53 protein-coding genes, 5 tRNA genes and 1 pseudogene (2 of these 59 running past the window's edge) are annotated in these 57671 nt (G+C 46.9%); 22 read left to right on the top strand and 37 right to left on the bottom strand.

What is annotated here, in order from left to right; genetic code table 11:
* The 3 genes from clpX to tig all read right to left on the bottom strand — a co-directional run.
* Positions 1–682, bottom strand: the 5' portion of a protein-coding gene (gene clpX / locus AC121Z_RS04880; protein WP_498127160.1) for an ATP-dependent protease ATP-binding subunit ClpX. The gene continues 593 nt to the left of window position 1, outside the view; the window shows 682 of its 1275 coding nt (coding positions 1–682); the start codon lies at positions 680–682; its stop codon lies off the left edge, out of view.
* A 60-nt stretch (positions 683–742) separates the two neighbouring features.
* Complete coding sequence (gene clpP, locus AC121Z_RS04875) at positions 743–1366, bottom strand: ATP-dependent Clp endopeptidase proteolytic subunit ClpP (RefSeq protein WP_498127159.1); 624 nt, start codon at positions 1364–1366, stop codon at positions 743–745.
* A gap of 101 nt (positions 1367–1467) precedes the next feature.
* Positions 1468–2772 (bottom strand): trigger factor, encoded by a 1305-nt coding sequence (gene tig / locus AC121Z_RS04870; RefSeq protein ID WP_498127157.1) that lies wholly within the window; start codon positions 2770–2772, stop codon positions 1468–1470.
* A 237-nt stretch (positions 2773–3009) separates the two neighbouring features.
* Between tig and AC121Z_RS04865 the strand changes: the two genes are divergently transcribed.
* Complete coding sequence (locus AC121Z_RS04865) at positions 3010–3351, top strand: tRNA-binding protein (protein ID WP_498127156.1); 342 nt, start codon at positions 3010–3012, stop codon at positions 3349–3351.
* 131 nt (positions 3352–3482) lie between these two features.
* Here the strand turns inward: AC121Z_RS04865 and AC121Z_RS04860 are convergent.
* From AC121Z_RS04860 to AC121Z_RS04840, 5 genes are all read right to left on the bottom strand, one after another.
* Positions 3483–3559 (bottom strand) — tRNA-Pro (locus AC121Z_RS04860).
* A gap of 16 nt (positions 3560–3575) precedes the next feature.
* Positions 3576–3660, bottom strand: a tRNA-Leu gene (locus AC121Z_RS04855).
* A gap of 5 nt (positions 3661–3665) precedes the next feature.
* Positions 3666–3741 (bottom strand) — tRNA-His (locus AC121Z_RS04850).
* 98 nt (positions 3742–3839) lie between these two features.
* Positions 3840–3916: transfer RNA gene (locus tag AC121Z_RS04845), tRNA-Arg, on the bottom strand.
* A gap of 25 nt (positions 3917–3941) precedes the next feature.
* Positions 3942–4018 (bottom strand) — tRNA-Pro (locus AC121Z_RS04840).
* A gap of 602 nt (positions 4019–4620) precedes the next feature.
* Here AC121Z_RS04840 and folD point away from each other — a divergent pair.
* Entirely contained in the window at positions 4621–5475 is an 855-nt protein-coding gene (folD, locus tag AC121Z_RS04835) for a bifunctional methylenetetrahydrofolate dehydrogenase/methenyltetrahydrofolate cyclohydrolase FolD (RefSeq protein ID WP_498127154.1), read from the top strand.
* 17 nt (positions 5476–5492) lie between these two features.
* Positions 5493–6077, top strand: coding sequence for a DUF1415 domain-containing protein (locus AC121Z_RS04830; RefSeq protein ID WP_498128152.1), 585 nt, complete (start codon positions 5493–5495; stop codon positions 6075–6077).
* A gap of 30 nt (positions 6078–6107) precedes the next feature.
* On the opposite strand, the gene AC121Z_RS04825 is transcribed toward AC121Z_RS04830, so the two are convergent.
* The 4 genes from AC121Z_RS04825 to AC121Z_RS04810 are packed head-to-tail and all read right to left on the bottom strand — an operon-like array spanning position 6108 to position 10648.
* Positions 6108–7142: a DUF4340 domain-containing protein gene (locus tag AC121Z_RS04825; protein WP_498127152.1), complete on the bottom strand. Its 1035-nt coding sequence runs from the start codon at positions 7140–7142 to the stop codon at positions 6108–6110.
* Between the two features lie 10 nt (positions 7143–7152).
* Entirely contained in the window at positions 7153–8991 is a 1839-nt protein-coding gene (locus AC121Z_RS04820; protein ID WP_498127150.1) for a GldG family protein, read from the bottom strand.
* A 2-nt stretch (positions 8992–8993) separates the two neighbouring features.
* On the bottom strand, positions 8994–9728 hold the full coding sequence (locus AC121Z_RS04815) for an ABC transporter permease subunit (protein ID WP_498127148.1): 735 nt from the start codon (positions 9726–9728) through the stop codon (positions 8994–8996).
* Positions 9725–10648 (bottom strand): ABC transporter ATP-binding protein, encoded by a 924-nt coding sequence (locus AC121Z_RS04810; RefSeq protein ID WP_498127147.1) that lies wholly within the window; start codon positions 10646–10648, stop codon positions 9725–9727. The genes AC121Z_RS04815 and AC121Z_RS04810 overlap by 4 nt, the downstream gene beginning before the upstream one ends.
* Positions 10649–10953: 305 nt before the next feature.
* Between AC121Z_RS04810 and tsaA the strand changes: the two genes are divergently transcribed.
* From tsaA to AC121Z_RS04790, 4 genes are all read left to right on the top strand, one after another.
* On the top strand, positions 10954–11676 hold the full coding sequence (gene tsaA, locus AC121Z_RS04805) for a tRNA (N6-threonylcarbamoyladenosine(37)-N6)-methyltransferase TrmO (RefSeq protein WP_498127145.1): 723 nt from the start codon (positions 10954–10956) through the stop codon (positions 11674–11676).
* Between the two features lie 120 nt (positions 11677–11796).
* Positions 11797–13509: a proline--tRNA ligase gene (locus AC121Z_RS04800; RefSeq protein WP_498127143.1), complete on the top strand. Its 1713-nt coding sequence runs from the start codon at positions 11797–11799 to the stop codon at positions 13507–13509.
* Positions 13510–13526: 17 nt separating this feature from the next.
* Complete coding sequence (locus AC121Z_RS04795; protein WP_498127142.1) at positions 13527–14363, top strand: MBL fold metallo-hydrolase; 837 nt, start codon at positions 13527–13529, stop codon at positions 14361–14363.
* Between the two features lie 16 nt (positions 14364–14379).
* Positions 14380–15279, top strand: coding sequence for a phospholipase A (locus AC121Z_RS04790; protein ID WP_498127140.1), 900 nt, complete (start codon positions 14380–14382; stop codon positions 15277–15279).
* Here AC121Z_RS04790 and AC121Z_RS04785 read toward each other — a convergent pair.
* Both AC121Z_RS04785 and AC121Z_RS04780 read right to left on the bottom strand, forming a co-directional pair.
* A complete protein-coding gene (locus tag AC121Z_RS04785; protein WP_498128151.1) occupies positions 15274–16188 on the bottom strand; it encodes a histone deacetylase family protein in 915 nt (304 codons plus the stop codon). The two genes, AC121Z_RS04790 and AC121Z_RS04785, sit on opposite strands and share 6 nt — an antisense overlap.
* Positions 16189–16343: 155 nt before the next feature.
* Complete coding sequence (locus AC121Z_RS04780; RefSeq protein ID WP_498127139.1) at positions 16344–17972, bottom strand: methyl-accepting chemotaxis protein; 1629 nt, start codon at positions 17970–17972, stop codon at positions 16344–16346.
* A gap of 164 nt (positions 17973–18136) precedes the next feature.
* Between AC121Z_RS04780 and AC121Z_RS04775 the strand changes: the two genes are divergently transcribed.
* The 4 genes from AC121Z_RS04775 (at position 18137) to AC121Z_RS04760 (ending at position 20905) form a co-directional block, all read left to right on the top strand.
* Positions 18137–18811, top strand: a complete 675-nt coding sequence (locus AC121Z_RS04775) for a nitroreductase family protein (protein ID WP_498127137.1) — start codon at positions 18137–18139, stop codon at positions 18809–18811.
* A gap of 132 nt (positions 18812–18943) precedes the next feature.
* Positions 18944–19402: a hypothetical protein gene (locus AC121Z_RS04770; RefSeq protein WP_498127135.1), complete on the top strand. Its 459-nt coding sequence runs from the start codon at positions 18944–18946 to the stop codon at positions 19400–19402.
* Positions 19403–19500: 98 nt separating this feature from the next.
* The gene (locus AC121Z_RS04765) at positions 19501–20442 is read left to right on the top strand and encodes an SPFH domain-containing protein (RefSeq protein ID WP_498127133.1); all 942 of its coding nucleotides are present in this window, start codon (positions 19501–19503) and stop codon (positions 20440–20442) included.
* A gap of 10 nt (positions 20443–20452) precedes the next feature.
* Positions 20453–20905, top strand: coding sequence for an NfeD family protein (locus tag AC121Z_RS04760; RefSeq protein WP_498127132.1), 453 nt, complete (start codon positions 20453–20455; stop codon positions 20903–20905).
* Positions 20906–21045: 140 nt separating this feature from the next.
* On the opposite strand, the gene guaA is transcribed toward AC121Z_RS04760, so the two are convergent.
* Positions 21046–22623 carry a glutamine-hydrolyzing GMP synthase gene (guaA, locus tag AC121Z_RS04755; RefSeq protein ID WP_498127130.1) on the bottom strand — a complete coding sequence of 526 codons (1578 nt, stop codon included), beginning with the start codon at positions 22621–22623 and terminating at the stop codon, positions 21046–21048.
* Positions 22624–22692: 69 nt separating this feature from the next.
* Entirely contained in the window at positions 22693–24162 is a 1470-nt protein-coding gene (gene guaB / locus AC121Z_RS04750; RefSeq protein WP_498127129.1) for an IMP dehydrogenase, read from the bottom strand.
* Positions 24163–24266: 104 nt separating this feature from the next.
* Here guaB and xseA point away from each other — a divergent pair, with 104 nt between their 5' ends.
* Positions 24267–25613 (top strand): exodeoxyribonuclease VII large subunit, encoded by a 1347-nt coding sequence (gene xseA, locus AC121Z_RS04745; RefSeq protein WP_498127128.1) that lies wholly within the window; start codon positions 24267–24269, stop codon positions 25611–25613.
* 118 nt (positions 25614–25731) lie between these two features.
* Positions 25732–26811, top strand: a complete 1080-nt coding sequence (locus AC121Z_RS04740) for a hypothetical protein (protein ID WP_498127127.1) — start codon at positions 25732–25734, stop codon at positions 26809–26811.
* A gap of 2 nt (positions 26812–26813) precedes the next feature.
* On the opposite strand, the gene der is transcribed toward AC121Z_RS04740, so the two are convergent.
* The 12 genes and pseudogenes from der to trmJ form a co-directional block, all read right to left on the bottom strand.
* Positions 26814–28259, bottom strand: coding sequence for a ribosome biogenesis GTPase Der (der, locus tag AC121Z_RS04735; protein WP_498127125.1), 1446 nt, complete (start codon positions 28257–28259; stop codon positions 26814–26816).
* 46 nt (positions 28260–28305) lie between these two features.
* Positions 28306–29538 carry an outer membrane protein assembly factor BamB gene (gene bamB, locus AC121Z_RS04730; protein ID WP_498127124.1) on the bottom strand — a complete coding sequence of 411 codons (1233 nt, stop codon included), beginning with the start codon at positions 29536–29538 and terminating at the stop codon, positions 28306–28308.
* Between the two features lie 10 nt (positions 29539–29548).
* Positions 29549–30166 (bottom strand): YfgM family protein, encoded by a 618-nt coding sequence (locus tag AC121Z_RS04725; protein WP_498127122.1) that lies wholly within the window; start codon positions 30164–30166, stop codon positions 29549–29551.
* Between the two features lie 54 nt (positions 30167–30220).
* Complete coding sequence (hisS, locus tag AC121Z_RS04720) at positions 30221–31501, bottom strand: histidine--tRNA ligase (protein ID WP_498127120.1); 1281 nt, start codon at positions 31499–31501, stop codon at positions 30221–30223.
* Between the two features lie 92 nt (positions 31502–31593).
* Complete coding sequence (gene ispG, locus AC121Z_RS04715; RefSeq protein WP_498127118.1) at positions 31594–32727, bottom strand: flavodoxin-dependent (E)-4-hydroxy-3-methylbut-2-enyl-diphosphate synthase; 1134 nt, start codon at positions 32725–32727, stop codon at positions 31594–31596.
* A gap of 7 nt (positions 32728–32734) precedes the next feature.
* The gene (locus AC121Z_RS04710) at positions 32735–33733 is read right to left on the bottom strand and encodes a RodZ domain-containing protein (protein ID WP_498127116.1); all 999 of its coding nucleotides are present in this window, start codon (positions 33731–33733) and stop codon (positions 32735–32737) included.
* Positions 33734–33743: 10 nt separating this feature from the next.
* Positions 33744–35069: a type IV pilus biogenesis/stability protein PilW gene (gene pilW / locus AC121Z_RS04705; protein WP_498127115.1), complete on the bottom strand. Its 1326-nt coding sequence runs from the start codon at positions 35067–35069 to the stop codon at positions 33744–33746.
* Between the two features lie 96 nt (positions 35070–35165).
* Positions 35166–36344, bottom strand: coding sequence for a dual-specificity RNA methyltransferase RlmN (gene rlmN, locus AC121Z_RS04700; RefSeq protein WP_498127113.1), 1179 nt, complete (start codon positions 36342–36344; stop codon positions 35166–35168).
* 65 nt (positions 36345–36409) lie between these two features.
* Positions 36410–36841, bottom strand: a complete 432-nt coding sequence (gene ndk, locus AC121Z_RS04695) for a nucleoside-diphosphate kinase (protein WP_498127111.1) — start codon at positions 36839–36841, stop codon at positions 36410–36412.
* Between the two features lie 117 nt (positions 36842–36958).
* A pseudogene (locus AC121Z_RS04690) lies at positions 36959–38113 on the bottom strand (IscS subfamily cysteine desulfurase); the annotation flags it as partial.
* Positions 38114–38139: 26 nt separating this feature from the next.
* Positions 38140–38970 (bottom strand): serine O-acetyltransferase, encoded by an 831-nt coding sequence (cysE, locus tag AC121Z_RS04685; protein ID WP_498127109.1) that lies wholly within the window; start codon positions 38968–38970, stop codon positions 38140–38142.
* 14 nt (positions 38971–38984) lie between these two features.
* Entirely contained in the window at positions 38985–39743 is a 759-nt protein-coding gene (gene trmJ / locus AC121Z_RS04680; protein ID WP_498128149.1) for a tRNA (cytosine(32)/uridine(32)-2'-O)-methyltransferase TrmJ, read from the bottom strand.
* A gap of 213 nt (positions 39744–39956) precedes the next feature.
* Between trmJ and suhB the strand changes: the two genes are divergently transcribed.
* Positions 39957–40730 (top strand): inositol-1-monophosphatase, encoded by a 774-nt coding sequence (gene suhB, locus AC121Z_RS04675; protein WP_498127107.1) that lies wholly within the window; start codon positions 39957–39959, stop codon positions 40728–40730.
* A 116-nt stretch (positions 40731–40846) separates the two neighbouring features.
* Here the strand turns inward: suhB and secF are convergent, their stop codons facing one another.
* The 6 genes from secF to AC121Z_RS04645 form a co-directional block, all read right to left on the bottom strand.
* Positions 40847–41788 (bottom strand): protein translocase subunit SecF, encoded by a 942-nt coding sequence (gene secF, locus AC121Z_RS04670; RefSeq protein ID WP_498127105.1) that lies wholly within the window; start codon positions 41786–41788, stop codon positions 40847–40849.
* Between the two features lie 11 nt (positions 41789–41799).
* Positions 41800–43644, bottom strand: a complete 1845-nt coding sequence (gene secD / locus AC121Z_RS04665; protein WP_498127104.1) for a protein translocase subunit SecD — start codon at positions 43642–43644, stop codon at positions 41800–41802.
* A 43-nt stretch (positions 43645–43687) separates the two neighbouring features.
* A complete protein-coding gene (gene yajC, locus AC121Z_RS04660; RefSeq protein ID WP_100656418.1) occupies positions 43688–44023 on the bottom strand; it encodes a preprotein translocase subunit YajC in 336 nt (111 codons plus the stop codon).
* Positions 44024–44046: 23 nt separating this feature from the next.
* A complete protein-coding gene (gene tgt, locus AC121Z_RS04655) occupies positions 44047–45159 on the bottom strand; it encodes a tRNA guanosine(34) transglycosylase Tgt (RefSeq protein WP_498127102.1) in 1113 nt (370 codons plus the stop codon).
* Positions 45160–45225: 66 nt separating this feature from the next.
* Positions 45226–46260: a tRNA preQ1(34) S-adenosylmethionine ribosyltransferase-isomerase QueA gene (gene queA, locus AC121Z_RS04650; protein WP_498127100.1), complete on the bottom strand. Its 1035-nt coding sequence runs from the start codon at positions 46258–46260 to the stop codon at positions 45226–45228.
* A 218-nt stretch (positions 46261–46478) separates the two neighbouring features.
* Positions 46479–46742 carry a DUF6471 domain-containing protein gene (locus AC121Z_RS04645; protein ID WP_498127098.1) on the bottom strand — a complete coding sequence of 88 codons (264 nt, stop codon included), beginning with the start codon at positions 46740–46742 and terminating at the stop codon, positions 46479–46481.
* Positions 46743–46933: 191 nt separating this feature from the next.
* Here AC121Z_RS04645 and AC121Z_RS04640 point away from each other — a divergent pair, with 191 nt between their 5' ends.
* The 8 genes from AC121Z_RS04640 (at position 46934) to AC121Z_RS04605 (ending at position 52983) form a co-directional block, all read left to right on the top strand.
* Positions 46934–47332 carry a YjfI family protein gene (locus tag AC121Z_RS04640; protein WP_498127096.1) on the top strand — a complete coding sequence of 133 codons (399 nt, stop codon included), beginning with the start codon at positions 46934–46936 and terminating at the stop codon, positions 47330–47332.
* Between the two features lie 17 nt (positions 47333–47349).
* Complete coding sequence (locus AC121Z_RS04635; protein WP_498127094.1) at positions 47350–48030, top strand: PspA/IM30 family protein; 681 nt, start codon at positions 47350–47352, stop codon at positions 48028–48030.
* Between the two features lie 8 nt (positions 48031–48038).
* Positions 48039–49094, top strand: coding sequence for a potassium channel family protein (locus AC121Z_RS04630; protein ID WP_498127092.1), 1056 nt, complete (start codon positions 48039–48041; stop codon positions 49092–49094).
* 3 nt (positions 49095–49097) lie between these two features.
* Positions 49098–49742, top strand: coding sequence for a YjfK family protein (locus AC121Z_RS04625; protein ID WP_498127090.1), 645 nt, complete (start codon positions 49098–49100; stop codon positions 49740–49742).
* Between the two features lie 167 nt (positions 49743–49909).
* On the top strand, positions 49910–50326 hold the full coding sequence (locus tag AC121Z_RS04620) for a DUF350 domain-containing protein (RefSeq protein ID WP_498127088.1): 417 nt from the start codon (positions 49910–49912) through the stop codon (positions 50324–50326).
* Between the two features lie 9 nt (positions 50327–50335).
* Positions 50336–50953, top strand: a complete 618-nt coding sequence (locus tag AC121Z_RS04615) for a DUF1190 domain-containing protein (protein WP_498127086.1) — start codon at positions 50336–50338, stop codon at positions 50951–50953.
* A gap of 1 nt (position 50954) precedes the next feature.
* Entirely contained in the window at positions 50955–52145 is a 1191-nt protein-coding gene (locus AC121Z_RS04610; protein WP_498127084.1) for a glutathionylspermidine synthase family protein, read from the top strand.
* Positions 52146–52392: 247 nt separating this feature from the next.
* Entirely contained in the window at positions 52393–52983 is a 591-nt protein-coding gene (locus AC121Z_RS04605) for a BON domain-containing protein (RefSeq protein ID WP_498127082.1), read from the top strand.
* Between the two features lie 73 nt (positions 52984–53056).
* Here AC121Z_RS04605 and AC121Z_RS04600 read toward each other — a convergent pair whose 3' ends face one another.
* The 3 genes in view from AC121Z_RS04600 to AC121Z_RS04590 are tightly spaced (at most 12 nt apart) and all read right to left on the bottom strand, a layout consistent with a single transcriptional unit that may run on beyond the window.
* Positions 53057–53725, bottom strand: a complete 669-nt coding sequence (locus AC121Z_RS04600) for a CerR family C-terminal domain-containing protein (protein ID WP_498127081.1) — start codon at positions 53723–53725, stop codon at positions 53057–53059.
* Positions 53722–56814: an efflux RND transporter permease subunit gene (locus AC121Z_RS04595; protein WP_498127079.1), complete on the bottom strand. Its 3093-nt coding sequence runs from the start codon at positions 56812–56814 to the stop codon at positions 53722–53724. The genes AC121Z_RS04600 and AC121Z_RS04595 overlap by 4 nt, the downstream gene beginning before the upstream one ends.
* A 12-nt stretch (positions 56815–56826) precedes the next feature.
* On the bottom strand, positions 56827–57671 hold the 3' portion of the coding sequence (locus AC121Z_RS04590) for an efflux RND transporter periplasmic adaptor subunit (RefSeq protein WP_498127077.1). The gene runs 268 nt beyond the window's last position; only the last 845 of its 1113 coding nucleotides appear in the window; its start codon lies beyond the right edge, outside the window — the gene reads right to left on this strand; the stop codon is at positions 56827–56829.

Below are 57671 nucleotides of genomic sequence, written 5' to 3'. Positions count from 1 at the left end.
CGCCCTGCGGCGGAACTGAAGCGATTGTTCCTTCGATCAATTTAAGCAACGCTTGTTGCACACCCTCACCAGACACATCACGGGTAATCGACGGATTATCCGACTTGCGTGAAATCTTATCGATTTCATCGATATAGACGATGCCACGTTGGGCTTTTTCTACATCATAATCACACTTTTGCAAAAGCTTCTGAATGATATTCTCAACATCTTCACCAACGTAACCTGCTTCCGTTAGCGTGGTTGCATCAGCCATAGTAAATGGAACATCCAATAATCGCGCAAGCGTCTCTGCTAACAGCGTTTTGCCGCTACCCGTTGGCCCGATAAGCAAAATATTACTTTTACCTAACTCTACGCCGTCGTGCACATCACCATTACGCAAGCGCTTGTAGTGATTGTACACTGCGACTGCAAGGACCTTCTTGGCATGCTCTTGACCGATCACATAATCATCTAGGTGGGCGTGGATTTCATGCGGCTTAGGCAAGGAATCCTGTTGCTGCTTGGGAGCAATTTCTTTGATTTCTTCACGAATGATGTCATTGCATAACTCAACACATTCATCACATATGAACACTGAGGGACCCGCAATCAGCTTGCGCACTTCATGTTGGCTTTTCCCACAGAATGAGCAGTACAGTAATTTATTATCACCATCACCGTTTTGCTTGTCTGTCATGTATCGATTGCCTCTACTTGTTTCATTAAGCAGCGTACTGCTGTTAATTAGTCTAGTCGATTATGCTTTTAATGCATCTGCGCGATTAGACAATACTTTGTCAATTAAACCATATTCCTGAGCTTCCGTCGCACTCAAAAAGTTATCACGGTCGGTATCTTGTGCCACTTTTTCATACGGCTGACCGGTATGCCCTGCCATCAAGCGGTTTAACTTCTCTTTAATAGACAGAATTTCTCTCGCATGAATTTCAAAATCCGATGCTTGCCCTTGAAAGCCGCCCAAAGGTTGATGGATCATCACCCGAGAGTTTGGCAAACAGTAGCGCTTACCTTTAGCCCCGCCCGATAATAAGAAAGCGCCCATACTAGCGGCTTGACCAACACAGACTGTACTGACATCCGGCTTAATGAAATTCATGGTGTCATAGATAGCCATACCCGCAGTGACTGAACCACCAGGAGAATTGATATATAAGAATATGTCTTTTTCCGGATTCTCCGCTTCAAGGAATAACATTTGTGCCACAATCAAATTCGCCATATGGTCTTCAACTTGACCAACCAAAAAGATGACATTCTCTTTTAATAAGCGGGAATAAATATCATAGGAGCGTTCCCCTTTGGAGGTTTGCTCAACAACCATTGGAACCAACGCATTGGCGGGGTCAAAAACATTCTGCATGAGAAAATGGCCTTTTTAAAAACTAGATAAAAAAAATGCTCGGTGATTACCGAGCATTTAATCAGTTGCAGACTATAAAAGTCAATCACAGCCAGTGCAGATTACGCCTGTTTGTTCATGATCTCATCAAAGTCTTTCTTAACTTCTTTAGTCTTGGCGTTATCAGCAATCCATTCAATGGCTTGCTCTTCAAGCGCAACATTCTGCATTTGCTGCATCAACTCGTCGTTAGACTTGTAATACTCAATAACTTCAGTTGGATCTTCATACGCAGAAGCCATTGATTCGATCAAGCTATCTACACGAGCGCTATCTACTTGCAACTCTTGCTTCTTGATAATTTCACCTAACAGTAGGCCAACCGAAACACGGCGTTTCGCGTTATCCATAAATAAGTCAGCCGGTAGCTCAGGCAAATTCTGCCCTTGACCTTGCTGTTGGAAACGCTGTTTAGCTTGCTCACGCAGTGCATTAACTTCTTGGTCAACTAGCGCTTGTGGTAGATCAAGCTCATTTTTTTCAAGCAACGCAGCAATCACATTTTCTTTCAATTGCGATTTCAACGTTTGATCCAATTCACGCTGCATGTTTTTCTTAACTTCTTCGCGCAACGCATCAACACCACCTTCTTCAACGCCGAATAACTTAGCAAATTCGTCATCGACTTTTGGCAATGCCTGACCTTCAACTTTCTTCACTGTAATGGCAAAACTAGCCGCTTTGCCTTTCAACGCTTCAGCATGATAATCTTCAGGGAATGTTACTTCAGTGACAACTTCTTCACCTTTTTTCGCGCCGACCAAGTCTTTCTCAAAACCTGGGATCATGCGATTTTTACCCAGCTCTAGGGTAAAGTCTTCGGCTTTACCACCAGCAAATTCTTCGCCATCGATAGTGCCAACGAAATCGATTACAACACGGTCATCTTTCTTCGCTTTACGCTTAACTTCTTTCCACTCTGCGTGTTGTTTCTGCAAAGTCACCATCATGTTGTCCAAATCTTTTTCAGAGATTTCCACAACCGGCTTTTCTATTTTCAGTTTATCAACGTCTTTAACTTCAATTTCAGGATAGACTTCAAACGACGCTACAAACTCAAAATCTTCGCCATCTTTGTCGTTCTTTAATTCAAATGAAGGGTAACCCGCTGGCGTGATTTTTTCTTGCACGATGGCTTCATAAAAATTGCGTTGCATAACATCACCCGCAACTTCCTGACGTACGGCAGTACCATAACGTTTCTTCAATACAGAAACTGGCACCTTGCCTGGACGAAAACCATTAATACGCTGTGTTTTAGCCAACTGCTGTAGGCGTGATTTAACTGCACTGTCAATCGCATCAGCAGGAACAGTGATAGTAAGACGGCGTTGTAAACCTTCAGTCGTCTCAACAGAAACTTGCATTGTAATACCTCAACTTTGCGCCGGATGACGCGCTTACAAATCAGATGTTTTAAAACAGCCTATGCCGCCCTAACACCTTTTCTTATGTGGCGCTTTGTTTGGCGTCGGTTAAAAAAAGACGCGGTAGTATACAGGCTGGTTTTTTCAGAGTCGAGATGTAAAAGCCATTTTCATCAGTTATGCTGACAATAATGACGTAAATTTCTGAGTTTTCGTTTAATTCAGTTATGAGGACTTATGCAAAACACCATTAGTTGGCAAGATTTTGCCAAAGTTGAACTGCGCGCTGGTACGATTGTCGCGGTGGAGGAATTCCCTGAAGCCATAAAACCAGCGTATAAACTAACGATCGACTTCGGGGACGAAATTGGTCACAAACGATCAAGCGCTCAAATCACCGCACATTACCTGCCTGATGACTTGATTGGTAAGCAAATACTCGCTGTGGTTAACTTTCCTCCGAAACAAATCGGCCCTTTCATGTCCGAGTGTTTAGTGACTGGATTTTTTGATCATCGAGAGCAAGTCGTATTGCTGAGTCCAGATATGCCCATCCCGAATGGTGCGAAGTTGATTTAACCATCTTAAGTTTCAATGAACGCTGTAGTTCGCGATATAGGGTGTGAGTATTCTCTACTGATTCTGCTTTTGCATGCAGCCAATAGCCCTAAATAAACGCGAGGTGGATAGCAAATAGTGGATAAAAAGAGTGGTCGGTGAGATAGGATTCGAACCTACGACCCCTTGGACCCAAACCAAGTGCGCTACCAAGCTGCGCCACTCACCGACAATGTACAAATAGATGGTGCGGAAGGAGAGACTTGAACTCTCACGCCGTGAAGCACTGGAACCTAAATCCAGCGTGTCTACCAATTCCACCACTTCCGCAAAAATGGGGTGGACGATGGGATTTGAACCCACGACAACCGGAATCACAATCCGGGGCTCTACCAACTGAGCTACGCCCACCATAATGATTTGTTGAGACCATTATAGTCTAACTAACCTTGCCCGCCATCGATACTTATCAGTTTCGATTAGATTCTTCGAATCTTCCGGCCGCCTAATGGCGCGTCCGGCAGGATTCGAACCTGCGACCCACGGCTTAGAAGGCCGTTGCTCTATCCAGCTGAGCTACGGACGCGTAGCGAATCTGTGCAAGATTAAAGTGGTCGGTGAGATAGGATTCGAACCTACGACCCCTTGGACCCAAACCAAGTGCGCTACCAAGCTGCGCCACTCACCGAACCAAGTAGAAGCGCCATTCAGCACCTCTACGGGGGGCGCATATTACCGACTTGACTTAATCTCGTCAAACACTTTTAAGATTAATTTTTCAGTTGTTCAAAATGCGTTCAAGTTGGGCTCTTTGCACATAAAAGTCGCGCTTGAAATTCTGTCTGTGGGATTAATATCAGCGCTTAGGTACAGTTTCTATAACCATGTTATATAGCTACGGTAAAGAAGTGCTTGGGAAAGCGCAAAATACCCCTACAAGGAAGATAAAATTGAAGCTCATACAAACGCAAGACCTAAACAGAGGGAAGCAACTCCCTCTCTCCAACATCAGAGAATAAGCCGTGATTAACAATTTAAAACTTTGGCTTTACTACTTTGTAACTCGTGGTTGTTTCGCCATGTTGTTCCTGTGGGGAGTCACCCTAGTCCCAGAACTAGAGATCAATTGGCCACTCGGTCTAATTTTATTGATTGGAATTGTTATCGCCACAGTAACTTTTGTATTCGAAGGTAGACGGCGAAATAAATCCCCAAGTAGCGATTGAATCTAACCCGCAATCCATGGGATCATAGCGGCGTTTTATTTAATCCTTAAAGAGTAGTTCCCACATGCCAGCTCATCGCATCGACGGTAAAGTTATCGCTAAACAAGTGCGCGACGATGTCGCGAATTATGTTGCCTCGCTAAATGAGGCGCAAAAGCGCGTCCCTGGGCTCGCCGTAGTCTTGGTCGGTTCAGATCCTGCGTCGCAAGTTTATGTGAACAATAAAACTAAAGCCTGCGAAGAAGTGGGTTTCGTCTCAAAGTCATATGATTTACCGGCGACGACGAAACAACAAGACTTACTGGATTTGGTTGATGAGCTAAATGCAGACGACACCATCGATGGCATATTGGTGCAACTACCTTTGCCTGCTGGACTCGATGCCGAAGCTATTTTAGAGCGGATCCACCCGCACAAAGATGTGGATGGCTTTCACCCCTACAATATTGGCCGCTTAGCACAACGCATTCCGGCACTACGCCCCTGCACCCCCAAAGGCATCATGACGATGATTGCAGCAACCAAACGCCCGATAAAAGGGCTCGATGCGGTGATTGTTGGAGCGTCAAATATCGTCGGGCGCCCGATGTCTCTAGAGCTCCTATTAGCCGGTTGCACGGTGACAACCTGTCACAAGTTTACCAAAGATTTGCACGCCCATGTGAGTCGCGCGGATTTGCTCGTAGTTGCCGTAGGGAAAGCCAATTTTATTCCAGGTGAATGGATCAAACCGGGGGCAATTGTTATTGATGTCGGTATTAATCGACTGGATGATGGTCGCTTAGTGGGCGATGTGGAGTATGACAAGGCGGCAGAAGTTGCCGGATGGATCACGCCTGTACCGGGTGGCGTAGGTCCAATGACCGTAGCCAGTCTGATCGAAAATACGCTTGAAGCCTACATTAAGTTTCACTCCTAAGGGTTAGCGTGGAACAAATGACCGCAGAAATGGCAATTGCTGCTACCCGATTTTGGTTACAAAAAATCGTCATCGGGGAAAACTTCTGTCCGTTTGCTAAGCGGGAGCTTGAACGCCAAACCATTCATTACGTCAGCTGTGACTTGCAGAACATCGATCAGCAAGCAACGCTTGTATTAGATGAGTGTGAACGTTTAGAAAAAAATGCCGCGATTGAGACGACATTAATCATTTACCATCCAGCACAACTCGAAATTGCACACACGCAATATAGTATTTATCGCTTTGACGATTACCTTGAATTGACGGATTTGGCGCAGTCAGCCATGAGCAATGCAGGCTATGACGGCACATTGCAGCTCGCCACGTTTCATCCTGACTATTGCTTTGCAGGTGAATCCAATGATGACGCATCCAACTTCACTAACCGTTCGCCACTACCGACCTTACACATCATTCGCGAAGCAAGCATCGACCGAGCCTTGAAAACCTATAAAAACCCGGAGCAGATCCCAGAGTTGAATGTCCAACGAGCCCGCGATTTAGGTAATCATTACTTCCGAAATTGTTTAGCTCAAGCCGTTCGGGCGAGTGGTAAATAAACTCGCCCAACAATCGTCGGCATGCGAATATTACTGTGCAGGCGTTGGCGCTTCTTCTGGAGTTCCTTGTTCCTCGGGTTGTTCAACCAAGTCAGTACGGCCTTTGTTTATTTGCTCATAATTAAAGCTGCTAAGACCAAAGATCCAATTTTCGAGCCATGGTTTGCTTGCTAATGTATAGCCTACAAAGTAATTGTCGTTTTCTTGTAATAAGCGTATTTCCAGTTGTTCGCCCTGCTGAGTATCAATCACAATCTCACTCTGTGTAGTCAATGCCATTGTCACCGTGTCAAGCGCGATTGCACTATCAAATCGAGTATTAAGCAGACTGTTAACCGTCGTCTGTAAGATACTCGGAAAAACCAGTTGCTCATCGTCATCAAGATCCAATAGTCGCCATTGACTTTGTATTCCATCGCTTGTACTGCCGCTGTCAGGTGCAGTGCGCACTAGCTGGTATTTGTCGTCTGACGTGCGTGTCACAGTCGAGACCTCCTCAACCTCGACCAACGCCAATGGATTGACTAACCAAGCTGCTGAGTCTTCCGGCAATACAAGTGTTTGGTCAATCAACCAACTTTGTGTTGCATCAGGCAAGCGGACGAAGCTCCCAAGCCCACTCGTCGCCTGACGGCCGATGATCACTTCGAAGCTGTTTGTAGCGCTGCGCAACGTTAAGCGCTTGGCTGCCGACTCCGGTTGGTCAATCGGCTCTACGCCTAAACGCGCATACTGCTCGGCATTTTGAGTTTTCGCTTCAATTTTATTCGCACTGCGTAATCCATCGATAAGGCCTACCAAGGAATCCACGTCCACAGGCAGAACATGCACTGGGTGCAAATGAGTCGCCCACCAAGCATTCGCTTTTTTTTCTGCGCGCAGAATGACGCCACTCGCGTCCCTGACCTCAACTTGGGTTAGTTCGGGTAGTTGAGTGATAAACTCGCCAAGCAGCGGCTGCTCCACCTGCTCATTCGAGGTGTTGTCTTGTTTAAGCAGCCAAATACTGGTTCCTACCGTTACCAAAAATGCTGTTAACAAGCTAAGCAATGTCGTTGTTTTCATTCCTGCTCCCCTACCCTATTTGTTGTCGAGTGGCTTTGGTGCGCGTCAAACGAGCAAGACCAAATAGAATGAATGCAAGCAGTAACGGTGCAATAGCAATATTGATCAGTTTTATCCAATTACCTAAGGTATCAATATCACGATCCAGCTGGAAGCGAACCTCCCGCAGTTCCTTGCGAATTTCAATCCGCTTAGCAACGAATTCATCGATGGCAGCTTGTTGCTCCGGCGAAACAACCAATGCGCCAGTGTCACCTTGCACACTCTGCAATTGAGCCAATTGGGCTTCAGTATCAGCAAGTTGTTGCTGTAACCGTTCCTCTTGCTCACGAAACTTCGCTTCTGCCGCTATTTCTAATGCTTCAACGCGAGTAAATGGGCGCGCAAATGTACCTCGACTACGCACGCTGATCAGTGCATCACTGCCACTTAAATTTTCCACGGCATTGGTAAACAAGTCGCCATTATTCGCAAATGGGGTAAATATAGTTTGTCCAAAGAAATTGCTTTGCTGTACCCAAAAGCGATCCGTCAGTATATCTGCATCGGCAACCACAATCAGATTCAAGCGATTGGTTTCTTTCACCCAGTTGGCATCCTCTGGCTTCGCATCAGTAAACGCAGAAGGCGCTTTCCCCGTCACACGAGCGGCGACAATATACTCCTGGCCTTGCGCTGCAAATGTTCTGGACAGCTCTTGCGGGTCTTGCGTCTGCGCGTACGTCATTGCTGGAATTAACTGGCTATTGTCCGAGCTGCGTATCAGTGGCTGCATGTTGAGCTCACTGTTTGCCTGCAACGACACTGCACCAACTGATGCGGCATTAATGCTTTCTAGATTGGCGGTAACGACGTCATCACCATCCAAACTGCTGGCATCAAAACCTAGAATACCCAAATGTCGCGCAACACCACCTTGCTGCGTGCGTACCTCTAAACCTAACGATGCATCGAGTATGACTGAGCTGTCCACTAACTCAATACCCCACGCTGATAGCAGTGGAAAGTCAGAGGCATTCGCCCCAATTCCGCCCATCATAGCCATTGCATCCGATTCGTAATGAGGGTCGGTGAATAACAAAATACGCCCTCCCTGCATAGCAAACTGATCAATAGACTGCAGCAAAGCTTCAGATAGGTTTTTGGGGTGCGCCAGCAGCAGAATGTCGGTCCCTTCTGGCACTTCTGTTATATCAGAGGTAACCAGATTAACATCGTAGAGCTGCTGAAGTTGACTGTAAATCACCATCGGCGGCTCGAACTGCCCCGTCATTGGGTTTTGCCCGCCACTCAACGCTAGATCGGAAATAATAGTCAACGCGACGTCAGCGGTATCACTCAACTGATACAATAATTTGCTCAAGTCGTATTCTAAGAAACTCTCTTTTTGCGGGTCAAAAAAGCCAATAACCTGCTGTTCATCGACCGCATTGGTGCCGGCTAAGCCAAAATAAATAGACTCACCGATTTGCCCAATAGCAGCGCCAGTTAGGCCATACTGTGCAGCCTGATCTTCTGCCTCAGAGAAGGGCACTGGGTCAATGATTTGAAGTCGAATTTTACCATTTGATGCGCTTTCATATTCACGCAGTAAACTTTCTACGCGGTTCGCGTAATTACGTAAACCCGTCATGCCCTTAGTGGCAGTATCAGAGAAGAAAAAGTACAGATTAATCGGTTCGTCAATTTCAGCAATAACCTCCTTACTGCCAGGTGACAACGAGTAAACCTGATTTTCTGTCAAGTCGATGCGGACATTGTTAAGCACTTGATTGTTTATCATCACCAAAGAGAAAAACAAACCAGCAAGCAGTGCCAGCCCTAAGCTAAAAGAAAATACTCGATTCATGCTTAATCAGCCTTCTTCTGTTCAATGATCATGAAATTTGCAATTAGAAAAATAACCATCACCAGCAAAAAATAGCCAACATCATTAAATGCCAACACCCCTTTCGCCATCGCTTCAAAGTGGGTCAAAAAACTAAATGACGCGATCGTATCCAACGCCCATGCGGGTGCCCAACCTTGGAAAGCATCTAAGACTACGTTGCTGCCACTTAAAACAAAGAGAAAACAAATCACTATCGCCAGAATGAAAGCGATGACTTGATTCTTGGTTAACGCTGACATGCATAGGCTAATAGCGAGGAAGCCGCCTGCCATAAACCAACTCCCCAAATAAGCGGCGAGAATAATTCCATTGTCAGGAGAGCCCAAATAATTAACGGTTAACCACAATGGAAAGGTTAATGCCAACGCTAAACCCAACACCGCCCATGCGGCCAAGAATTTACCTATTACCGCTTGTGTCACACTGATGGGCAGGGTCATTAACAGTTCAATGGTGCCCGACTTGCGCTCCTCTGCCCAACTGCGCATGGCAATAGCCGGCACGAGAAACAGATATAGCCAAGGGTGGAAATTAAAAAACGGTAACAAATCCGCTTGCCCACGTTCATACAACTGCCCAATGAAAAAAGTGAATACCCCACTCAACATAAGAAAAATTGTGATAAAAACGTAAGCGACAGGCGTTGCGAAAAAACTCGAAAATTCACGTCGAAAAATAATACTTACTGCGCTCATGCTTCTGGCTCCTGTGTGATTTGACGAAACACCTCATCCAATCGGCCTTGTTCAATGAACAGCGTATCCACCGGCAACTTTCTCACTTGAATATAATCAGTAACCAAATGCAGGATCTGTGCGTCGGGTTCCGGGAACAGTGTCACGCGCCCCGTGGTTTTATCGATTTGCATATCCGCAACCCCATCCAGTTCAAGTAACCCGGAGATATCGGCCTGATAGCTTAAATGCAGGGTAATGGCTTTATGATACTTAGATTGTTTAAGCAATGCTTCAGGAGTGTCATCAAATTTAAGTTGGCCTTGTGCAATAACCATCACCCGATTACACACCGCTGTCACTTCCTCGAGAATGTGGGTCGAGACGATGACAAGCTTATCTTTTGACAGATGTTGAATCAGCTCACGCACTTGATGTTTTTGATTCGGATCCAGGCCATCAGTGGGTTCGTCTAAAATCAGAATTTGCGGATCATGAATGATGGCTTGCGCAAGTCCAACCCGACGTTTATAGCCTTTAGATAAATTTTCAATTGGCCTATCCAATACGGACTGCAATGCTAATTGTTCGATGACTGTGGTCAACCGCTGGTCTTTATGCGGCCCTTTTAGCTTGCGGATATTGGCAATGAAGTGCAGAAACTGAATGACGGTCATATCGCCGTACGCTGGAGCACCTTCCGGCAGATACCCAATACGCGCCTGAATCGCTTTACTGTGCTCGAGCACAGACAATCCGTCAATGGTAATATCGCCGTGGCTAGGTCTTAAAAAGCCGGTCAACATTTTCATGGTTGTGGATTTGCCAGCACCATTTGGGCCTAAAAAACCGACGATATCGCCAGGTTTTAAGGAAAAAGTTAGATTGTCGACAGCGGTAAAGTCGTCAAATTTTTTACTGAGTTGGCTTACTGAGATCATAGTCTTCCTATTCTTGACTCATCGACACGTTAGCTGTGGGAATACTAATGATGCAGTGATAGCATCAATAGCCTCGCACGCGAGAAATTGGGGCAATTGTCGGATTTTCAATAGACCGACTGATAAAAAAAGACCTGCACATGGGCAGGTCATAAAGTTGGGATCCGTGAAACATACAGGTCATATCCGGCGATATGACAATGCCACTATAATCAACAAATGTGAATGGAGTATGTCGGCACCACGATTAAATGTTGCTGATTATGTCCAACTCTCGATAAATGGAAGAACAGGAACCGTTAACGATGCAAAGGCTTAACGTCAATAGTGCCCCCATAGGTTTTATAGAGACACCATTCACCGAAAAATTCGGCATACCACGTCAACCTGCGGTGGCAAAGGATATAGAAGGCACCATTCTGTTCACTCCGGAATGCTGTAATCCAGATTTTTTGCGCGGTATTGAACAATTCTCACACCTATGGCTGATCTTTAACTTTCATCAACATATTGCGCACACACCGACAGCATTGATCCGCCCACCCCGCATGGGCGGCAATAAAAAAATTGGTGTATTTGCCAGTCGTAGTTCATTTCGTCCCAACCACTTGGGATTATCTCTGGTGCGGTATGTTAGTCATTCCTACGCTAATGGGCAGTTACGACTGACCGTAAAAGACATTGATTTACTCAACCAAACGCCCGTCTTAGACATTAAACCCTATGTTGCCTACTCTGATAAACCTGAGACTGCTTACTCTGGCTATGCCGAGGAACCGCCCGCTCAGCCATTAGAAATAGCCTATGCGGCACCGGCACAGAAGCAGTTAATCCACTGGGAGCAATGCTATCCTCAACTCGGATCGGTGTTGACTAAGGTACTACCGGCTGACCCTCGCCCAGCCTATAAACGCCAGCAATCAGACGACAAACAATATGCGCTGCGCTTGTGGGATTTAGATATTCTTTGGCACGTGTGTGAGCACACAGTAGTCGTCACAGAAATCAAACAGTTCGAAAGTGAATGAGCGGTTGATGACGCCCTGTAGAGGGTAAAATCTAAGCACTCGCGTAAATTAGCTTTTGCCATCTAAAACCCGACTGCTAGAATAGTCGGATTTACACTTAACCACGAGAATTCAAACGGCATGCGCACAAGCCAATATTTGCTATCAACCCAAAAAGAAACCCCTGCAGATGCAGAAGTCATTAGTCATCAGTTGATGCTACGAGCGGGCATGATCCGCAAGCTCGCATCTGGACTTTATACCTGGTTACCCAGTGGACTTAGGGTATTAAATAAAGTAGCAGATATTGTTAAATCGGAAATGAATAAGGCCGGTGCAATTGAAGTGCTAATGCCCGTCGTGCAACCAGCAGACCTGTGGCAAGAATCCGGGCGTTGGGAAGAATACGGTCCAGAGTTGCTGCGTATAAAGGATCGTCATCAACGTGACTTTGTCTTGGGCCCAACTCACGAAGAAGTGATCACAGCCTTGGTCCGCAATGAAATTAGTAGCTACAAGCAATTACCGCTGAATCTCTATCAAGTCCAAACCAAGTTTCGTGACGAGGTACGCCCGCGGTTTGGCATTATGCGTGGGCGCGAATTTACCATGAAAGATGCCTACTCATTTCATATGGATCACGCCTGCCTGCAACAAACTTACGACAAGATGCATCAAGCCTACTGTAATATTTTTACTCGCTGTGGCTTGGAGTACCGCCCCGTAGTCGCCGACTCTGGTGCGATCGGAGGTAGTGTTAGCCATGAGTTTCATGTTCTGGCTGAGTCAGGTGAAGACGATATAGTATTTAGCGATCAGTCCGAATACGCTGCCAATATAGAAACCGCTGAAGCTCTCGCGGTTGGAGAACAACAGCAACCGGTTGCCCAGCTAGAAAAAGTTGCTACGCCTGACGTTGGTACCATTGAAGACGTCTGCAAGCACTTTGATGTAACTGCTACACAAACAATTAAAACGATTATAGTCGTTGGGTCTGATGCTGAAGATCCAAACGCCAAAGACGCGCCTTTGGTTGCCCTAGCTCTGCGTGGTGACCATAGTTTAAATGAAATTAAAGCAGAAAAGCTTTCCCAGGTGCTAGCCCCATTAACCTTCGCCAATGACGCGCAGCTTAAACACAGCTTAAACTGCAGCAGTGGCAGTGTTGGTCCGCTAGCGCTTAACATCCCTGTTGTGATTGATCGTAGTGCACAACTAACGGCTGATTTCGTGTGTGGTGCAAATGAGGACGGCTTCCATTTTACCGGCGCCAATTGGCCTGCTGAGGTAATCGTTGCGGATATTCGCAATGTTGTTAAAGGTGATCCTTCACCGGATGGTAATGGCTCATTAGATATTCGTCGAGGGATCGAAGTTGGACACATTTTCCAGCTCGGTGACAAATATTCAAAAGCCATGAATTGCGGTGTGCTGAGTGAAACCGGCAAGCACGAAACCCTGCAAATGGGGTGCTATGGTATCGGTGTTTCGCGCATTGTTGCTGCAGCCATTGAACAAAACCATGACAAATTCGGGATCATTTGGCCAGACGCGATTGCTCCGTTTAAAGTGGTTTTGATCCCAATGAATATGCATAAGAGCCACCGTGTTAAAGAAGCCGCTGAAGCGATTTATCAGGAGCTTTGTGATTTAGGTATCGAAGTGTTGTTTGATGATCGCAAGGAACGTCCAGGCGTTATGTTTGCGGATATGGAGTTAATAGGTATACCTCATCATATCGTTGTTGGTGAACGCAACCTTGACAATCAAGAGGTTGAATACAAGAATCGCCGTAGTGGTGAAAAACAACTGATGGCTATTGCTGCGATTGGCGAGTATATCGCACAGCTATAATTCTTAATGGGGATAGTATGCAATTAACATTTTACGGTGTCAGAGGCTCTATCCCCACGCCAGGCGAGGAATTTGTTCGCTATGGTGGCAACACCGCCTGCGTTGATATCAAGTTATCCAACGGGCAACATATCGTGTTAGACGCTGGGACTGGGATCCGATTGTTGGGCAAAAAGCTAATTACCGAGCAAACCCCAATCACCGTGCTGCTATCTCACAATCATTGGGACCACATTCAAGGCTTCCCATTCTTTGCCCCTATTTATCAACCTGGGCGCGAAATCACAGTTATTCCAGGAAAGGTTAACGACGGCAATGCAAACGCGGTTATCGATCAAATGCAAGGCTCACTATTTCCAGTACCGTTCGCAGCATTACAATCAAAAATCACCGTGCAACCCGCGACCGAAGATGAGTGGCAGTGCGCGACAGCGACTATTCAGCGTATGCCAATCAACCATCCCGGTGGCGGATGTGCTTACGCCATTTCAGAGGGTAGTAGCAAAGTCGTCTATCTCACCGACAATGAGTTGTATCCTCCCTACAAGAAAAGCAGCGACTTTTTGGAGTTTGTTGAATTTTGTCGGGATGCCGATTTATTGATCCATGATGCTCAATATATGCTTAGCGATATGCCTGCCAAGTCAGGCTGGGGGCATTCTGTGGCAGAGGAGGCAGTTAAGCTTGCGATGGCGAGTAATAGCAAACAACTCGCACTGTACAGCCATGATCCTGAACGCACTGATGACGATGTTGACGCCATTATTGCCCATTGCCGTAAATTTATTCACGCCGCTGGTGCCCCATTACACCTATTCGCTTCGTATGAAGGTCAAACACTAGACTTCGAATAATTACAAGGAACTTTTTATGCGCAGGATCGTCGCACTACTTTACTTAATTTTAAGTACTACTGCATACGCACAAGTGTCTGATACTGCTACAAATGCAGAATCGCCAACCCCGTCCATTTTAGACCAACGTGTTTCGGCAGATAAACAAGCAATAGAAAATCCCTTTGCCATTAGTCAACATCGGCGTAATTATATTTTACCCCTTACCCACATCACTAACCCTAATGGCATCGGCAATCAAGCGCTGACTGAAGAAACCATCGATAACGTAGAAGCAAAATTCCAAATCAGCATGAAGATCCCACTGTATCAACCCAAGGAAGCCATAGATGGGTTATTTTTTGGCTTCACTGCGGTGTCATTTTGGCAGGTATACAATGATGAGGCATCCAAACCATTCCGTGAAACCAACTACGAACCGGAGGTTTTTTATCAATGGCAAGCAGATCTAAGTCTGCTCGGATACCGCTTCAATGCGGTACAGGTTGGCTTGAACCACCAAAGTAACGGCCAAAGCGGCTTGCGTTCTCGCAGCTGGAACCGTATCACTGCAACGGCATTATTTAGTGATTATGACTCTGTGTATTATATTCGCAGCTGGGTTAGACTGCCCGAGGATGACAAAATCGATGCCGACGATCCCACTGGCGATGACAACCCAGATATTCATGATTATTACGGTCGCATGGAGCTAGGCTATGGCGCTGTGTTTGGCGACATTGAATTTCTACTGAAATGGCGCAATAACCTGCAGTTTGATGACAATCGCGGCAGCATTGAACTTAACCTGACCTATCCTATTAGTGAGCGCTACCATGTAATGATGCAGTACTTTAATGGCTATGGGGATTCGCTCATTGACTACAACCGTCAACAACAACGCATTGGTATCGGTCTACAATTACGCTTCCTATAGCGGTTCTTTACGTTGGCATACACCCGCAGCATAAAATAACTGCATGTGCACATCTACCAGCTTCTCGATATCACGTTGATAACCGCCGCCAATCACGGCGGCAAGCGGGAGGTTTAGTCCCTTGCAGGTATCCAGGACCAAGCGATCGCGTTGGTACACACCATCGGTAGTTATCGCTAAATGCCCTAAATCATCATTGCAATGAATATCCACTCCAGCATCATAAATCACTGCGTCTGGCGTGGCGGTTCTAATCGCCAGTTGCAAGGCATTTTCGACAACCGCTAAATACTCATCGTCCCCCGTTCCTTTAGACAGAGGAAAATCAAAATCTGATGATTGCTTGCGATAAGGAAAGTTCTTTTCGCCATGCAGTGACACAGTGAAAACCCGCGGATTATTTTCTGCTAGTTTGGCAGTGCCATCACCTTGATGAACATCACAGTCAAAAATCAACACCTTATCAATCGCAGGGTTTTCCAGCATTTGCAATGCAGCTAAATAAAGGTCGTTGATCATACAAAAGCCACTACCATAGTTGGCAAACGCATGATGATAACCACCTGTCAGGTTCAGTGCTGTACCAAATTCAAGGGCTAACTCCGCTGTTGCGACCGTGCCTGCGGCTGCAGTTAGTGTGCGCTCGACTAACTGCTTAGACCACGGAAAACCAATCCGCCGCATGGCCTTAGCGTCGAGCGTGCCAGATACCAATGCATCAATATACTTGGGCTCTAGGACACGCTTAATTTGCCGCGGAGATAGTGCTGCAGGCTGATAAAACCACGCAGGGTCAACGCCTTCACGCCCGAGACGGTCCCTGATCCCTTGATACTTTTCGATCGGAAAGCGGTGCCTAACCGGCAAATTCAATTGGCTATAAATGGGATGAAATACTAACGGTACCATAATAACAAAGACATTGTGCACTGGTGTGGACATCAACTACAGGCTGCAATCTTACGCATAAGCCAGCGCTCATCGCTACATTAATTACTTACTTTATTACCTGTACGCACGGATTAGCCATAAAGTGCACATTAACTACACCACTCAATGGCGCCTTATCGTTTTGGATAGAGTAGCGCCACTATCGAATCGACTTGACCCGTTGCCGCTTGCATATGTTCAGTAACATCCTTACGTGCAGCTACGCCCTTATATTGCTCAGACAGCGTCGCAATTTGTGTTGCAACGCTACGAATTGTACTCGCCACTGCATGCTGCTGCTCAGTAATCAATGATAATTGCTTGGCTTCCTGTTCCGTTTGTTCAACACCGGCGACTGCAGTAGTCAGCATGCCTAAAGCATGACTCGCTTCAGCAGCATTATTATCTGACAATGCTTTACCTGATTGCATAGCACTTACCGCTCCCTGAGCCTCTTGCTCAAAACTGCTCAAAATCGCATTAATTTCTTTGGTCGAATGCTGCGTTTTTGCTGCAAGCGCTCTTACTTCATCGGCCACCACAGCAAATCCACGCCCTTGCTCGCCGGCTCTGGCGGCTTCAATCGCTGCATTTAACGCTAATAAATTGGTTTGATCGGCAATTTCGTTGATCACGTTGACCACACCGAGAATATCACGACTGCGATGCTGCAATGCTTCGACGATCTCACCTGACGCAGTGACGGTCTTTGCTAACTCAGCAAATCCAGCATTGGCTTTTTCAAATGTTTGGTAACAGGTTGTCATACTGCTGTTCGAGTCGCGCGCGACCACATCCATACGCTGAGCAATACGAATAAGCTCATCAACGTGCTGTTCAAATTGCACAGTGACGCCATTGAGCTTTTCAGATTCATCGGATTGGCTTTGTGCACCGGCATGAATATCACGGGATACGTCAGCCAGGGTATGACTGGCTTGTAGGACATGCGTTTCGGTTTGTGACAAAACCTTTACCGTCTGCGCGAGTTTTTCCTGTAAGGTCCTTGTCGCATCGGCCAACACGCCAAGTTCATTCACACTTTGATAACTCAGTATTTGATCATACTCACCAGCTGAAATCGAATGTAACTGAGCGGCAATCAGTTTAACCGGCTTAATAACTTGAGAGCGCAAGCGGCGAATAACGTAAACCACGGCCAAGATGCTGATCACCATAATTGCAAGACTTAGGAACAATAGTGTGGCACGGGTTTGATTTTGCAGATCAGTAACGGCGAGACCCGCGCGCTTGCCAATACTACTTTTGAGTTCGGTAAGCAGTTTTGCTGGTTCTCGATCGATGCCGCGAACGGCCGCGTCTCCTACTTTGGGGTCATAGCCAGCGGTAATAAATTCCTGATACCCGCGACGATACTCCGTTGCCATTGTTGCATGAGCGGTTAAAAAATCGGCGATGGTTTGCTTTGATTCCTGGCTCAATGCGGCAGACGTTTGCATTTGTTGCAATGCCGTTTGAATATCACTTTCTTTTTGTTTAAAGCGCGCCCAGTATTTATCACGGTCCTCTGTCTTATGGCCGCGCAACAGCACGTTTTTCCATTCTTGTACTTGAGTTTTAAAATCACTTAAAACGGCCGCAACGTCGCGTTCAGCCTGCACAACGGTGCGTTCCAGCTGATCGAAGCTAGACAGAACAGTCGTTGTTTTATAAACACTGATCCCCGACAGGACTAATAAAACCAACAAACTCACGAGTACAGGCAAGATAACTAAGGTACTGATGCTTTTATACTGAGGCATGAAGTGCTCCCGCGAAAATGGGCAATATAAACGTAAAACTATGACAAAGATGTGACAGTATCCAATACGAAAGCGCGTGTGGGGAATTTTTCAGCAAACAACGATTGAACCACGCAAAGGGTCTATGTCACTATTTAAGTCACTTTTTTCACTTCAGTACTGCCATGCAATCACACGACGCAACGCCATTAACGGATTACATCGAATACCCGCCAGCAGAAATGCTCGCGCGCTCAGAGTCTTTCTACGCTGATATAAGACGGCGACACAGTATCCGCAAGTTCAGTGACCGTGAAGTACCTCGTACGATTATTGAAAACTGCATAAAAGCAGCAGGAACCGCCCCAAACGGAGCCAACCACCAACCATGGCACTTTGTAGCGATCCATTCCAGTGACGTTAAACGACAAGTGCGTGAGCAGGCTGAGGCCCATGAGCGCGGCTTTTATGAGGGGCGAGCTGGAGAGGAATGGTTAGATGCATTAAAACCGTTAGGCACCGATGCAAATAAACCTTATTTGGAGCACGCACCCTGGTTGATCGCTATTTTCAGTCAGAAGAAAGGCGGTTTGGATGCCTCGCGTAAGCAAACCAATTACTACGTGCACGAATCGGTTGGTATTGCTACCGGTCTGTTGATCACCGCATTACACCATAGTGGTCTTGCCACGTTGACACATACCCCTAAGCCTATGACGTTTTTATCCAAAATTTGCCAACGGCCAGATGATGAAAGACCGTATATGTTATTGGTAACCGGCTATCCTGCTACAGACGCAACCATCCCACTGCATGCTCAACAAAAGAAGCCATTGGAAGAAATTGCGACATTTTTGTGAATCAAGCGCGGCCCTTCTGCACACCATTAAAGTGTCATGCCATGCTCATCAGGTTAGTTTTTGTCGCAGAAAAATAGCGTGACTTGTGATTTTAAGCTTAGCTTATAAAGTATAAGCTGAACGGGGGGGCTAATGATCCAAGAACCTGTACATGGTAAATATCAACTTCACTTATCCGGTCGACGCCTTATATGCGACTATGCCGAAGGATTTAACTTGCCTGGTGTCAAGCGCATAACCCAAGACATGTTGCAAGCAACGGCCCATCTAAATTCTTGGGTGTTGTTGCAGCGCCCAGAGCCCAGCGCAGGCATCACTCAAGATGCGATACCAACTATGATGCAAGGCTACGTGCAACTGCAAAATGCAGGTTGCAAGGCCGTCGCAATAGTCGATCGCAGTATTTTCGTACACGCAGGGATCCCTTTTCATCCACAAGAACTCATCATGCCCATAAGGATCGAACAAGACGAGTCTGAACTTATACGCTGGCTGGTTGAGATTGAATCCGGTATTGCAACAGTAGAACAGTCAATGTGCGATCCGGATGTACGTGTATACAACGAAACGTTCAATAATCGTAAGAAATAGTGCTATATTCTGCCAAGCACGGAGGCGTTGATAACTCGGCAGATTTATCCAGATAGCGCAAACTGTGTGTGAACGCATAATAACAAGGAGCGCCTACAATGCTGGAAGAAATACTCAATTACCTACTGTCTTTTCAAACCATCTTACTCATCTTTGTCATCATTCTGCTTAAAGCATCGATCAAATTTGTACCGCAAAATCGTGCATTTATTATCGAGCGGTTTGGCAAATATACTCGCACTCTTGAAGCCGGGCTCAATTTTATCGTGCCCTTCATCGATACCGTTGGCGCTGACCGCTCTCTTAAGGAACAGGCGGTAGATGTTCCCGAACAGTCAGCAATCACCAAAGACAACATAACCCTCTCAGTGGATGGCGTTCTATACTTTCGGGTCATTGATCCTTACAAAGCGACTTACGGCGTAGAAAACTACACATTTGCCGTCACCCAACTCGCCCAAACGACAATGCGCAGTGAGCTAGGCAAAATGGAACTTGATAAAACCTTTGAAGAACGTGATGCGCTGAACAGCTCCATCGTCGGGGCACTTAACGAGGCTGCAAATCCGTGGGGGATCCAAGTATTACGTTACGAATTGAAAGACATTAATCCACCCAACTCCGTATTAGACGCGATGGAACAACAAATGAAGGCTGAGCGTTTAAAGCGGGCACAAATCCTGGAATCTGAAGGTGATCGCCAGGCCGCAATTAACCGCGCAGAAGGTGATAAAGCAGCGATTGTACTAGCCGCCGAGGCCGACCGCGAAGAGCAAATTCTAAAAGCCGACGGTGAGGCGCAAGCGATAATTCGCGTTGCCCAAGCAGAAGCAGAAGCCTTAGAAACCGTCGGTAAAGCAGCCGCCACTGCAGAAGGACAAAAGGCGGTGCAACTGGATTTGGCGAAAGGCGCTATTGCTGCAAAAGAGAAGATTGCGAAGGAATCTTCGGTGGTATTGTTGCCCGATAACGCAACTGAAATTGGTGGCGTGGTCGCACAGGCTATGACGATTATCAATAAATTAGGTTCGACAAACTAGGCGGTATTCCATGGACAATATGCTTACCAATATGCCCCACCTATTATTAGGCGTCGGTCTAATATTCCTGATCTTAGAAGTCATTTTAGGGTTCACTACCGTCCTGTTGTTGACGCTAGGATTATCTCTTATCATCACCTCGGGACTCATGTATGGCGGAATCCTCGACGAGGATTTACTGCATGCCTTTATCGCAATTGCGGTAATCGACACCATACTCTTAGCTTTACTCTATCGCCCGATGAAAAAGCTGCAGCAAGATAAGCAGCCTAATGCGGTTAAATCGGACTTGATTGGGGATACTTTCGAATTAGATGCAGATATAGGCCCCGGGATTAAAGCAAAGCAACGTTTTTCAGGGATCGATTGGCAGATTAAATCGTCCCATCCGATCGCCAAAGGCACCGCCGTTAAAATTATCCAAGTAGAGGTTGGCTTGCTGCATGTTGAGCCATTGAATTAAAAGGTAATCAGGACAGGCGCAGTAAGTGCAACAGAGGCAATGTATCCAAGCACTAACTGAGATCCGACGCCTTGCACATATGTATAAAGAAAAAGGCTGATTAAAATAATCAGCCTTTTCAGTTAGTTAGCACTCGTGTGCTATTCCCACTCAATCGTCGCTGGCGGTTTACCTGAAATGTCATAGACCACACGAGATATACCATCGATTTCATTAATGATGCGGTTCGATACGTGACCTAAGAAATCGTACGGCAAATGCGCCCAGTGAGCAGTCATAAAGTCGATAGTTTCAACCGCTCGCAAGGACACGACCCAATCATACTTGCGCGCATCTCCCATAACCCCAACTGAACGGACGGGTAAAAATACGGTAAAGGCTTGGCTCACTTTGTGGTACAGCTCAGCACGATGGAGCTCTTCAATGAAAATCGCATCCGCACGTCTGAGCAAATCACAGTATTCTTTTTTGATCTCGCCTAATACACGAACACCAAGACCTGGACCTGGGAAGGGGTGGCGATAAAGCATATCGTATGGCAGTCCTAGTTCGAGTCCAATCTTGCGCACTTCATCTTTGAATAGCTCACGTAGTGGCTCAACCAAACCGAGTTTCATATCTTTCGGTAAGCCACCAACATTATGGTGTGACTTGATCACATGGGCTTTACCCGTCGCAGAGCCTGCTGACTCTATCACATCAGGGTAAATGGTACCTTGCGCTAACCATTTAGCATCGGTGATATTTGCCGCTTGCTCGTCAAAGACTTTGACAAATTCACCACCGATAATCTTACGCTTGGCTTCTGGATCAGCCTCGCCCGTAAGCGCATTGAGAAAACGTTCTTCAGCATCAACTTTAATGATATTGAGGCCAAAATGATTACCGAACATGTCCATCACTTGCTGGCCTTCATTGAGGCGCAGGAGTCCATTATCAACAAATACACAGGTCAAGTTTTCGCCAATAGCGCGGTGCAACAGCATCGCCGTCACCGACGAATCGACACCACCAGATAAGCCCAAAATGACTTTATCTGAACCGACCTGTTGTTTGATGCGTTCTACCGCATCATCAATAATCGCTGCGGGTGTCCATAACTTTTCACAACCACAAATGGCCATCACAAAGTGTTGCAAGATCCGCTGGCCTTGACGTGTGTGGGTAACTTCAGGATGAAATTGCACACCATAAAACTGTTTATCCACATTCACCATCGCAGCATGCGGACAGCTTGTCGTCTTAGCGATCGTGGTGAAACCGTCAGGAATGTCTGCAACCTTGTCACCATGGCTCATCCAAACATCTATCAAAGCATTCCCGTTCTCGCCAATGTGATCTTCGATATGTTCAAACAATTGTGTGCTTTCAAGCAATTCCACCTGTGCATAGCCAAACTCACGGATGTTAGAGCCTTGCACGCGGCCCCCCAGTTGCTCTGCCATGGTTTGCATACCATAACAGATGCCCAACACCGGAACGCCCGCAGTAAACACATACTCTGGCGCGCGCGGTGAACCCGCTTCCGTCACCGACTCTGGGCCGCCTGACAGAATAATTCCATCTGGATTGAAATCACGGATTTGCGCTTCACTCACGTCCCACGCCCATAATTCACAATACACGCCAATTTCGCGCACTCGACGCGCAATTAACTGGGTGTATTGCGAGCCAAAATCGAGAATTAATATGCGTTGATCATGGATATTCGTTGTCATTGCTACATTCCTGCAAATAGAAAACGCGTGGCGTTATCGGCCACGCGCTGAAAAAAGGCGAAGAAAAACTTAACCTAAACGGTAGTTAGGTGCTTCTTTAGTAATACTGACGTCATGCACGTGTGATTCACCCATACCTGCCGCAGTGACCTTGACAAATTCCGGCTTAGTGCGCAATTCGTCAATGGTTGCACAACCGGTCAATCCCATCGCTGAGCGTAATCCACCCATTTGTTGGTGAATAATATTAGCAATCGGGCCTTTGTAAGCAACACGTCCTTCGATACCTTCTGGTACCAATTTCTCCGCATTATTGCTGTCTTGGAAATAACGATCAGATGAACCATGGCTTTGATTCATCGCACCGAGAGAACCCATCCCCCGATAAGATTTATAATAACGCCCTTGGTAAAGCTCAACTTCACCGGGTGCTTCTTCGGTTCCAGCCAGCATACTACCGACCATCACGCAACTTGCGCCTGCTGCAATCGCTTTGGCAATATCGCCGGAGAATCGGATACCACCATCCGCAATGACCGGAATGTCAGTGCCTTTTAGCGCTTCTACCGCATCACTGACTGCCGTGATTTGCGGCACGCCACAACCAGTCACTATACGGGTAGTACAAATGGAACCAGGACCTATACCGACTTTAACCGCATCTACACCGGCATCAGCGAGGGCTTTAGCGCCCTCACCCGTGGCCACATTACCCGCAATCAATTGTACGTTGGGATACGCCGAGCGAATCGCTTTAACGCGATCAATTACGCCTTGTGAGTGACCATGTGAGGTATCGATGAGTAACACATCAACATTCGCCTCAACTAATAGCTTAATCCGCTCATCAGTGCCAGGGCCTACGCCCACTGCCGCACCGACACGGAGTCGACCAAGTTCATCTTTACAGGCGTTAGGTTTACTTTCGGCTTTTTGAAAGTCCTTAACTGTGATCAGACCGCACAACTTAAAATTATCATCGACCACGAGGATCTTTTCGATGCGATGCTCATGCATCAAGTCTAAAACCGTATCTGAGGGAGCACCTTCTTGCACTGTCACTAGCCGTTCTTTTGGTGTCATAACCTTACTGATAGGCTGGTCAAAGCGATTTTCGAAACGTAAGTCACGCCCTGTCACAATACCCACTAAGTTATTATCTGCGTCGATAACAGGAAAGCCCGAGTAACCCAGTTTTTGACTTAAGGCATTGACTTCACCGATCGTAGCAGTTGGCATAACCGTTACCGGATCAGATACCACCCCACTCTCGTATTTTTTCACTTCTCTGACATGCTTGGCTTGCTGTTCTGCCGTCATGTTTTTATGGATGAAGCCAATCCCACCTTCTTGCGCAAGTGCAATGGCTAGACGAGCCTCTGAAACGGTATCCATCGCTGCCGAAACCATCGGAATATTTAAACTCACAGCACGGGTCAAACGGGTTTTTAGACTGGCAGTATGGGGTAACACTTGTGAGTGACCGGGCACTAACAAGACGTCATCAAAGGTAAGGGCTTCTTTAGCGATTCTGAGCATGCAACAACACCTATATAATAAGGTTTTAATTGCGGCGCAATTGTAGTGTTTTTTGTAATTCAGGTAAACTGACTTTCGCATAAAAGCCAATAAAAATTATGACTATGATGAAACCACCTGCAGACCTTCGCCAAATTTACTCTGTCACCAAGCTGAATCGCTATGTTAAATCCTTGCTTGAGGGGGAAATAGGCACAGTGTGGTTATCTGCTGAAATTTCTAATTTTACCGCAGCCGCGAGTGGACACTGGTATTTCACGCTCAAAGATAACAAAGCTCAGATCAAAAGTGCCATGTTTCGGGGCGCCAATTCGCGCATCCATTATCGTCCCAAAGAAGGCGACAAAGTGCTGGTTCGAGGAAACCTATCACTCTATGAACCGCGCGGTGACTACCAATTAATCACCGAATACATGGAACTGGATGGCACTGGTAGCCTACAAGCTGCATTTGAAGCACTAAAATTAAAACTAAATAGCCTCGGTTTGTTTAGTCAGGAACGCAAGCGGCCGCTACCTAATGTCATTCAAACGGTCGGCATAGTCACCTCACCATCTGGCGCAGCGTTGCATGATATTTTAACGGTACTCAAGCGCCGTTCCCCAGCGACGCGCGTCATCTTGTATCCCGCTCAAGTACAGGGTGAACGCGCACATCAAGAAATCATGAACGCCATTGAAATTGCTAATCAACGGGTAGAAGTCGATGTATTAATCGTTGGTCGTGGTGGTGGTTCGTTAGAAGACCTGTGGTGTTTTAACCATGAGCAGCTGGCGCACTGCATCGCCGCATCAGCATTACCGATTATTAGTGCGGTTGGTCACGAAGTCGATATTACCATCGCTGATCTCGTTGCCGACCTGCGAGCCCCTACACCAAGCGCTGCGGCAGAATTGGTGAGCCAAGACCAACGCCAACAACTGCAGGTTTTAGGATCCTACCAACGCCAATTAACGCATCACATCGAGCGGTACTTGGCCCAGGCTAAATTGCAATTGAATATGCAATGGCGCGGTATTCAACGCAATCATCCGCAGAGCAAGTTAAATACTCAGCTGCAGCGTCTAGACGAATTACAACAACGCTTAAATAATCAAGCGATGCGGCAAGTACGCCTACAGCGCCAACGCAGCGATCAGCTAGCCCAACGCTTGCTCCGCACATCTCCGCAAATGGCATTAAAACAACAACAAAGCGGCATCAACGCGCTGCATGAACGCCTACAAAGAGCATTAAAGTCCAGTTTTTATCGCGCCACCCAGCAACTCAATCAGAATGCGGGTAAGTTACACTCGCTAAGCCCATTAGCAACTCTCAGTCGCGGTTTTAGTATTACCTATAAAAACGGGCAACCGCTCCATAGTGTTGCCGACGTAGACGTTGGTAGCACACTAGAAACTCAGCTTGAGAACGGCACAATCCACAGTCAAGTCACGCAGGTGAAGCGTTAGTCTGTAAGATATAGGGTAAATAAATTCTTACAGACTGATGATTTTATACACAATTTTTTACTTGTAGTTCGCGCATGAGTGAGTCATCATCGCGCATCAAATTAAGGAGGCTTGGCACTTGTTAAAAGGACAAAAAACTGCACTTGCTGCAGTGCTACCGTTTGTTTTGGGATTATTATTTACTCGTTCGGCAATGACTTATGCACAAGCGATAAATGAACAAGTGACGCTTCCTCCAGTTTCTGTATTTTCATCTTATCCCAGTGCCGCAACTCAACAGGCATGCCCTCCGGTGTCGAATGATGTGCAATGTGCTGAGGATTACTTAGCACCACAAAGTTTTCTCGACGCCTTAGCGGCAAGCAATGTATTCAGCAATACAGCCGCAAGTGAAAACGGTTTTGACTATGAGGTACTTATCGCAAATGTGCTGATCCCTTCATACAATGCGCAAACCGACACTCGCTTCTTTACTATGGTAACTGAATTTGACGTCACTTGGCGCTCGATTCCATTAGCCTCCTATACCTTCGAATATGGACTCACAACATTGCTGGAAGAGGAGCAAAAAAACCAATTTAGCCAGCGTCTGAGTAACGCGTTTGTCAGTAAAGCGAAAGCCGAAGGCGTGTTTAACGCGGATTATCTATTTGCTCACCTAAACGCAAGCGACTATCTCAAAGATTTAGAGTTACCCCGCGAAATCGCGGCGTTCAAGTTAGACGACCTGCAATTGTACCATGACCCTCTGCGCGGCGCTGTGGCGCGCTATACGCACCCGGATTACCCGAAAGATGTGATGGATATATTTGTCTATCCGGTTTTCGATCCGCAAAACCATATGAATAGCGCTAGCGATCTCTCTCAAGAATTACAAAAAGATATCAATGATATTACTTTGATCGCCCAAAAGCGTGACATTGAAGAAATTAGAATCAGCACAATCCAGGCGGTTGATTGGAATATTGACAGCAATAATTTCCAGGGCAAATATTTCGACGTGGCCGCAGTGGATGACGGCGGTGAGCCGTTATTCACCACGACCTATATCTTTCAATCGAAAGATAAGATCATCAAATTCAGTGCAAACTTTCCTGATCGTGTAGCGACAGAAATGGTGAAACGTGCTCTGCCAAAAATTAATGTGCCAGAGCCATCAGCATTGATGCTATCGCTGCGAGAGCAGCCGCAAAGCTAAACTTATTTTTTATTATGAAAGGCCATCATGCGGCGGCGTTTACGCTGCTGCGCCAGGGTTAATTGATTCTTCTTACCTTCAAATGGATTCGCGCCTTCTCTAAATTCAATTTTAATTGGCGTACCCATAGTTTTTAGCGCCTTGCGGAAATAATTCATTAAATAGCGTTTATACGAATCCGGTAAATCTTGGACTTGGTTACCGTGGATAACGATAACCGGTGGGTTATAGCCACCCGCATGCGCGTATTTCATCTTCACCCGACGACCGCGCACTAAAGGCGGTTTGTGATCATCTTGTGCCATTTCCATGATTCGAGTTAACAAGGACGTATTCACCCGCTGGGTTGCCGATGCATAAGCCTCTTGCACCGACTCAAACAAATGCCCAACGCCCGTACCGTGCAGTGCAGAAATAAAGTGCAAGCGGGCAAAATCAATAAATCCTAGGCGGCGATCCAGCTCGCGCTTAATATCTTCCTTTACGTCCGTATGCAAACCGTCCCATTTATTCACCGCTAGCACCAGTGAGCGCCCAGAGTTCAGAACAAAACCGAGCAGGCTAAGATCTTGATCGCTGATCCCTTCTCGTGCATCAATGATCATCAATACCACGTTAGCAGCTTCAATCGCCTGTAAGGTCTTAACGATGGAAAACTTTTCAATCGCATCATTCACTTTTTTGCGTTTACGCACACCGGCGGTATCGATCAATATATACTCGCGATCATCGCGCTGCATCGGAATAAAAACACTATCTCGGGTCGTGCCAGGTAGATCATAGACGACCACTCGCTCTTCGCCGAGGATCCGATTGGTTAACGTTGATTTACCCACATTCGGCTTACCCACAATCGCAAGTTTAATGGGTAGCTTTTGCAAGCGCTCCAGTTGAGCTTCGGCATCTTCTTCGGTGCTTTCCTGCGTTTGCTCCGCAAGTTGCATCTCGGGGAATTCAGACGCTAATGGGCGTACCGCCTCATTCAGGAGCTGACTTACCCCCCGCCCGTGTGCGGCAGCAATCTGGTGAACATGCCCTAAACCAAGAGCGAAGAAGTCGGCACTTTCACTATCGCCATCAATACCATCAACTTTATTAGCGATCACATAAACTTGCTTTTCTGATTTACGCAAATGGTCAGCAATACCTTGATCAGCAGGCGTTAAACCTGCGCGCGCATCGACTAAAAAGAAGACAACATCAGCTTCTACAATGGCGAGTAAAGATTGCTCAGCCATTGCAGCATCAATACCCTCCTCATCGCCAGAGATCCCGCCGGTATCGACAACAATAAAGCCAAGACCATCAGCCTTTGCCTGCCCGTATTTACGGTCCCGGGTTAGTCCCGGAAAATCAGCCACGAGGGCATCGCGAGTTTTAGTCAGACGATTAAATAACGTCGATTTACCCACGTTAGGTCGTCCGACTAAAGCAATTACAGGCAACATAGAAAACCTTGCATCCTAAAAAATTATCTCAAACCGCTGCGGCGGCCTAACGCGTGACTTCAATAGCCGCAACCACGCCATCACGGGTCGTGGCAAACAAACGATTACCGTCCACTACGGGTGCGACAAACACTGATTCATCTTCATCATCATCCCCAAGCGCAAAGCGTGCAACAAGCTCACCATCGGACTGATTTAACCAATGCAAGAAGCCAAACTTATCACCGACCACCACCGTATCATTCATAACTGCAGGTGCTGACAAATCGCGGCCCTTTAAGCGGCCTTGAGACCACATTTCGACCCCATTGCGACGGTCAATAGCATAAACGTGACTATTGTTGTCCACGACAAACAGTGTATTACCGGCGACTGCAAGTGATTGATAAGCCGCGTACTCACGCTTCCAAATCACCCGACCAGTGCGTAACTCAACAGCCGCTAAAGTACCACCAAAACTAATAGTATAGATGGTACCAGCGAATACCAGCGGTTTGGCGTCAATATCGACAATGCGTTCTAACTCAGTAGCCCCACTCGGTGCACTAATGACTTGTTCCCAAGCCATCAAACCAGACTCTAAGATATTGACTTGTAACTTACCGGTAGGTGTTCCAACAATTGCCCCACCATTACTCGCCACAGGTGCAGATAAGCCGCGCAAGGATAATGGTGGAACCTCACTATCGGTCCGCCACAATTCACGCCCATCGCTACTGTTTAACGCCAGCATTGAGCCTGCGCCTGTATTTACCACTACAATACCGCTTTCTACTGCCGGTGCGGATAACACCTCACCGCGTACATCGACTTGCCATAAAGTCTCGCCCGTTTGCGCGTTTAACGCATATACCCAGCCATCTTCAGTACCGAAATACAGGGTATCCGCAACCACAGTAATACCGCCGGAAATTTTGGCTGAAATACCACTTGACCATAGCGACGCTAAACCGCTGAAAAATCCTTCATCTGGGTATTCGGCAAAGTCACGCTGCCACACTGCCTTGCCAGTGGCTTGGTCGAGTGCGTATACGTCACCCTGACGATTTGCGACAAATACATTACCGTACGCGAGGGCCGGCTGAAGCCGTGAAAAATAGTTCTCTACCCCATGACCAATGTCTTCATCCCACAACTTTTGCGGTTGAAACTGAGCGTCAATGGGAGCTAAGCGCCGAATTTCTAACTCTTCTTCGTCAGCAAACCAATCTGAAATAGTTGCGCAACCAGAAACCAGTAAAGTTCCTAACACCAAGAGCGAAGGTTTCAATAATTTCACAGCCACTCCTTTAGCTCTCTGAAGCAATGGCAAGATTATCCAACTTCATTTTTACCATTCGATTTTCCGGTGCAGCCTCAACTGCATTACCATACGCTAAGCGCGCCTGCACAAAATCTTGCATCTGTAGATATGCATCGCCTTTTAACTCTTCAACCTGCGCATTAAACGCGGCGTTCTTTACTTCGTCTGCATGCTGCAATGCTGCTTGCGCGTCATCCTGTGCTAGTAAAACTCGTGCTAAACGTAAATGTGCCACATCTCGCACCGCGGCATCCTGTGCATTAATCGCTGCCTGCAAGTACTCGTTGGCTTTGCCGAGATCATTGTCTTGCACTGCTTTTGCAGCCATTACCAGAGCGGTAATCGCGGCATATCCAGAGTCTGCATATTCGTCAAGAAAAGCTTCTGCCTGAGCATTACCGTTCTCGGACTGTAAATTTTGCACAACATTTTGGTAGGCGACAGATGCTTGCTCTTTGGCTGCAATCTGACTATCAGAGTAATAACGCCAGCCCCATAAACCACCGAGACCAAGCACGGCACCAATCACGATGGCCATCCCATTGTCTTTCCAGAATCGCTTGATTGCTTCTACTTGTTGTTCTTCTGTTGCGAACTGTTCCACTGCATTTCCCTCATTACTTCCAGGCCTAACCCGGTTCACAAAATAAACTAAAATTTAATTCTCTAATATCTGTCGCACCCGCGACGGTAGCACCGCTAACTCGATGCTTTGTTGCGCATCATCGGTGCGCAGCGGTTTAAAGCCAACGGCTTGTGCTTGCATTTCAGCTTCACCTATCACCAAAGCCACTGCAGCGCCGGTTTTATCTGCGCGCTTAAATTGTTTTTTCATGTTGCCGCCCCCGCAATGCAACTGCACATTGGCGTCTGGCAAACTGGCACGCAGTGATTCTGCCACTTGCATGGCATACACAAACTCGTTTTCTGACATCGGCATTATGTATACGTCCGCTTGGGCATCATCAATCTCAGCAACCTGCAAGGTCTCAATCAATAACACCAATCGCTCAAGGCCCATGGCAAACCCAACCGCCGGCGTTGGCCGCCCGCCAAGCTGTTCCACAAGACCATCATAACGCCCGCCGGCAAGCACAGTTCCCTGCGCACCGAGCGCATCGGTAACCCATTCAAACACGGTCTGATTATAATAATCTAAACCACGCACCAAGCGCGGATTAACCTCAAATGAGATACCTAAATCCGTCAATCGTTCACACAGTTTTGCAAAATGTTGTGCCGATTCTTCATCCAGATAATCCAACAAGCGCGGAGCATCTTGTACGATCGCCTGCACTTCCGGATTTTTACTATCTAGCACGCGCAACGGGTTAGTTGTAAGACGCCGCTTACTGTCTTCATCCAGAGCCGATTCATGCTGCTGCAAGAAATCCACTAAGGCATCGCGATAACGTGCTCTGGCCGCTGGTGAACCTAATGAATTAAGCTGTAATGAAACCGCATCTTGAATGCCAAACTCACGCCACAAGCGGGCACTCATCGCTATCAATTCAATATCAATATCGGGTCCAGACAGGCCAAACGCTTCAACACCAAACTGGTGAAACTGCCGATAACGCCCCTTCTGTGGGCGCTCATGCCGAAACATTGGACCCATATACCAAAGGCGCTGTTGTTGATTATACAGTAAGCCATGCTGATTACCGGCACGCACACAACTGGCCGTTCCCTCTGGCCGCAGGGTCAAACTGTCACCGTTGCGATCATCAAAGGTATACATTTCTTTTTCAACAATATCAGTGACTTCACCGATGGAACGTTTGAACAAATCAGTGCTTTCGACTATTGGGGTGCGAATTTCCTGGTAGCCATAGCTAGCGACTACGCGACGCAAACGCGCCTCCACCCACTGCCAAAGCTTTAATTGGTCGGGCAATCCATCATTCATACCACGGATGGCTTGGAGTTGTTTAGACACGGTTTAACTCAAATCTGAATGGTTAATAAAAAGCCCCGTATTATAGGGGCTATGCGACAAAACAACAAACCACTTATGTGGTTTTATTGCACTTATGCTGAAGTGTCGCTATCGAGGGTTTTTACATCAATTTTGTTACGCTCATCCAACGCTGCGGCTTTTGCACGAATGCGTTGTTCCAATTGTGCCACCAAGTCATCATTGCTGAGGCGTTCTTTCTGACGTTTGCCGTCCAAATAGAACCCACTCATGTTGCGTGCCCCCGTTAAGCCTAAGTCTGAAACTTCAGCTTCGCCCGGACCATTTACGACACAACCAATGATAGATACGTCCATTGGGGTTAAAATATCATCCAAGCGTTCTTCAAGTGCGTTGACTGTGCCAATCACATCAAACTCCTGACGCGAGCAACTTGGACACGCAATGAAATTAATCCCACGTGAGCGAATGCGTAGCGACTTCAGGATATCGAAGCCGACTTTAATTTCTTCTACCGGATCAGCGGCTAACGAAATCCGAATGGTATCGCCAATCCCTTCCGCGAGCAGCATGCCAAGTCCCACCGCACTTTTCACCGCGCCTGAACGGAAACCACCAGCTTCAGTAATGCCTAAGTGCAATGGATTATTAATTTGCTTGGCTAACAAACGATAGGCACCCACTGCCAGAAACACATCTGACGCTTTGACACTAACTTTAAATTGGTCAAAATTCAGTTGATCGAGAATATCTACGTGCCGCATGGCTGACTCAACTAATGCCTCAGGCGTTGGCTCGCCATACTTTTCCTGTAAGTCTTTTTCGAGTGAACCACCATTGACACCGATGCGGATCGGAATATTTTTATCGGCCGCACAGTCCACAACAGCGCGCACCCGATCCATCTTGCCTATATTTCCAGGGTTAATGCGTAAACAATCAGCGCCATACTCAGCGACTTTAAGCGCAATCCGGTAATCAAAGTGAATATCGGCGACCAAAGGCACCGTGACCTGTTGCTTGATTTGCTTGAATGCTTCGGCGGCGTCCATGGTGGGTACTGAGACTCTTACAATCTCGCCACCTACCGCTTGGATACGTTTGATCTGCGCTACCGTTGCAGCTACATCGGTAGTCGGCGTATTGGTCATGGATTGGACTGCAATCGGCGCACCATCGCCAATGGGCACGTTGCCGACATAAATTCGTGACGACTTGCGTCGAATGATTGGAGACTCTGCAAACATGGATATCCTACTGTCGCGGTAAACTAATTCGGGCACTACGACCGGCTGGAATATCACTCATATCAACAGGTTCTCCAGCATACGAAATAGCCACATTTTGTGGGGCTCCTAAAGTTACTTCAAATGGCGGTACACCACTTATCGGCATCACCCGTCCACGCACTTTAGTACCGAAGGCAATCGCTTCACCCGTTGCGTCAGTGATATTGACCCAACAATCGTCGTTAAAAGTAAAAACCAACTCAACTAAATCAGCAACAACAGACGCTTCCTCTATACTTTCCGCGGCCTCTTGCGAAACGCTAAGCGCGGCTACACTGTCGGTCATTTCATTAGCACTGTCAGCAACAGCGCCCGCGGGTGCAATTAGTTCAGCAGCTGAGTTAGTTACCGCCGACAACGCCGCATCGTTAACGGCAGGTTCAGATTGTACTGGCGTCGTCGATGGGCCAGGCGTTAGTGATTGTTCGTTTGTAACTGCAAATCCACTGTCTTCATTGGCGGCGTCAATTGCAGTCGCATCACCATCTCCACTTTGCGTCGCGGTCGCAAAACGAGTATTGGCATCATCATTAAGCTCCATGGCCGTCGTTTCTGCCTGCTGGTACCACCACAAAATAAACAGCGCTATGACCACAATCAAAATAAAGTAGGTCAACATCATCCAGCGACTATCATTTGCCTCTTTGGATACTCGCTTAGAAAAGCTCTGCAGCTTGTGAGGCGTTTTTTGCACGTTCGCATCTTGACTTAATTCAGCCAACAATGGTTCGGGATCAAGCCCGACATTCTTAGCGTACAAGCGTACATAACCTTTAATAAACGTTGGTGACGTGCCGTGACTGGTATCGTCGGCTTCTAATTGTTCAATTACGCTGATTTTTAAAAATAGTTTATCGGCCAGCGCCTGTTGCGAGAGACCTTGAGCCTCGCGCGCGGCCTTGAGTTGTTGCCCAACGCTCGGCCCAGACGGCTGCTCTTCTTGTTCCGCTTGATTTTCTGTCATGGAAATCAGTTTACTCGTTCGAAATATTTGCTGGGTCTACTACCCATAGTGTCATGCCTCTTTGAATTGACCCGTTCTCGGGTAACTGGTTCCATTCAATAAGACTACTCATTTTAACGTTGTAGCGTAGCGAAATGCGATACAGGTTTTCACCTGCACTCACCACATGCTGTGTGATCGTACTCTCAGGTTCACTTTTCTCTGCTTCACTGCCAGTTGCATCGTCACGCTCAACCGCGTCGTCTGCGGCAGTTCCATCAGTGTTAACAACTTGCGTACTGAGGTCTGCATTACTTTCCGTCGGTGGCTCGGTTACTTTTTCATCCGCTGCAGCTTGACCAGCATTTTCATCATCGGTGGCTTGTAAAATATCGCCAGTGCTCGATTCATTTGCCGCAACATCAGTATTTTCGAGCGCGACATTGCTCTGTGCTGCGTTCACAGCCTCTACGGTTCCTTTATCTGCCACCGGTAACGTGGGTTCGTTGACAACCGGCGTTGCCGGTAGGTCAGATGTCACTGGCTTGGCGACTGGCTGTGGCTGCACTGCAACCTTATTCGTCACTTGGGGCTTGGTTAAGCTAGCTAAATAGCGCTGCGTTAACGGGTGGCGCGGATACATGCGCATGAGCATTTCACCGTACCCTTTCGCGTCCTCATGTTGCGCGAGGCCTTCGGCAATTTGCACTTGCATCCATAGCGTTTCTGCAGTCACGCGAGCAACGCGCTGGTAACGCGTTAAGGTTTGCTTCGCCAGGGCAAATTGTTCATCTGCGATTTGTAGTTCAGCCAATAAAAACAAACTCTTGGCGCGGGTTGGTTGATGTTTCAGTGCGGTTTGCAGGTACTCAATGGCTTCATTTGGTCGTTCCTGACTTAAGCTGCACAACGCGATATTTTCATAGGTTTCTGCTGAGTTAGCGTAAGTCTGGCTGTTAACCGCTTGCATAAAGAACTTCTTCGCTTGATCGTAACGCCCTTGCTGACAGAGAAACGCACCATAACTATTGGCAATGTCAGGATTTCTTGGATCTAAATCCAGCGCATTTTGATAGGCTTGTTCTGCGCGTGCGACTTCTTCTACAACTTGATAGTAATACGCCAAACTGTAGTGCGCATCAGCCAATCTTGGCGCAAACTCTAATGCTTTATCTAAATTGATTTTTGCCTGGGTGTAATTGCCGTTTTTTAGATAGGTCAAGCCTAAGGAGATGCGCGTTTTTGCCGCTTCAACCTGATCAAAATCATTGCTTCTTTCAAAGCCCTCAGGCAATGGCTCACTAACACAGCCAGCTAAAGTCAGTAAAAGCAGAAAACCTAATAGTCGTACAAACATTCAAATGCTCATTCAGGTCGTTAGAGTTATCTACGCAAATCTATCAGAATAGCGGCCAATAACAATGGTTTATCGGGTTAAAATCGGTGAATACGGCTATTCAGCAACTTTTACTGCGATAGGTTGACCTTTCTGTTGCTTTTTCATCAGTCGCTTCGTGCGGTCAACCACATCTCCGACTAGCTGCCCACACGCTGCATCAATGTCATCGCCACGGGTTTTTCTCACCACCACAGTAAAGCCGTAACTCATGAGTACTTTAGCAAAACGATCGATACGCGAATTACTTGAACAGGTATAGGGTGAGCCCGGATAGGGATTAAACGGGATCAAGTTGATTTTACTGGGTGTATCTTTTAATACTTTAGCCAGTTGATGAGCTTGGTCGGTGCTATCGTTGATTTGATTAAGCATCACATACTCAACCGTTACCCGCCCCTGATTCGCTTTAGACTTAGCTAAATACCGGCGAACCCCAGCCAAAAACGCCTCGATATTATATTTTTTGTTAATGGGCACGATTTCATTGCGCAATTCATCGGTGGGCGCGTGGAGTGAGATTGCTAACGCCACATCAATTTGATCACCTAACATATCGAGTGCGGGGACAACCCCTGAAGTGGAAAGCGTGACACGACGCTTGGATAAGCCAAAACCAAAATCATCCAACATAATGTCCATGGCTGGCACGACATTTTTGAGGTTCAATAAAGGCTCACCCATGCCCATCATCACCACGTTCGTAATTGGACGTTTACTGCTATCGTTCGATAATCCTAACGTGGTGGCAACCCGCCAAACCTGACCAATGATTTCAGCAACCGATAGGTTGCGATTAAAGCCTTGTTGCGCTGTTGAACAAAAAGTACATTCCAGCGCACAACCGACTTGTGATGATACACACAAGGTGGCACGGTCAGTTTCAGGGATCCAAACGGTTTCCACTTCCTGACCACCATCCAGTCGCAATGCGAATTTTATGGTTCCGTCAGTGGCATTTTGTTGATAGGCGATTTCGGGCGCACGGATTTCACATTGTGCTGATAACTTAGCCCGCAATGACTTGTTTAAATTAGTCATCTTGTCAAAGTCATGCTCGCCGTGCTGATAAATCCACTTCATCAGCTGATCGGCACGAAACGGTTTCTCGCCTATAGTGGCAAAAAATTCACGTAGACCTGCACGGTTAAAATTTAGCAAGTTAACACGTTTTTGCTCTGGCTGTGCCAGTTGCACAGAGTCCGATTGAGTTTCGACGTTTGCACTAGTTGACATTTTGGGGCCTCATTGAATACGCAAAAAGGGAGCGATAAGCTCCCTTTATCGATTCTTGCTAGTAATTAGCGAGTGCGTGGGCAAATTTCTTCTTCAGAGAAGAAATAAGCGATTTCGCGTGCTGCTGATTCTGGAGCATCTGAACCGTGTACCGCATTTTCGTCGATTGATTCAGCATAATCGGCACGTAGAGTTCCAGCAGTCGCTTCAGCTGGATTTGTTGCACCCATGATTTCGCGATTACGTACGACCGCATTTTCACCTTCAAGCACTTGCACCATCACAGGGCCAGATGTCATGAAGTTAACCAATGCATTGAAGAAAGGACGCTCTTTGTGCTCAGCATAGAAACCTTCAGCCTGTTCTTTGCTCATGTGCAACATTTTAGAAGCAACGATGCGAAGGCCCGCAGTTTCGAAACGGTTGTAGATTGCACCGATCACATTTTTAGCTACTGCGTCAGGCTTGATGATTGAAAAAGTACGTTCTAGAGCCATGCTCCATCTCCGAAAAATAGGTTAATAAAATTTTGGTGGCGGATTATATGCAATTACGCCGCAAATGCCTAGTGTTGCTGAACAAGTATTCACCAAGAGATTTTACCCCCGCGCGCGCTCACGCAGTTTTGGAACAACTTTTTGGATACATTCCACGGCATAATCAATGTCTGCTGCGCTGGTGAAGCGCCCGATACTAAAGCGGATGGAGCTTAACGCATCTGCATCAGAAAGCCCTAACGCCTTTAACACATAAGACGGCGCAACCGTGGCACTATTGCAGGCTGAACCAGAAGAAACGGCTAAATCGCCCAATGCCATTAACAGCGATTCACCATCAACATCTGGAAAACACACATTTAGATAGCCTGCACAGCGGTTTGCTTGGTCGCCATTGAGTTGCACCATTGGGAGCGTTGAAATTCCCTCCCAAAAACGCTGCGCTAACTGCGCAATGCGTGCTTGTTCTGCAGCCATTGTTTGACCAGCGAGTTCAAACGCTGCGCCCATGCCGACAATCTGATGAGTCGCTAACGTCCCTGAGCGCATACCGCGTTCGTGCCCGCCGCCATGGATCTGGGCAGCAATACGGACTTTCGGCTTGCGGCGCACAAAGAGTGCACCAACGCCCTTAGGGCCATAGGTCTTATGTGCCGAAAAGGACATTAAATCGACTGCAAGACTTTGCAAATCAATCGGCACCTTGCCGGTGCTTTGTGCCGCATCCACATGAAAGAGCACCCCGCGCTCGCGACAGATTTTGCCGATTGCGGCAATATCCTGAATAACGCCAATCTCATTATTGACATGCATCACTGATACTAGAACCGTATCATCGCGCAGCGCTGCAATGAGTTGTTCAAGATCCAATAAGCCATTGGACTGCGGCTGCAAATAAGTCACCTCACAACCTTCCTGTTCAAGCTGCTCGCAGGTATCCAATACGGCTTTATGTTCGGTCGCTAAAGTGACGATATGTGTGCCTTTATCCCGATTTGCACACACTGCCCCCTTGATAGCAAGGTTATTTGATTCTGTTGCGCCGCTGGTGAATACGATCTCACGTGGGTCCGCATTCACTAAATCTGCGATTTGTTCGCGCGCGATATCAACCAGCTCTTCCGCTTGCCAACCAAACTTATGCGAGCGTGAAGCAGGGTTGCCAAACACGCCGTCAAAAGTTAAACACTGCACCATTTGTTCTGCTACGCGTGGATCAACCGGTGTAGTTGCCGCGTAGTCCAGATAAATCGGAGTTTTAACAGTGCTCATTCTACTCTCTTCTTTGTCGCAATTGACTATATTTGCGGATCGAAGGCTTCTTTAGCCTGCTCTTTGGTAAGGTTGACCGTGGGTTTGAGACCCGTCTCGGCAAAATCATCGACGGTCAGTGAATGCAGAGACTTGGTACACACGTTGCCTCCCATTACCTGGATCGCCGCACACATCTCTTCAACCTTCGCGTCCATTAAGTGGACATGCTCTAACATCACCCCCATTGCATTGGCAACGGGATCAGGATTGTCAGCAGCGACCGCATAAGCGTCAAAACCATATTTTTGTGCGATTTTACTGCGCCGCGCATTATCCACGGGATTGGCAGATGATGTATCGGCTTTAGCGTTTATAATTCGCCCGGGGATCCCGACAGCGGTAGCCCCTGCGGGTACGTCGCGCACCACTACAGAGTTTGAGCCCACCTTGCCCCCTTCTTCAATCGTGATCGGCCCAAGTACTTTGGCTCCGGCACCCACAACCACGTTATTTTTTAACGTTGGGTGGCGTTTGCCACTTTTCCAGGTAGTCCCGCCAAGCGTCACGCCATGGTACAAGGTAACATCATCACCAATCTCTGCTGTTTCGCCTATCACAACCCCCATCCCATGGTCGATGAAAAAGCGACGACCTAAGGTTGCGCCTGGATGTATTTCAATGCCGGTGAGCCAACGTGAAAACGTCGAAATCGTGCGGGCTAACCATTTCCAATTGCGCCGCCACAAGCGATGACTTAAACGATGGATCCAGATCGCATGTAAACCAGGATAGTTGGTCAATACTTCGAACGTTGTGCGGGCCGCAGGATCGCGATGAAACACACTAGCAATATCTTCTTTTATCCGCTCAAACATAATCGCACCAGTCCTTAGCGCTCATCCGCGGATTGCTTACTCGTATCTCTTGGCGTTGATACCGACACAGATTTATCGATTGACGATAAGATACCGCGCAAAATGTTTAATTCCAGAGACTCGGGACGCGCGCGATTAAACAGTCGACGTAATTTAGTCATGACCATACCGGGGTGATTTTTTACGATAAAACCCGTTTTCATTAACGACTGTTCGAGATGCGTATAGAAGCGTTCAAGGTCTTCCGATAATGGATACTCCTCTTCAACACTTGGATGAGAGCCTTGTTCTAGATAAGCCATGCGTACTTCGTAACACAAGGTTTGTACCGCCGCAGCAAGATTTAATGAACTGTATTCAGGGTTTGCCGGGATACACACGTGAAAATGACACTGCTGCAGTTCTTCATTGGTTAGGCCATTATTTTCACGTCCAAACACTAACGCCACCGGATATTTCTGCGCTTCCGAAATTAATTTCACACCGCAACTCCGCGGTTCTAGCATTGGCCATGAATGTGTGCGCGAACGCGCTGAAGTACCAATTACCAGGCCACAATCAGCAACCGCTTCTTCTAAAGTACTGACAGTTTTGGCCGCGGCTAAAACATCACCGGCACCGGCTGCGAGTGCCGACGACTTGCCGTCTGGAGGCGAAACCGGATCAACTAATACCAACTGACTTAAGCCCATGGTTTTCATTGCCCGTGCCGCGGAGCCGATATTGCCAGTATGTGAGGTATTGACCAAAACGATGCGAATATTGTCTAGCATAAAACCTTTACGATACGTCAATTAATCCAGTAATAATGGCGGGAGTTTAGCACATTCACATGGGACTGGCAGTGCCAAAACGATTTATCTCAGAACCGGAGTTTATGGATTAAATGATTGCAAAACACCGCCGTTCTGATAGTATCCGCTCGTTTTTTGGTCACGCTACCTGGCGGACCGTTTTCTGTTCTTTGACAACTGATGGTGACTACAATGCATCCTATGCTCAACATTGCGGTGCGCGCTGCACGCGTGGCCGGAAATATTATTGCTCGCGGATTTGAAAACCGTGACGACCTCGACACACAGTCAAAAGCCAAAAATGACTTTGTAACCCGCATTGATAAAGAAGCTGAACAAGCCATCATCAGTAAGATCAAGCAATCCTACCCAGACCACGCCTTCTATGGCGAAGAGTCAGGTAAACAAGGGAACGACGAAACCTTCACTTGGATTATTGATCCACTCGACGGTACTACCAATTTCATTAAGGGCATTCCGCACTTTTGCGTCTCGATTGCGTTATTGCATAAAGGCCGCTTAGATCAAGCGGTGGTTTTTGATCCTATCCGCGGCGAGCTATTTACGGCAAGCAAAGGGGCTGGCGCGCAATTAAACGGTTACCGCATTCGAACTAGCAAGCAAAAAGATCTCGATCAGACCATCTTGGCTACCGCTTTTCCATTCAAACAAAAGGAAACGCTTGCCAACTACAACGATAGCTTTACGCGTATTTTTAATGCTGCAGGTGACATCCGCCGCACAGGCTCTGCAGCATTGGATATGGCATATGTCGCTGCCGGCCGTTTTGATGGTTACTGGGAACGTGGCGTGCAGCCATGGGACATCGCGGCTGGAGAACTTTTAGTGCGTGAATCCGGTGGCTTGGTGACTGATTTTAAAGGCAACAATGATCCACTATACGCTGGCGAAATGGTCGCTGGTAGCCCTCGCGTTGTGCAGCAATTGGTTAAACATCTGAAATAGTGACACCCTAGAGAGGGTGCGATATAAAAGTGCTATATTGCAGCTTCTCTTAAGCACCAAATACAGACATAAAAAAACCGCTGTCAGAGCGGTTTTTTTTATGTCTTCACAAACCTCTAAGGCATTGCGTCGAACTCTTCACCTTCTTTTTCAACTTCCGTTGGCATCAAGTCTTCTTTGCTAATGCCTAGCGACAAAGCCACAGAACTGGCGACGTAAATTGACGAGTAGGTGCCGATAATCACGCCGAATAGCAACGCAGTAGCAAACCCATGGATCAATGCACCACCTTTAAAGAACAATGCCAGGAGCACCAGTACCGTCGTTAACGATGTAACAATCGTCCGGTTCAAGGTTTGCGTCAGCGAGATATTAATGATTTCTTCTGGAGTCCCTTTACGCACCTTACGGAAGTTCTCACGAATACGGTCTGACACAACGATGGTGTCATTCAGCGAGTAACCAATAACCGCAAGTACTGCGGCTAAAATCGTTAAGTCGAACTCTAACTGTAACACCGCAAACAAGCCAAGGGTTATAATCACGTCGTGCGCTAACGCACCCACCGACCCCAACGCAAAACGCCATTCAAAGCGCATCGCAACGTAGATCAAAATACATATCAATGCGACTAGCATCGCCAGTCCGCCCTGCTCTGTCAGCTCTTCACCAACATTCGGACCAACAAACTCGATGCGGCGCATATCGACTTGGTCACCTTCAGCGCGCAAGGCAGCAAGGATCTGATCGCCGATAGTCGCAGAGTTGACGCCTTCGCGCGGTGCGATGCGGATCAAAACATCTTGGCTACTACCAAAGTTCTGTACAATCGCATCACCAAAGTCTGCATCCGTTAACTGCACACGAATTTGCTCTAAATTCGCTGCATTAGGATAACCCACCTCAATCAGTGTACCACCGGTAAAATCTAGACCTAGATTCAGTTTATTGGTGGTGAGTGCCACAATAGAACCAATGATCAAAATCGTTGATAAGATCATCGCTGGCATGCGCAAGCGCATGAAGTTCACGGTTTCGGCTAATTTAAGTAATTGCATGATGATTCTCCTTAAATCGCCAATTTGTTAACTTTGCGACCACCCCAAATGAGGTTAACCAAAGTGCGAGTTACAATGATTGCTGTGAACATCGAAGTGGCAATACCAATCATCAATGTCACCGAGAATCCTTTTATCGGACCGGTACCCACAGCAAATAGAATAAGACCAGCAATAAAGGTGGTAATGTTCGCGTCCAGAATCGTTGAGAACGCACTGTCAAATCCATGATGGATCGCTTGCTGGGGACTGCGTCCGTCAGCTAGTTCTTCACGGATCCGTTCAAATATCAACACATTAGCATCAACCGCCATACCGACTGTCAAAACAATCCCCGCCATACCCGGCAAGGTTAAGGTAGCGCCTGGGATCATCGACATAATACCTACAATCATGATCACGTTCCCAATCAAGGCAATATTCGCGACAATACCGAAGGCTTTGTAGTACACCAACATAAAGGCGAGGACTAACACCATGCCCCACATAATGGCTTGCATGCCCAACTCGATGTTTTCTTTTCCGAGGCTTGGCCCAACCGTACGCTCCTCAACAATTTGAATAGGCGCTATCAAGGCACCAGCACGCAACAGCAATGACAAATCACGGGCTTCTTTGGGAGAATCCAATCCAGTGATACGGAAACTGCTACCGAGTTGCGCTTGAATAGTGGCTACGTTGATGACTTCTTCGTGCTTTTCAAACACCAGCTTGCCATTCGCATCGCGCTCATCAGTGGCCTTATATTCAATGAATACTGTCGCCATTGGCTTACCAATATTGCCACGCGTGTTCCGCGACATTTTGTTACCGCCATCACTATCCAACGAGATATTGACCTGCGGGATACCGTATTCATCAACACCACTGCTGGCGTCGATAATGTGGTTACCAGTCAACATGATGCGTTTTTCTAGCAACTGTGGTACGCCATTCCGGTCTTCCAACAATTGTGAACCGGCGGGTACACGGCCATTCAGCGCATCACGAATATCGTTGCGCTGATCAACCATACGAAACTCCAGCGTTGCCGTGGCATTAAGAATTTCTTTGGCGCGCGCCGTATCCTGAATACCCGGTAATTGGACCACAATACGATCGGCACCTTGTTTCTGTACCAATGGTTCAGCAACACCTAATTGGTTCACCCGGTTACGGATAATCGTGATGTTTTGCTTCACCGCGTAATCGCGGATCTCAGCCAAGCGAGCTTCAGAGAACGTGGCTTCAATGCGTAGGTCGCTCTTTTCTTCGAAAACTAAATCGCGATTGCGATTACGCAAGAAAAACTCAGCGCTGTCTAAGGTTTCTTGATCCCGGAACACAATTTCAACGCCGTTATCAATAGCGCGCACCGTACGGTAGCGTAAACCTTCCTCACGCAATGCTGTGCGGAAGTCACCTTGCGCATCCTCCAAGGCTTTTTCGATCGCCGAATTCATATCGACTTCCATCAAAAAATGTACCCCGCCACGCAAGTCCAAACCTAGCTTCATAGGGGCGCCACCAATGCTGGAAAGCCATTCAGGCGTATCTGGCGCTAGATTCATAGCAACAAAGTAATCATCACCTAAGGCCTGCTGCAATACTTCACGAGCAACGAGCTGCACATCACCATCGGCAACTCGCACCAATATTTGGTCGTTCGCAAATTCGATGCGTTTGCTGGCAATATTATTTTCTTCTAGCGTGGCGTTGATTTGCTCAACCATGCTTTCGGTAACCTGAGCATTGCGCCCAGCGGAAATTTGCACCGCATGGTCTTCACCGTATAAATTAGGCAATGCATATAGTGCACAGCCCAATACGACGAACAAGACCAGCAGTGTCTTCCAAATTGGATTTTGATTTAACACAACAACATTCCTTTGAAGCCAAGCACGCCTGGCTTCATTTCAATTAAATAGCTTTCATCGTTCCTTTGGGCAGAACAGCGGTTACCGCAGCTTTCTGCACCACGATGTTATTCGTTTCATTGAGCGCAATTTCAATGAAATCTTTGTCTTCACTTACTTTGGTGATCTTACCAACCAAGCCACCTTGAGTAAGTACTTCATCGCCTTTGCTCAATGAAGCGACAAGGTTCTTATGCTCTTTCACACGCTTGGCTTGCGGGCGATACAGCAAGAAGTAAAAAATCAGACCAAAAACCACCAACATGATGATCATTTCAAAGCCGCCGCCTTGTGGGCTACCTGCTGCTTGCGCATGTGCATCAGAAATAAAAAAGCTCATAACGTTCCCCAGTTAATTTGTTGTTATAACGCCGGTACCGGCATATTTTTCTTTGCGTAAAAATCTTGTACGAAAGCATCGAGTTCATTGGCTTCGATGGCATCGCGTAATCCCTGCATCACGCGTTGGTAGTAGCGCAAATTATGGATAGTGTTCAAGCGTGCACCGAGTATCTCGTTGCACTTATCTAAGTGATGTAAGTATGCACGAGAATAATTTTTACAAGTGTAACAATCACAATTTTCATCGAGTGGTGCAGTATCCGTTTTATGCGCAGCATTGCGGATCTTAATAACACCTTCAGTCACGAATAGGTGTCCATTGCGTGCATTCCGGGTTGGCATAACACAATCAAACATGTCGATACCTCGTCTGACGGCCTCTACAATATCTTCAGGTTTACCAACGCCCATCAAATAGCGCGGCTTATCGGCCGGAATTTGTGGTGCGGTGTGTTCAATGATGCGGATCATGTCTTCTTTGGGTTCACCCACGGATAGACCACCAATCGCATAACCATCAAACTCGATATCCATTAAGCCCGCTAACGAGACATCACGCAGATTTTCGTACATGCCGCCTTGCACAATCCCAAATAATGCCGATGAACTATCACCATGCGCATCTTTGCTGCGCTTCGCCCAACGTAAAGAGAGCTCCATGGATAATCGGGCTTCTTGCTCTGTCGCAGGATACGGTGTGCACTCATCAAATATCATCACAATGTCAGAGCCCAAATCGCGTTGCACTTCCATTGATTTTTCTGGTGTTAACAAGATTTTCTCACCATTGATCGGCGAGCGAAATGTCACCCCTTCTTCGGTGATCTTGCGTAAATCTCCAAGAGAAAATACTTGAAAACCGCCACTATCGGTTAGGATCGGCTTTTGCCAATGCATAAAGTCGTGTAAATCGCCGTGCTGGCGGATGATCCCAGTGCCCGGGCGTAACATGAGGTGAAAAGTATTACCTAAACAAATGTGTGCGCCAGAAGCATCAAGCTCTTCTGGCGTCATGCCTTTGACTGTACCGTAAGTACCAACCGGCATAAAGGCGGGTGTTTCGACGACGCCTCTCTCGAACACTAATTGGCCGCGCCGTGCGCCTTTATCAGTGTTTAACAGTTTAAACTGCATGAATATTCCGACAACTGTGTTATTGCAAAAATTTGGGGCGCGATTATACCAGTTATCTCAAGAAGGTCATGTGTTATCCGCTTTTTCAATAAACATTGCATCACCATAACTGAAAAAGCGGTATTCATTGTCAATGGCTTGTTGGTATGCAGACATAACGTGATCGCGCCCAGCGAATGCGCTAATCAACATCATTAAGGTCGACTCCGGAAGATGAAAATTAGTGATCATGGCGTCGACAACATTAAAGCGATAGCCAGGATAAATAAAGATACTGGTATCATCAAAAAATGGCGCTATTTCGCCGCTCTTTCCCGCTGTTTCCAATGAACGTACCGATGTAGTCCCTACCGCAACTACGCGCCCACCGTTAGCTTTGGTTGCCTTGACTGCTGCGACCACATCCTCGGGAACTTCAGCATATTCAGCATGCATCTGATGGTCTTCAATGTTTTCCACACGAACCGGTTGAAAGGTGCCCGCCCCCACATGTAACGTTACAAAGGCTAACTTAACCCCTTTGTTGCGCAGCGCTGCTAGTGTTGCATCGTCAAAGTGCAAACCTGCAGTGGGCGCAGCAACCGCCCCTGGTTTCTCACCATAAACAGTCTGATAGCGGGTTTTATCAGAATCTTCATCGGGTCTGTCAATGTATGGCGGTAACGGCATATGCCCATATTGGTCGAGCATCGCTAAAATTGAGTCGCCGCCTTTAAACTCCAGTTCAAATAACGCGTCTTGGCGGCCTATCACTTCAACCTCGATTGCGCCTTCCAGCCTTAAGCGGGTGCCGGGCTTCGGTGCTTTACTTGCACGCACATGCGCCAGCGCTGTGTGACTTTTTAAAATGCGTTCGATCAACACCTCGACTTGACCGCCTGTCGCCTTTTGCCCCATCAAGCGTGCGGGAATAACCTTGGTATTATTAAATACCAGCAAATCGTTAGGCTTCAATAACGCTAAAATATCCATGAACTTACCGTGCTTAACCTCACCAGTTTGACCATTCAACTGCAGCAACCGGCTGGCGGTGCGATCCGGTGTTGGATACTTTGCGATTAAATGCTCTGGTAACTCAAAATAGAAGTCTGACAATTTCATAGGTATTCACTCATTGCGCTGAGGATGTTGAAGTGGGTAATTTAGAGCGCGGATCTTACGTATCATTTCTAATACCTGCAATGCGTTTTTGATACCCTTCTTGCATCGATAATTTCGTCGTTTCTGGTTAATCTATGACCAACTTCACTTCTTCCATGTTGTAAACAGACAGTGTTGTTCTCCTAACTTCCTTATTGGCTCGCCTCGGCGAGCTTTTTTTAGTGCTGAATATCGTCGAGAATTTCTGCCACACTCTCGAAGTCCAGCGCGCGGACATTAAGTACTGACATAATTTGTAACAAAAGGTCAGCGCCCAAAATACCTTTATTAATTTTGTTGCGTAAATTGTCCGCACTTTGCTGGATCCCAATGACGTCAAGGCGGTCACTCAACGCCTGATAAGTCACGTCCCGCTTGGACATTTCCATTTTGATCACGCGCTGTAATGCAATACGCCAAAGGGCATTCGTTTTCGCCGTCATAAACCCTCACAAATGTAAATTATAATTCACAAATAAATCATATTTGCTACTTTTGTTGAAAATTAATATTGACACAATCGGCACCAAATGACTACACTTTTCAGCGTGCATTAAGCGACACCCTGGACGTAGTCTTATTTCACGAATAAGGGTAGAGTATACACATAGTCCACAGTAACTGGAGAAAGTGAATGAGTTGGAACTTGCAACAACTGACAGAACTGCTTGCTGAGCAGGGTCAATATGTAGTCACACAGGAAGAACACTGCTTATTGATAGCTAACGAAGATGGTATTGACGCTTGGTTAGCCATTAGTGGTGAGCAAATTTTAGTCGAAAGTTTACTCTTTGCGGTTTCTGAGGTGACTGATACTGCCGTCCTCAATGATGAGATATTGCGCACCCATATGATTTTTCCTTTGACGACCGTCGGAATTTCCACGGTGGGCGAGGATGATTATTACACCGCATTTGGGTCGTTAAGTGCACAATCAAAAGCTGAAAGCGTGTTGATCGAGATTGAGACCCTGTTTCAAAACGTAGCAGGATTCCTCGATGCCTATCAATCTCACCTCAGTGTAAGCGTTTAATCAGTCAGGAGATTCGTATGTCAGTATGGCGAAAATTAGTCACTGCCGTAAAAGGTGGTGCCACAGAAGCGGCGCAGTCAGTTGTAGACAGTCAAGCAATTCGTATTCTTGAGCAAGAGATCCGTGAGGCTAAAGAGGAATTGCGTAAATCCGACCACGCGCGAACGCAAATCTTAGCGAAATGTAAACTCGCTCAACAAAAAGTCGATAGTCTGGATGCGAGCATTGCACAGTACGAAGAGCATGCGCGTAAAGCAGTCGACACCGACCGTCAACTGGCCTTGGATTGTGCGCAGAAAGTCTCTGATCTAAAAGCTGAACGTGAAGCCGAACAGAGCTATCTCGACCAATTTAAGAAATCGGAAACTCAGCTTGCCCAAAACATCTCACAAGCAAAAGCTAATTTACGCCGCTTGGAGCAACAGGTCGATATGGTGAAAGCCACTGAGTCAGTGCAAAAAGCGCAGGTCGCGGTTTCTTCAAGACACATGGGTGCGAACAGCAAAATGAAAACGGCGACCGAGTCATTGCAACGTATCCAAGAGCGTCAAACCTTGCGTAATGCTGAGCTAGAGGCGGCAGAAGAACTGGCGAGTAGTGAATCTTCCGACGACTTAGAAAAGCGCCTTGCAGCTGCCGGTATCAAGGGCGGGCAAAGCTCAGCAGATGATGAGTTAAGCCGTATTCTTGGCCAATAGAGGCTGCTATGAATTTGTGGGGTAAAGTCCGCAAAGTAATGCTGCAATACTTCGCCGAGGCGCGCTGGTATACCATCGCCTTGGTGTTAGTATTTTATGCCATCAGTAGTTGGTGCCTACTCTATTTGGCTGACGAAACGGCGCTGTTAAGTGCGCATGATTTCATTTACTGGTTAGCCGTAACTGGCTCTACTGTGGGTTATGGCGATTATTCGCCGGTGACACCTGCGGGCAAAATGATCGTCGCCTTCTACATCATTCCTTTAGGATTAAGTATTTTTGCGATGGTTGTGGGCCGCATTGCAAGTTGGGTTTCGCGCCAATGGCAAAAAGGAGTATTAGGTTTGAAAAGTCTCAACGTTCAGGATCACATTCTGGTTATCGGTTGGAACGACAACCGAACCTTACAATTACTCAAATTGTTGCTGCAAGAGCGCGCCGACTCAAGCGATGCGCCTGATATCGTGTTATGTGTAAGAGCCGAGGTTAATAATCCGTTGCCCGGCGAAATCGAGTTTGTCAAAGTAGCGTCGTTTAATAACGATGAAATGGATCGTGCCGGTGTCGCAAATGCGAAAACGATCATTATCGACAACCCTTTAGATGACGTGACGATGACCACCGCACTGTATTGTGCTCAGCGTAATCCCAATGCGCATTTGGTTGCCTATTTTCACGATGAAAACCTGTCTAAGCTGTTAGAAAAGCATTGCCCAAATGTAGAGTGCACCCCTAGCGTGGCAGTGGAAATGCTCGCAAAGTCAGCGTTTGATCCTGGCTCCAGTGTATTGCATCACGATTTATTGGATGTACAGGAAGGCCAAGCCCAGTACTCAGTCACCGTACCAAGCAGCGTGACCGAACTCTCATTAGAAGCTATATTCATTAACCTGAAAAGGCAATACGAAGCGATTTTCATTGGTTATGCGCCGCAAGGCGACTATCGCCAAATGCGCGTTAATCCCGTTCTAAGCGAGTCAGTATCCGGCGGCGATAAGCTGTTTTATATTGCGGAAAAACGGATTGCGTCAGTGGATTGGCAACGGCTAGTTACTGAGGGTTAACGCATGTTTAAGAAATGGTTCTCAAAACCTGAGGCGAACACGCCCAAAGCCCCTGAAATTATGGGCTTATACTTGGGTGGGTCATTTGAACTAGACGCATTAAAACTGCGCCTGCTGGTGCCGCAGCTGATGATCGAAAACCCTGCCAGCAAGCATATCATCCAAGCGGTTGGCGAAGTCGAACTGGATAGCGGTGGCAAAATGCTGCGCTTTTACACTGATGACGACGCATTTTTGCAAGTAGTATTAGACGGTGGTGATACGGAAGCTCACATCACTGATGTCAAACTTTGGTACTTCTACGATACGCAAACCATTGGTAATGACCAACAGTGGCAAGAAACGCTAGCAAACGGTATTTCACAGCCCCAATATAGTCTAGACGATACAACATTTACCCGCGTTTGGAACGCCGTCGGCGAAGAATCGCCGCCAGTCGCCTTCACAGAAACAACCTATGAAGAAGATGGTGATACGAGCCAAACCGATCAGTTTATGATGCTATATGAAAGAGAAATTGATACCGACACATTCGAGTCGCTGTTGATTGCGGGTGAAGAAAAAATCATTAATCACAATGCCGACCGATGCTTAGTACGCAGCACGGGCTTCGATATTCAACCTGCAGATATCAAAATAAACGGCTAGCAAAACTGGCCTTGCGTTTTTGAATTGATAGTATGGCTGTAAGGAAACCCTCGGCACAAATACAGGGGTTGTTTTGTCCGTATGTGGACAGGCAAGATGACCAATCGATTCTGAAATAACTAAGTTTGTTGCAACACTTTGCAGCATGCAAAAAGAAGGAAACCACTATGGACGCACTCTACGCATCAATCGCAAACCTCGACTCCTTTGCGGTGTATTTCGCTATCAGCATCGTATTTTTATTTATCTTTAAGATTATTTACGCGTTTGTGACACCACATGATGAATGGCACTTAGTCAAAGAACAGCGCAGTGTAGCCGCAGCCATTGGATTCGGTGGTGCGATGGTTGGCTTTGCGATTGCACTGGGCGGCGCCGTTGCCAATTCGCAGTCATTAATCGATTTTGGTGTTTGGGGCGTCGTTGCCATTATCGCGCAAGCGCTGGCATTCGCCGTGTTACGGTTTACTTTCATGCCCAAGATTGCGGAGCGCATCAACAATGATGAAGTTTCTGCAGGGGTTATGTTAGCCGCAGTATCAATTGCCGTCGGCTTACTCAATGCTGCCTGCATGACGTACTAAGGAGGGCTTATGTCGACACGTAAACGCTCTGCCAGCATTAACTTGCATCGTATGCGCAAAATGTTTGCGCTGAAACCTGTGGCTGTCGGTGTTGCCTCGATTTTTCTAACCGCCTGCGGCGATCGTCAGGAAGGGATTATCTATACATCCTTGGACGAATGCATCAATGATAATCCTGCGTCAGCTGCTGATGTATGTCGTGCAGCCTATGAAGAAGCATTAGCCGAAGCTGAACGTACAGGGCCTAAATTCGCCACTGAAAATGATTGTGAATACGAATTTGGCATGAATCAATGCCGCTATGTGGATACCAATCAGGGTTCATTTTTTATGCCTTTTATGGCGGGCTACATGGTCAGCGAATTGCTGTCGCCAAAGAAACGCTATTACACCCAGCCGATGTATACCTCTTTCTCGCGTTATTCGCCATTTCGAGGCCGTTGGGCAATGGCCGATGGTTACGTATTTGATGGTGATATTCGCACTAATCGCTATCGCGTGCGCGAGTCTACCTTTGAGAAAAAGCCTACTGTTTCGCGTACCATTAAGCGTGGAGGTTTTGGTAGCACCGTAAGGGCTAAATCCAGTTGGGGAAGTTCCTCGCGTAAAGGCAGCTGGGGCGGCTAATTTGCTACGCATTCCAATCGCTGAGCGCCCCCATTGGCGCCAGCGCGCTGCTGAGTTTGGCTTTCATTTCCATACCATGTATGGCGAACCCTATTGGGACGAAAGCGCCTATTACCAGTTTACCCTTGCGCAAATTGAAACGGACATAGAAGATCCGACAGCGCAGCTACACCAAATGTGCTTAGCTGCTGTTGACACTGTGGTCAGTGATGATGAATGGTTACGCAAATTCCAGATCCCCGAGAACTTTTGGGATGCGGTACGTGATTCTTGGGCTATCAAACAGCCCTCGCTCTACTCCAGATTAGATCTGGTTTACGATGGGAAAAGTCCAGCAAAATTGCTCGAAAATAATGCGGATACACCTACATCGCTATATGAATCCGGTTTTTGGCAGTGGCTGTGGTTAGAGGACAATGTACAAACAGGCAGACTGCCCCGCCGGTGTGATCAGTTCAACTCACTACAAGAGCGCCTGATCCAGCAACTGCGTATTATTGCTCACTATTATCAATGTGAACATATGCATTTTAGTTGCTGCAAAGATACCGCTGAAGATCGTGGTACCGTACAATATTTGCAGGACTGTGCCAGCGATGCCGGACTGGATAATAGCTTTGTCTATATCGAAGACATTGGACTTGCAGAGGATCATGCCGGCGAACCGATTTTCTCCGATTTAGACGATGCTGCGATAGATTGTTGCTTCAAACTCTACCCATGGGAATTTATGCTGCGCGAAGAGTTTGCGGCCTCACTAATACAAGCGAAAACACGGTGGGTCGAGCCGCTGTGGAAATCCATACTCTCCAATAAAGCACTTTTACCACTGCTTTGGCAGCTTTACCCTAATCATCCCAACTTATTGCCAGCGTATTTCAGTGCAGATTGGCAACAGCTAAGCCCTGCAGAGAAGCAATCTCGCTGGGTGAAAAAGCCAATATTCTCGCGCGAAGGTGCAAACATCAGTGTTATTGAAGGGAACGCATCACTGCTCAGTACTGACGGTCCCTACGGTGAAGAAGGTTTTATTATGCAGGCCCACCATGCACTGCCGCGCTATGGCGATAACTATACTTTGGTTGGTTCCTGGCTGGTGAATGACCAACCTGCTGGTATCTCAGTGCGTGAGGATACGTCACCCATTACGCAAGACCTGTCGCGCTACATGCCGCATGTTATTTTGGGGTGATCCGCAGCGCCCTAAACAGCCTAACTACGCTCGTTTGGCTCTCCGGTCCGTGCAATTGAACGACTTATTGTTGCGTCTGTTATCTAAAAGTAACACCGGGTAAATTTTTCAGTCTGCATTGTAAAGTTGTTACCTAACAACCTTTTTAACGCTTATAGAAATCAACTTTATCTTTTAAATTCAAACGCTTAACCATTGGCATAGTAATCGCATCATTCTCTGTGAATTTTTAACGGAGGAAAAAATTATGAAACGCACATTACTTGCATTGTCAATTGCTGGTTTATTCACTGTTGCTGCACAGGCTAATCACCACAATTCAGCCATGGACAAAGACTCAAGTACTACCAATGCATGGCAGGATACTGCAATGGATGCTTGGATTGACGGAAAAGCAGAGGCGACTTTGCTATTTAACGGCAATCTAAATTCGTTCGATATTAATACCGACGTAAAAGATGGTGTAGTAACACTGACAGGTAAAGTAGATAGTTCTGTCGATATGAAACTTGCCGAAGAACTCGTTAACGGCATCGACGGAGTCGAGGAAGTAGACAATCAGCTTGTGGTTGTAGCACCAGAAAAAGAAACGTCGAACGATGGCTCGATGCAGGGTTTAACGGATGCTAAAATCGCAACCGTTATCAAAACGCGTCTGTTATTTGATACCGACATTTCAGGTACCGATATCGATGTGGATGTGAACGACGGTAAAGTCATGCTGAAGGGCACAGTGGATTCATCCGCTGAGAAAGACCTAGTGATCCAAATTGCAGAGAATGCCGCCGATGTCCGTTCCGTCTCAGCTGAGATTGCCATCGAAGAAGCAGAATCATAACGTTTTGGGCTAGCGCTGCTTGAATTGGCTAACCCGTAAGCAAAACTAAAAAGAGCGCTGTTGCGCTCTTTTTTTATTGTGCATTGCGAATGATGGCACGCACCTGGGCCTTTACTACATCCCTAATCAAAGCGATATGCTGGGATTCAATTTGCTTAATCTGCAACCCTCGCAACAATGACTCTCGTGCAACTAAAAACGCCAAAACCTGACCAAATACCGCATGGCATTGGATCTTAACTCGGTCACTATCCGCAGCCTGACCGGTGCATAAAGCCCAAAGCTGATGCTTTAGTGCTTGTGCATGACAGTAATAACGCTGATAGAAAATATCGTATGCCGAAGTTGGCGTGGCGTGCTCGCGCATTATAAATTGTGACCAACGAATGTTGTCATCTCCCTGCAGAAACAACTCACAGAATGAATCAATCAAGCTAAGAAAAACCATTTCGGCTTGTTGCGGTTCTAGCGTGTCAACTTGCTCTATTGCGTGCGCCAAAGGTGGACCAATTTCTTGCCAAATATTATCAACAATATAGTGCATGCAAGCATCATAGAGCCCGCGTTTGCTGCGAAAGTAGTATGGAATAGAGGCGATATTCGCGTTTGCTTGTTCCGCAACATGTCGCGTTGTCGCCTTTAATCCAAACTGTCCGAATTGGTCAATGCCGGCTTCCAATAATGCAACCGCAGTTTGGCTAGTCAGAATGTCAGACCCAATCACAGAGGGAGGAATAATCATACATACTTCTCAATTTTAAACATTAAGCTGTAGAGCACAGGCACAACCCCTAAGGTTAACAAGGTGCCGACCGCCAAACCAAATGCGATTGCACCGGACATGGCATAAAACAGAGCATCTTGGCCGACAATTAGCGGCATTAAACCTAAGATGGTCGTTGCCGTTGACATGATAATCGGGCGTAATCGTCGCACGCTGGCACTGATAATCGCGTCAAAGCGTTGCTCTTTTTGCGTTGCATCGTCTAATTCGGCAATTTCGCTATCAATCCGGTCAATCAAAACTATTGCATTATTGATAATAATGCCCGCTAACGCGTAGAGTCCTAAGATCACCATAAAGCCAAAATTACCTTGCAGGACGTGCAAACCGATTGCCGCGCCAATGATTATTAGTGGAATTGTGGTAACAATAATCAAGGTTCTACGAAACGACTTAAACTGACCAATCAGAAGCACCAGAATAATCGCGACACATAATGGCAAATTCTTATTCAAAGACGCCTGAGAGTCCTTCGAATCCTGGATAACACCATCATATTCAATAGTGTAACCGAAAGGTAAAGCGGCACGGATAGTCGTGATTTTTTGCTCCAGCAGAGGCACCATATCTTCTGCATTCATCAGCGCGTTTTTGGCTTCAATCGTCACGGTTCGAAACATGTTTTCCCGCGCAATCCGGGCGAATCCTGTTTCATAATCCAGCGTCGCCACCTGCATTAACGGAATGTTGCGTTCCAAGCCTGAGGAAAAAACAGTAGCTGTGGCCAAACGATCGAGATTAAAACGCTCAGATTCAGGCGCGCGTATAATGATCGGCAGAATATCATCCCCCTCCCGAAATTCACTAACCACTAGACCGCTAAAGTAACTTTGCAGCGACTGTGCAATATCTTGGGAACTCACTCCTGCACGGCGCGCTTGCTGCTGATTGACATTAATACGGATTTGCGTAACGCGGTTTTCCCAATTATTACGAATGTCATATATCCCGTCTATTTCGCTGATAAGCTGTTCAATTTGACGTGCAGTATCAAACAAATATTCCGCATCTGGCCCCTTAATTTGTAGCTCGATCTTACTGGAGTCAGACGGACCCAAAAACATTTTGGTAACCTTTGCCATGGCCTCTGGATACTGCTGGGCAAACATCTCGCGTAATGCATCGATAGTAGGCTGAGCATGTCGGCGGTCGCCAACATCTAGCATAAAAAATGCTTTGTGTGGTTCGGTATCAATGGGGGTCAAAGAGAGAACAAACCGCGGCCCACCAAAGCCACCATAAGCGACTTGTTGCTGAATATGCGGGAAGCGCTCCTTATCATCTAAATCTTCCATCACACGTTGCATCACACTAGTGGTTTCGCGCATCGAACTACCGGCCGGCAGATCTAAGTAAATAAGAACTTGAGAGCGATCCGAGTCTGGAAAAAACTTCACAGGGACCAGTGATAACGCATAGCCGCCGAGGATAAATAAACCAAACATGCCAACCAAAAATAGTCCTCGGAAGCGCAATATTATGCTCAAAATTTTCTCATAAGCCGGATTTAATTGCTCAAAAACAGCATCTATTCTGCGGCGTATAGCACTAACGTCTTGCTCACTTTTAATTTTGACGAAGTGATAGCATAGCAGTGGAGTTACGGTTAAAGATAAGAACCAACTGACCAACAACGAAATCAAAATCACAAGAGAAACTGAGCGGGTATACTCGCCAGATGCACTCTCCGCGAGCATTAATGGTAAAAATACCAGAATGGTCGTTAAGGAGGAGGTTAACAACGGGATTGCTAACGTTCTGCCCGCTTCTGCGAGGGCTTGCTCGCGACTTTCACCGTCTTCTAAACGGCGCTTAAAGTCTTCAGCCACCACGATGCCGTTATCCACTAATACCCCAAGGGCGATAATCAGGGTTGCCAGTGACATGCGTTCCAATGCCATTCCACTGAATGCCATGACCGACATAGTGACCAAGATCACCGAAGGCACGATGGAGCCAACGATCAATCCCGTACGCAACCCGAGAAACAGGATCACCACTGCTGACACAATACTTAATGTTTGAATGACATTAAGACTGACCCCATTTACCGCAGCTTCAACCACATCCGCTTGGCGCGTTATGGTGTCCAAAGTAAAGCCCGCTGGGATCGACGCCTGCAAATCAGCAAGTAATGCCTCTACTTTTGGGGTGTAGCTCAATACATCCGCATTATCGTTCTTCGCAATCGCAAAAACGACGGCGGGCTGGCCCCGATAGAATGCAGTGCGAACTGGCGGATCAACCTGTTTTCGCGCTACCTTGGCAATGTCTTTGAGCTGAATAGACTGCTCCAACCCAGGTACCACGATTAAAGTATCTTCTATATCTTTAATGGTACTGTAATTACCCGTGGGTTGCAGAGTCAAATTAGTCCCATTGGCATCGATAGCCCCACCAGGACTAATGATGTTTTGTTGCTGTAAGGCTTGTAAGATCAAATTCGGCGCAATGCCTAGCTGAGCGAGCTTCGAGTTGGTAACTTCAATCACCATTTGCTCAGGTTGAACACCTAAAATGTCAACCCGTTTAGTACCTTCAAGGGTAAACAAAAAATCTCGCACGTGCTGAGCAACGTCAAACTGCTCCCCCCAGCTGATCCCCTCACTAGCCGTCATAGCAACGGTTAAGATCGCCACATCACCAAAACTATCATTGATGCGAGGGGCTGAAGCACCTTGGGGTAATTGATTGACTACTAAATCAATCTCTTGACGTAAATCATCCCATATCTGATCCAGCTCAGTGTATCGATCTTCAATTTGCACATGAATTATCGATTGACCAACGAGAGACACAGAGCGTATCTCTTTCACTTCTGGCAAATTCTGGATGGCCTCTTCTAGCGTTTTGGTGATCAGTAATTCAACCCGTTGTGCTGGAAACCCCTCCAACTGAGTGGTTACAACCGCTTCACGAACAGTAATCTTGGGATCTTCTTGGGCCGGCAAATTAAAATAACTAAACACGCCAAATAACATCAGCGCGACAACCACCGCAATTAAGAGCCGGTTATAACGTAAGCCTAACTGAGAAATATTCATCATTGACGCCAAATTCTATTGATTAATAGTTTGCGGATAAGCATCGGTGATGTGCACTTGCTGTCCATCATGCAAAAAATCCAAACCAACACGCACGATCTGCGCGATCGGTTCACGTGGGGTAAAAATCGCCATATCGTCACGCATACTCTTCACGTCAACCGCCACCTGCCGCACCCTAGTTTTGCCCGATGTCCGCTCAATCGCTAGTACGTAATGACTATTATTAGAGTCAGCTGCAATGGCAGATAAGGGGGCTTGTAAAGCGTCCTCTGGGATTGTTAAATCCTTCAGCGAAAACTCAACTTCAGCAGACATACCCGGTTGCAGGGATTGCCCGAGAGTCTCATCACTTAGCGCGATCGTAACTGGGAATGCATTAGCTCGTTGTGCCTGTTTACCCTTCTCAAAGACAATACCGCTTAATGACTGACGTTGCTGATTAAGCAAAACATTGACTTGCACATGATCCCCCTTTTGCACTTGGTTGATCATTGATTCGGGCACTAATACTGCCACTTCTAAAGCATCAGACCCTTGAATAGTCAACACTGGCACATTCGGCGAAATCTGCTGTGAAGGCTCGACATGACGTTGTGCTACGCTGCCCGCATAGGGCGCTATTAATTGAGTATCGGCAAGGTCCTCTTGAGCAATTTCTAGGCGTGTTTGAGCGACACGCACTTGATCCGCGACTGATTGAAACCGTGATGCGGCGAGATCAACCTCAGCTTGGGATACAGCGCCAGAACTGACTAACTGTTGTTTTCGTTTAAAGTCTAATTCAGCCTCAGTCAAACGCGCTTTTGCTTCAGATAATTGACCTTGTTGCTGCTGCACCGCGAGTTCGAACACTTTAT

Source organism: Alteromonas sp. DYW1, assembly GCF_059752595.1.
This window is presented reverse-complemented; position numbering and strand designations above follow the sequence as displayed.

Excerpts from the sequence above, each read along its gene's own strand:
- AC121Z_RS04765 (WP_498127133.1), top strand. The coding sequence starts at position 19,501 with ATGCTGGAAGAAATACTCAATTACCTACTGTCTTTTCAAACCATCTTA.
- guaA (WP_498127130.1), bottom strand. The coding sequence starts at position 22,623 with ATGACAACGAATATCCATGATCAACGCATATTAATTCTCGATTTTGGC.
- AC121Z_RS04645 (WP_498127098.1), bottom strand. The coding sequence starts at position 46,742 with ATGACGGCGAAAACGAATGCCCTTTGGCGTATTGCATTACAGCGCGTG.
- AC121Z_RS04775 (WP_498127137.1), top strand. The coding sequence starts at position 18,137 with ATGCAATCACACGACGCAACGCCATTAACGGATTACATCGAATACCCG.
- AC121Z_RS04820 (WP_498127150.1), bottom strand. The coding sequence starts at position 8,991 with ATGAATCGAGTATTTTCTTTTAGCTTAGGGCTGGCACTGCTTGCTGGT.
- AC121Z_RS04830 (WP_498128152.1), top strand. The coding sequence starts at position 5,493 with ATGACCGCAGAAATGGCAATTGCTGCTACCCGATTTTGGTTACAAAAA.
- AC121Z_RS04640 (WP_498127096.1), top strand. The coding sequence starts at position 46,934 with ATGAGTTGGAACTTGCAACAACTGACAGAACTGCTTGCTGAGCAGGGT.
- AC121Z_RS04635 (WP_498127094.1), top strand. The coding sequence starts at position 47,350 with ATGTCAGTATGGCGAAAATTAGTCACTGCCGTAAAAGGTGGTGCCACA.
- queA (WP_498127100.1), bottom strand. The coding sequence starts at position 46,260 with ATGAAATTGTCAGACTTCTATTTTGAGTTACCAGAGCATTTAATCGCA.
- AC121Z_RS04800 (WP_498127143.1), top strand. The coding sequence starts at position 11,797 with ATGCGCACAAGCCAATATTTGCTATCAACCCAAAAAGAAACCCCTGCA.
- secF (WP_498127105.1), bottom strand. The coding sequence starts at position 41,788 with ATGCAATTACTTAAATTAGCCGAAACCGTGAACTTCATGCGCTTGCGC.
- AC121Z_RS04770 (WP_498127135.1), top strand. The coding sequence starts at position 18,944 with ATGATCCAAGAACCTGTACATGGTAAATATCAACTTCACTTATCCGGT.
- AC121Z_RS04815 (WP_498127148.1), bottom strand. The coding sequence starts at position 9,728 with ATGAGCGCAGTAAGTATTATTTTTCGACGTGAATTTTCGAGTTTTTTC.
- tig (WP_498127157.1), bottom strand. The coding sequence starts at position 2,772 with ATGCAAGTTTCTGTTGAGACGACTGAAGGTTTACAACGCCGTCTTACT.
- trmJ (WP_498128149.1), bottom strand. The coding sequence starts at position 39,743 with ATGCTAGACAATATTCGCATCGTTTTGGTCAATACCTCACATACTGGC.
- AC121Z_RS04780 (WP_498127139.1), bottom strand. The coding sequence starts at position 17,972 with ATGCCTCAGTATAAAAGCATCAGTACCTTAGTTATCTTGCCTGTACTC.
- tsaA (WP_498127145.1), top strand. The coding sequence starts at position 10,954 with ATGCAAAGGCTTAACGTCAATAGTGCCCCCATAGGTTTTATAGAGACA.
- cysE (WP_498127109.1), bottom strand. The coding sequence starts at position 38,970 with ATGTTTGAGCGGATAAAAGAAGATATTGCTAGTGTGTTTCATCGCGAT.
- AC121Z_RS04710 (WP_498127116.1), bottom strand. The coding sequence starts at position 33,733 with ATGACAGAAAATCAAGCGGAACAAGAAGAGCAGCCGTCTGGGCCGAGC.
- AC121Z_RS04600 (WP_498127081.1), bottom strand. The coding sequence starts at position 53,725 with ATGATTATTCCTCCCTCTGTGATTGGGTCTGACATTCTGACTAGCCAA.
- yajC (WP_100656418.1), bottom strand. The coding sequence starts at position 44,023 with ATGAGCTTTTTTATTTCTGATGCACATGCGCAAGCAGCAGGTAGCCCA.
- AC121Z_RS04630 (WP_498127092.1), top strand. The coding sequence starts at position 48,039 with ATGAATTTGTGGGGTAAAGTCCGCAAAGTAATGCTGCAATACTTCGCC.
- AC121Z_RS04795 (WP_498127142.1), top strand. The coding sequence starts at position 13,527 with ATGCAATTAACATTTTACGGTGTCAGAGGCTCTATCCCCACGCCAGGC.
- xseA (WP_498127128.1), top strand. The coding sequence starts at position 24,267 with ATGATGAAACCACCTGCAGACCTTCGCCAAATTTACTCTGTCACCAAG.
- AC121Z_RS04595 (WP_498127079.1), bottom strand. The coding sequence starts at position 56,814 with ATGATGAATATTTCTCAGTTAGGCTTACGTTATAACCGGCTCTTAATT.
- AC121Z_RS04625 (WP_498127090.1), top strand. The coding sequence starts at position 49,098 with ATGTTTAAGAAATGGTTCTCAAAACCTGAGGCGAACACGCCCAAAGCC.
- AC121Z_RS04790 (WP_498127140.1), top strand. The coding sequence starts at position 14,380 with ATGCGCAGGATCGTCGCACTACTTTACTTAATTTTAAGTACTACTGCA.
- tgt (WP_498127102.1), bottom strand. The coding sequence starts at position 45,159 with ATGCAGTTTAAACTGTTAAACACTGATAAAGGCGCACGGCGCGGCCAA.
- AC121Z_RS04785 (WP_498128151.1), bottom strand. The coding sequence starts at position 16,188 with ATGGTACCGTTAGTATTTCATCCCATTTATAGCCAATTGAATTTGCCG.
- ispG (WP_498127118.1), bottom strand. The coding sequence starts at position 32,727 with ATGTTTGCAGAGTCTCCAATCATTCGACGCAAGTCGTCACGAATTTAT.
- suhB (WP_498127107.1), top strand. The coding sequence starts at position 39,957 with ATGCATCCTATGCTCAACATTGCGGTGCGCGCTGCACGCGTGGCCGGA.
- AC121Z_RS04620 (WP_498127088.1), top strand. The coding sequence starts at position 49,910 with ATGGACGCACTCTACGCATCAATCGCAAACCTCGACTCCTTTGCGGTG.
- der (WP_498127125.1), bottom strand. The coding sequence starts at position 28,259 with ATGTTGCCTGTAATTGCTTTAGTCGGACGACCTAACGTGGGTAAATCG.
- guaB (WP_498127129.1), bottom strand. The coding sequence starts at position 24,162 with ATGCTCAGAATCGCTAAAGAAGCCCTTACCTTTGATGACGTCTTGTTA.
- clpP (WP_498127159.1), bottom strand. The coding sequence starts at position 1,366 with ATGCAGAATGTTTTTGACCCCGCCAATGCGTTGGTTCCAATGGTTGTT.
- AC121Z_RS04605 (WP_498127082.1), top strand. The coding sequence starts at position 52,393 with ATGAAACGCACATTACTTGCATTGTCAATTGCTGGTTTATTCACTGTT.
- AC121Z_RS04615 (WP_498127086.1), top strand. The coding sequence starts at position 50,336 with ATGTCGACACGTAAACGCTCTGCCAGCATTAACTTGCATCGTATGCGC.
- AC121Z_RS04810 (WP_498127147.1), bottom strand. The coding sequence starts at position 10,648 with ATGATCTCAGTAAGCCAACTCAGTAAAAAATTTGACGACTTTACCGCT.
- AC121Z_RS04865 (WP_498127156.1), top strand. The coding sequence starts at position 3,010 with ATGCAAAACACCATTAGTTGGCAAGATTTTGCCAAAGTTGAACTGCGC.
- folD (WP_498127154.1), top strand. The coding sequence starts at position 4,621 with ATGCCAGCTCATCGCATCGACGGTAAAGTTATCGCTAAACAAGTGCGC.
- AC121Z_RS04760 (WP_498127132.1), top strand. The coding sequence starts at position 20,453 with ATGGACAATATGCTTACCAATATGCCCCACCTATTATTAGGCGTCGGT.
- pilW (WP_498127115.1), bottom strand. The coding sequence starts at position 35,069 with ATGTTTGTACGACTATTAGGTTTTCTGCTTTTACTGACTTTAGCTGGC.
- ndk (WP_498127111.1), bottom strand. The coding sequence starts at position 36,841 with ATGGCTCTAGAACGTACTTTTTCAATCATCAAGCCTGACGCAGTAGCT.
- AC121Z_RS04825 (WP_498127152.1), bottom strand. The coding sequence starts at position 7,142 with ATGAAAACAACGACATTGCTTAGCTTGTTAACAGCATTTTTGGTAACG.
- rlmN (WP_498127113.1), bottom strand. The coding sequence starts at position 36,344 with ATGTCAACTAGTGCAAACGTCGAAACTCAATCGGACTCTGTGCAACTG.